The organism is Xanthomonas arboricola pv. juglandis, assembly GCF_905367715.1.
Lineage (GTDB): Bacteria > Pseudomonadota > Gammaproteobacteria > Xanthomonadales > Xanthomonadaceae > Xanthomonas > Xanthomonas arboricola.
This window is the reverse complement of the sequence record NZ_HG999362.1, coordinates 2115402-2173072: the sequence shown is the minus strand read 5'-3', so window position 1 is coordinate 2173072 and position 57671 is coordinate 2115402. Positions and strand designations below refer to the sequence as shown.

Below are 57671 nucleotides of genomic sequence, written 5' to 3'. Positions count from 1 at the left end.
GCGCGGCGGCGTTGCCGTACAGGCGCTTCAGCACCACCAGCGCCTGCTGGCGGCGGCCCTTGACCACCAGGTAGCGTGGGCTTTCCGGGATGACCAGCAACAGCAACAGGAACAGCAGCGAGGGAACCGCCTGCATCCAGAACATCCAGCGCCAGGCGGCCTGCCCGGCCCATAGCGGCTCGGTGGAGGCGCCGGCGGCGTTGGCCAGCAGGTAGTTGCTCAGGAACGCGCAGAACAGCCCGCTGATGATGGCGATCTGCTGCATCGTGGCGAGCCGGCCGCGATAGCGCGCGGAGGCGACCTCGGCGATGTAGGCCGGCGAGATGACGCTGGCGGCGCCCACCGCAAAGCCGCCCATCACGCGAGCGAAGATGAAGAAACCGGAACTGTGCGAGGCACCGGCGCCAATGGCCGAGAGCAGGAACAGCGCCGCAGAAATGATCAGGACCGCGCGGCGGCCCCAGCGGTCGGCCAGACGGCCGGCAAAGAAGGCGCCGATGGCGCAGCCCAGCAGCATCGAGGCGACTTCGAACCCGGTCTCGGCGGCGCTGGAATTGAAGGTCTGCTTCAGGCCGTCGACAGTGCCGTTGATCACACCGCTATCGAAACCGAACAAAAAACCGCCGATCGTGGCTACGCAACTGATCAGGACGATAAAACGGGTGTTCTCACCGGCATCGGGGGCGCCGTTTACGGAGACACTGGACATGGATTCACCTGGAAGCATGCAAGGGAGCGGCCACGGGGGCGGCCGACATCGGCCGGCGACGCGCAGTGCGCCGCCGGCCACGGGACATCAACGCGTCAGATACTGGTTGATCAGGTTCTCGTAGGCTTCCTGACGGCCACTGAGCTGCTTGGGTTCGTTGCCGGCGGCGTACTTGGCCAGATCCACCAGCGTGCTGCTGCCGTTGGCAAAGTCCGCGCCCGCGCCGCTGTCGAAGCTGGCGTAGCGCTCGGCCCGCCACTGCTCCAGCGGCGAGGAGGTCAGCAGTGCATTGGCCACTTCCAGCCCGCGTGCGAACGCATCCATGCCGCCGATATGCGCCAGGAACAGATCCTGCGGGTCGGACGACTCGCGGCGCACCTTGGCATCGAAGTTCAGCCCGCCCGGTGCCAGCCCGCCCTGGCGCAGCACCACCAGCATCGCGCCGACGGTGTCGTACAGGTCGGTCGGGAACTGGTCGGTATCCCAGCCGTTCTGCGGGTTGCCGCGGTTGGCGTCGATGCTGCCCAGCAGGCCGGCGTCGGATGCCACCTGCAGGTCGTGCTCGAAGCTGTGACCCGACAGTGTGGCGTGGTTGGCTTCGATGTTGAGCTTGAAGTCCTGGTCCAGGCCGTGCTGGCGCAGGAAGCCGATCACCGTGGCGCTGTCGAAGTCGTACTGGTGCTTCATCGGCTCCATCGGCTTGGGCTCGATCAGGAAGTTGCCGGTGAAGCCGATCGCGCGGCCGTAGTCGCGTGCCAGGGTCAAGAAGCGCGCCATGTTGTCCTGCTCGCGCTTCATCTGGGTGTTGTGCAGGCAGGCATAGCCTTCGCGGCCGCCCCAGAACACGTAGTTCTCGCCGCCCAGCTCGACGGTGGCATCGATCGCAGCCTTGACCTGCACCGCCGCACGCGCGACGACATTGAAGTCAGGATTGGTCGACGCACCATTCATGTAACGCGGGTGCGAGAACAGGTTGGCGGTGCCCCACAACAGCTTGATGCCGGTGTCGGCCTGGCGCTGCTTGGCGATGCCGACCATGTGCTTGAGGTTGCTCTGGTACTCGCCGATGTCGTCGGCATCGGGCGACAGGTCGATGTCGTGGAAGCAGTAGTACGGCACGCCGAGCTTGGTGAAGAACTCGAACGCGGCATCGGCCTTGGCTTCGGCACGATTCAACGCGGTGTTGCCGATATCCCACGGGTACGCGCGCGTGCCCGGGCCGAACGGATCGGCGCCGTTGCCGCAGAAGCTGTGCCAGTAGGCCACGGCAAAGCGCAGATGCTCGGCCATGGTCTTGTCGCCGACCTGCTTGTTGGCGTCGTAGACCTTGAACGCCAACGGGTTGTCCGAGTCGCGGCCTTCGAAGCCGATCTTGCCGATACCGGGGAAATATTCCTTGGCGCCGATGTAGACGGTGTTGCTCATGGGGTGGAATGTCCTTGCTGCTGGGGGAGTTGTAGAAAGCGTGTCGATCAGCCGGCGTAGAGCGGGCTGACCACATGCAGGTGCTTGAGGAAGTGCTGGTAGTGCTGCTGATACTGGGCCACGCGCTGCGGATCCGGGCGCGCCGACAGGCTGTCGTCGACCTGCAGATGCTCCAGCACCACATCCGACAACGCGTGCGTACCGCCGTCATCGCGATCGCAGGCCCACAAGGCCTGCAGCGCGGCACCGAAGGCAGCGCCTTCGGGCTGGGTCGGCACCACGACCTGCAGGTTGAAGATATCGGCCACCATCTGCCGCCATTGCGCGCTCTTGCTGCCGCCGCCGGTGAGCAGGATGGTGTCGAACTGCAGACCCGCCGCAACGAACGCATCGAAGCCGTTGCGCAGGCTATAGGTCGCCCCTTCCATCGCGGCGCGGTAGAAATGCGCCGGGGTGGTGTTGTGCAGGTCCATGCCGAACAGGCAGCCGCGGGCGGCCGGCAAATCCGGGGTGCGCTCGCCGTTGAAGAACGGCAGCAGCACCAGCCCATCGGCGCCCGGCGTGGTGCTGGCGATCAAGGCGTCGGTCTGCTCGCGGGTGATCGAGAACATGCGCATCACCGCCTCGGTGGCGACGGTGCAGTTCATGGTGCAGATCAGCGGCAGCCAGCCGCCGCTGGACGAGCAGAACGCGGCCCAGCGTGCCTCGTCGTCCACCACCGGGTGATCGGCGTAGGCGAACAAGGTGCCCGAGGTACCCAGGCTCATGGTCAGCCGCCCCGGCACCACGTTGCCGGTGCCGATGGCGGCCATCATGTTGTCACCGCCGCCGGTGGTGACACGCACACCGGCCGGCAGATTCAAGGCATCGGCGGCGGCGTCGGACAAGGCATAGACCGCGCCGGTCTCCACCAGCGGCGGCAGTGCCTCGCGCAGGTCGCGTTGTGCGTCCACCGCGCCGAGCATGCGCTCGGACCACTGCCGCGTGCGCACGTCCAGCCAGCCGGTGCCGGAGGCATCGCCGACTTCGGCAAAGCGCTCGCCGGTGAGCCAGAAGTTCACGTAGTCGTGCGGCAGCATCACCGTGGTCATCGCCGCATACGCCTCGGGGCGATGCTTGCGCGTCCACGGCAGCTTGGAGGCGGTGTAGCCGGCCATGATCGGGTTGCCGGCGGTGGCCACGCTGCCTGCGGCGCCGCCCACCGCATCCATGATTTCCTCGCATTCCAGTGCGGTGCTGGTATCGCACCACAGCTTCACCGGTGCGGTGACGCTGCCATCGGCGGCCACCGGCACGAAGCCGTGCTGCTGGCCGGAGACCGAGATGCCACGCACCTGCGCACGCTGCTCGCCATCGAGCTGCGCGAAGCAATGCACGATGCCGTCGATCCACCACTGCGCCTGTTGCTCGCGGGTGCCGTCGTCGCGGCTGATCAGGTCCATCGGCGCGGCGATCGTGGCGACCACGGCGCGCTCCTGCGGATCGTAGGCCACCAGCTTGACGCTCTGCGTGCCCACATCCAGTCCTACGTACAAGCTCATTGCGTCACCAATCGGTTGTTGTTGAGGCCCACCAGCCGGGTGCGGCCGGCACCCAGTTCCAGGTCCAGGGTCTGCCCTGCGTAAGACAGTTGATAGCGCCCGCCCCGCTCGCTGTGCACGTGTGCCTGCTGCAGGCGGCCGCCGTCCCAGTGCAGGTCCACGCTGGCACCGCCCCGCACGCGCAATCCACGCACACTGCCGCGCGGCCATGCCTTGGGCAAGGCAGGCAGCAGGAACACGCTGCCGCCCCAGCTTTGCAGCAGCATTTCGGTGATGCCGGCGGTGCCGCCGAAGTTGCCGTCGATCTGGAACGGCGGATGCGCGTCGAACAGATTCGGGTAGGTGCGCTCGGGCGAGATCAGCAATTGCAGGATGCGGTAGGCATGCTCGCCATCGGCCAGACGTGCCCATAGATTCAGCCGCCAGCCGATGCCCCAGCCGGTGGTGTTGTCGCCGCGCGTTTCCAGCGTGCGCTTGGCCGCAGCGGCAAGCTCGGGCGTATCGCGCAGATTGATCTGGCTCGAAGGATGCAAGGCATACAGATGCGAGACATGGCGGTGATGGATCTCCGGCGCCTGCATGTCCCAGTCCTGTTGCCACTCCTGCAATTGCCCCGCCTTGCCGATGCGGTTGGGCGGCAATTGCTCGCGCAGCGTGCTCAGTTGTTGCGCGAAGGCGTCGTCGACCTTGAGCAGCTTGCTCATCGCGATGCATTGGGCGAACAGATCGCGCAGCAGCTGCGCATCCATGGTGGGGCCGGCACACAGCGCGGCGTTGAACGGATGCTGGTTTTCCGGCGAAATCGACGGGTTGGTCACCATCGCGCCGGTCTGCGGATCGCGCACCAGCGTGGCGACGAAGAACTCCGCCGCGCCCTTGAACAAGGGGTAGATCCTGTCCAGATAGGCACGGTCGCGGCCGTAATCCCAGCGGTCCCACAGCTGCTGCAGCAGCCAGACGCCACCCATCGGCCACAGGCTCCACTTGGCGCCATCGATCGGCCCGGCCTGGCGCCACAAATCGGTGTTGTTGTGCACCACCCAGCCGGGTGCGTCGTACATCGCACGTGCGGTGTGCGCGCCGGTCTTGGCCAGATCGAACAACATGGATTCCAGCGGTTCGACGCATTCGTGCAGCGCGTTGGCCTCGCTGGGCCAGTAGTTCATCTCGGTGTTGATGTTGATGGTGTACTTGCTTTCCCACGGCGGCTGCATCAGATCATTCCAGATGCCCTGCAGATTGGCCGGCTGGGTGCCGGGCCGCGAGCTGCAGATCAGCAGGTAACGACCGAACTGGTGATACAGCGCGGCCAGCGCCGGGTCGTTGCCCTGCGCAAAACGCTGCACGCGCTCGTCGGTGGGCAGTGCCGCCGCCTCGCTGGTGCCGAGATCGATTGCCACGCGCCGGAACAGCCGCTGGTGATCGGCCAGATGCGCACGCAGCAATGCGGCGTAGTCCAGCTTGCCCGCCTTCTGCATGCTTGCTGCGGTCAATGCCAGCGGATCGCCATCGACTGCATCAAAGCGCTGATAGCTGGTGGCAGCGGTGAGCAGCAGCACCACTTCATCGGCGGCCTCGATGCGCAGGCGGTCGCGCAGCCCGCTGAGCGTGCCGCCCTTGACCTGCGGCAGCACGCGCAAGGCAAAACGCAGCTTGCCGTCGATGCCGGCGAAGCTGCCGTTGCGGCCGCTGAACAGCAGCCCGCCCTGCTCCGCCGTGACCGCGCCGGTCTGCGGGCTGTCGATGCCCACACGCAGGGAAATCGCGCGTGGCCGATCGCAGGACAGGCGCACCACGATGCATTGCGACTGCGCCGACACGAACACCTCGCGCCGATGCAGCGCGCCGCCGGAGCGGAACGTGGTGGTGGCCACGCCGGTATCCAGATCGAGCTGGCGGCGGTACTCGCTGATGCCGTCGGCACGATCGAAATCCAGCAGCAGATCGCCCAGCGGTTGATACGGCATCTGCTTGAGCGGACGCGAGAGCATCTTGGCGTCGGCCAGGGTTTCGGCTTCGGCATAGCGCCCGGCAAACACGAGCGCGCGCACCTGTGGCAGGGCCGCCAGCGCTTCGGGGCTGGTGGCATCGTACGGGCCGCCCGCGTACAGCGTGTCCTCGTTGAGTTGCAGGCGCTCGTGGGCAATGCCGCCCCACACCATCGCACCCAGCCGGCCGTTGCCGACCGGTAGCGCCTGCACCCACTCGTTGGCCGGTTCGCGGTACCACAGCTGCAAGGCATCGCCCGCAGCAACGGCAGGCAGCGATTGCTCGCCGGCAGCCTTGGCCGGCGCAGCAATGGCGGACGCAGCCGGCGCAGCAATGGCGGACGCAGCCGGCGCAGCGCCCAGCGCCGCGAGTGCGGCGCCGGTTGCCTTGCAGACTTCCCTGCGGGTCAGCACGTGCACCACCGTGCTGCATGACCGGACCTGCACGCCCGAGCCTTGCGGCGATCCGGCATCTGCGCACTCACTGACTGACAACGAGTTGCGATCATCGACGACGCGCTTTGCCGGACGCAATCTTGCGCTGCAACACGCTGACCGGATTACCGTCGTACTGGATGCTGGCATCGGTCCTGGGCTCCAGCGCACCGGCGTCCTCGCGCGGGCCGTCGACAAAGCGCACATTGACGGTGCGCTTGGCCTGCATGCCGGTCCAGCTGCCTTCGCGCTTGCCGATGCTCAGCTCGCCCTTGGTCTGGTTCCAGCTCAGCGGAATGCGGCTGAACTCGCCCTTCTCGTAGCCGTAGCCCTTGCCGTCGTCCTCATACAGCGAGAACTGGCCGTCGGCACCGGTGTAGACCACCACGGTGAGCGGCGCATCCGGCTTCTGATCCACGTATTCCTGCACCGGGCCGGTCGGCACGATGGAACCGGCGCGCACGAACAACGGCATGCGCTCGATCGGCGCGGCCGCCTCGATACTCTGGCCGCCTTCGTAGCGCTTGCCGGTGGCGAAATCCAGCCAGCTGCTGCCGGCCGGCAGATAGACCTGACGCGAGGTGGCGCCGAAGCGGGTCACCGGTGCGACCAGGAAGGCCGGGCCGAACAGGTACTGGTCGTTGATGTCGCGGACCTTGGGGTCGTTCGGGAAGTCCATCATCATGCCGCGCATGATCACGCCATCGCGCTGATAGGTGTCGCCGGCCAGGCTGTAGATGTACGGCAGCAGCGCGTAACGCAGGCGGTTGTAGTACGCCATGCTGTCGTAGAACGGCGTGCCTTCCGGGGCGATGTTCCAGATCTCGCGGTACGGGAACTGGCCGTGCGAGCGGAAGATCGGCACGAATGCGCCGAACTGGAACCAGCGCGTGTTGAGTTCGCGCCATTCCGGCAGGTGCGCCGGGTCCTGGTTCTCGTAGCGCTTCTCCACCGCAAAGCCGCCGATGTCGAAGGTCCAGTTGGGCAGGCCCGACAGCGCCATGTTGACGCCACCGGAGATCTGGTCGCGCATGTCGTCCCAGCGCGAGACGATGTCGCCGCTCCACACTGCCACCGCATTGCGCTGGGTGCCGGCGTAGCCCTTGCGCGAGAGGATGAACACGCGCTTGTCGTCGGCCGCACGGTCGCCCACGTACACGCCATGGGTGTGCGGCAACGGGTAGGAGTTGAAGTATTCGGTGGACGAGCCCAGCGCGTTAGGCGTGGTGCGCGCCTTGCGCTCGCCGATGTCCAGGTTGGAATGCACGTCCGGTTCGTCGGCATCCATCCACCACGCATCGAAGCCCTTGCTGTTGAGCTTTTCGTTGACCTGGCGCCAGTAGATCGCCTGCGCCTTTTCCGAATACGGATCGTAGAACGAGTTCTTGTAGCCCTTGCCGATCCAGTCCAGCTCACCCACTTCCACGTTGCGCTTGAACATGAAACCGGCTGCGTCCAGTTCCTTGTAGTTGGCGGTGGTGGGATAGAACTTGGGCCAGATCGAAATCATGATCTGCGCATGCATGTCGTGCACCGCCTTGACCATGCCGTCCGGATCGGGGAAGTGCTGCGGGTCGAAATCGTGCGAGCCCCAGGCATTCTCGGGCCAGTACGACCAATCCAGCACGATGTTGTCCAGCGACAACTTGCGCTTGCGGTATTCGGCCACCGCGCCGACCAACTCGTCCTGGCTCTTGTAACGCTCGCGGCTCTGCCAGAAGCCATAGGCCCACTTGGGCAGCATCACCGACTTGCCGGTGAGCTCGCGGTAGCCGGCCACGGCCTGATCGTAGGAATCGGCCGAGACGAAGTAGTAGTCGATCATCTGGCCGGCTTCGGACCACAGCGACAGGTCCTTCGCTTCGGCGGCCGGCAGCGGGTCGCGGTGCAGCAGCGCGATGTAGCTGGGGTCGATCAGGTCCCACTCGACCTTGACGGTGTGGCGCGTGCCCGGCTCCAGATCCAGCTTGAACTCGTGATTCCACGGGTTCCAGTTCTGGCGCCAGCGATCGACGACCAGCTTGCCGTCCACGTACAGCTTGGCGTACTCGCTCGAATACAGCGAGAAGGTGTGCTCGCCACCGGTGAGCGCTTCGATCTCGCCCTCCCAGGTGACCTGCATGCGGCTGTCCTTGTCCTTGGTGATCGCCTTCTTCGGATACTTGGTCAGGTCGCTGAGGTACTGGTAGTTCACCTCGCTCTCGCGGCGTTCCACGATCTGCTTGCCGTTGATCGCATAACGCGCGGTCAGCGCACCGGCCTTGCCCTTGGCGTCATACAACTTCAGCGTCTTGGGCAGCGGCTGCAGGCCGCGCGGGTCGCCCAGGCGGCTGATCGAGTTGTTGTCCCACAGCAGGCCGTAGTTACGACTGGACACCAGGTACGGCACCGCCATGTCGATATTGTTCTGCTGCAACTCGATGTTGCGGCCCTTCTGGTTCATCCAGCCCTGCTGGTGCTGGCCGAAGCCGTACAGGGCTTCGTCGTCGGGCGACTGGAAGCGCTGACGCACGCTCAGGTCCTGCTTGCCCTCCACTTTCAGCGGCGCAAAACTGCGCCCGCCGGCAACCTCCGACAACACCGGCTTGCCATTGGCATCTGCGAAGCTGACATGGCCATCGACGGTGGACACAGTGGCGGTGACCTTGCCGGTCTTCAGCTGCACGCTGTCGCCCTGCTCGGCCAGCTGGAAGTTGCCGTCGCCCTGCACCGGTACGCGCATCAGGCTGGGGCTGCGCGCGAAGTCGCCGTCCGGGTCGGCACTGACGCGGATGATGCCGGCATCAACCACCTGCAGACGCACCGGTGCGGCGTCCTTGGCGCTCGGCACCACGGTGACGCCATCGGCGGCCTTGCGCACTTCCTGCGCGTGCGCGGCATTGGCCAGCAAGGCCAGCGACAACGCCAGGCACTGCGCAAGCGGTGTACGTCGGGTGGCAGGCGCATGGCCGGCGGAACGGTTGATGGTTTGCATGTTCACTCCCTTGGAATTACGAAACGCTGCCGCGGGGGCGGCAACGCATGGGTTCATTGCGTTCGACCTGGAAGCCGGCGTGCTGCGCAGCGATCTGGCTGCGCAGCAAGTGGCCGTGCAGGTTTACTTGTAAGTGGCCAGCTTGATCTTCAGCAGCTGCGGCGCGCTGGAAAAATTGACGCCGTAATCGGTCTGGTCGCCGTTCCAGTTGCGCTCGAACTTCCAGTCGCTGCCGTCGTAGACGCCTTCCTCGACGCGGTCGTAGAGCATGTTGGCGGTCGCATCGCTGGCCGGATGCAGGGTCACGCGCACGTGGTAGCCGGTGACCAGGAATTCATCCGGGCCGAGCTCGGCAATCAAGGCCGCGCCGATCGGCTCGGAGTTGCCCGGCGGCTCGCCCTTGAACCAGAACTGCGGCACGCCGTAGGTGATGGTGGCGCCCCAACGCTCGTTGAGCTGCAGCTCCTGCACCGCCTGGCCGGGTTCTTCGGCAGTGCCGTGCAGCTTGCCTTCGGACGCGGCCTTGGCGAACGGACGCATGCCGCGCTTGACCAGCTCGAAACCCAGCGCGAACGGGGCCAAGGTTTCTGCGTTGACGTGCTTGGCGCCCAGCGGATAGTTGGAATAACGCGTGTAGTCCATGCCGAACGCCGACCACCCGATGCCGTCGTGGCCCAGCGCGGGGAACAGATAGCGCGCGTATTCCGGGCGGTTGCCTGTTTCGGCGACGAACAGCGCATTGTCCGGGCGGGCGTAGCGCTCCAGTACCGTGGTGTAGGTACGGTACTCGGGCATGTAGATGTCCGGCGCCAGCAGGTCGATATGCGGGCCGGCGGCCTTCCACACATCCAGCACGTTGTCGGTGGGGCCACCGCTGGCGTACTGGCCGGGCTGGCCGGGATTGAACGGGCCACGCAGGGCGGCGTTGACGTACATCGGCAGCGGGTATTCGGCCTTGCCGGCTTCGGCCACCTGGTCGATGTAGCGACCGATCGACCAGGCATGGAAGATCTCGTCCGCATCGGCACCGAACACCTGTGCCCAGCTGCCCGGCTGCTTGTTCAAGCGCTTGAGCAGTGCGTCCGGCACCGGGCCGTCGAACAGCTTCTGCGCCATCGGCGAGAAGTCGCGCACGCTGCCGTAGGTGCCCGGCTCGTTCTCGGGCTGGATCATGATCACGGTGTGCTGCGGATCGACCTGCTTGAGGTGCTGCATGAAGGCGACAAAGGCCTTGCGGTCGGCATCCAGGGTGGCCTGCGCATGCGGCGACAGCGACCCGATCGCCTTGCCCTCGCGCGTCACCACGCGCGGGAAGCGCTGGTTGTCGGTCTTGACCCAGTGCGGCGCATACGCAGGGCCGTTGTTCTTCCAGGTCGCAAACCACAGCAGCACCAGCCGCACCTTGTGCTCGCGCGCCTGCGTGAGCAGCGTATCGACGAAGGAGAAATCGAACTTGCCTTCTTCCGGCTCGACCTGCTCCCAGGCAATCGGCACCTGCACGGTATTGGGGCCCAGCACCTGCATCGCCGGCCACACCTTGTCCATCACGCCCGGATAGTTGCTGGAGTTGTTGACCTGCGCGCCCAGGATCAGGAACGGCGCACCATCGACCATCAATGCGTGCTTGCCGTCCTTGCTGACGAACTGCGGCATCGGCGTCTGCGCAGCCGGCGCCGCTGCCGTGGCAGGCGTGGTCGCTGCGCTACCGGCAGTCGGTGCGACTGCGGCCGATTTGGCTTTGTCGTCCTGCTCGCCGGATTGGCACGCTGCCAGGGCCAGCGTCAGCGCGGACAGCAGCAGCGGACGCAGGCAACGGCGTGCAGGGGAAGAAGCGATTAGACGTGCAACGGGGGAATGCATGGACATAGGACTCCGTGTCACCAGGTATCGGTGCGGAAGGGGGAAACGGGAAGCTGTTCGCGATTGACCAGGTTGGCGTCGTCCGGGTTTTCGCTCCAGCCGTAGCGCACCGCGACCGGTGCAGCCACCGCGTCGCTGCGCACGATCACGCGATCGCCCTCGATGCGTGCGGTGGCCGGATGGAAGTGTTTGTCGGCACCGGCGACGCGGAAGCCCTGCACTTCGCCACCATTACGCACCTGCAAGGCACTGCCCTGCAGGTCGAAACTCAGCATTGCCTGACCATCGGCAAAGCGCGCCTGCTTGAACACCGGCGCGCTGTACACCAGTGTTTCGCCATACGCCACATGACGTGCAGCAAGCGCAAGGCGATGGCCGACATCGCGCTTGTTGGTGGGATGGATATCGGTGGGGTTGCCGATATCGATGATCACCGCCTGCCCGGTCGCCGGCAGCGCCAGCGTCTTGGACTGCGACTCGCGCAACAGTGCCCACGGGCTCAGCTCGCCCTTGTCGCCGCCGGCCTTGAAGTTGGCCAGCTGCACCCACAGGAACGGCAGCGTTTTCGCGCCACGTTCGGCGCGCCATTGCTGGATCATCGCGGCGAACTGTTCACGGTACTTCAGCGCGCCGGTGTCGCTGGCATTGGTTTCGCCCTGGTACCAGATCACGCCCTTGACCGGGAACGGCTGCAGCGGATGGATCATCTGGTTGTACAACAGCGTGGGCAGCTGATTCTTGTTGTCGACCAGCGATACACGCACGGCGGCGGGGCGGAATTTCCAGCCGCCCAACGCGCGTTTGGCACCCGCGCTGGTCTGCACGAAGCGCTGCTCGTCCGGACCATGCATGCCGCCACCGCCACTGAGATCTTCCACCCGCACCGCGATGTGGTTGACCCCTGCATGCAAGGCCGAAGCCGGCACGCTGTAGACGCGCGGCAGGTTCCACTGCTTTTCGGTCGTGCCGACCTGCTGGCCATTGACGTAGGTGATGTCCGAGTCGTCGATCTGTCCCACGCCCAACGTGATGCCGGCCTTGGCTTCGGCAGCGCTCAGGGTGACCGTGGTGCGATACCAGGCGATCCCGTCCATGCCGTCATAACCGCTGGATTCCCACTGCTGGGTGGTCGGGATGCTGTCCCAGTCGCTGTCGTCGAATGTCGCTTCGCGCCACTGCGGCATCTCGCCATCCACCTTGGGCCAGCGCGCGATGCGCTTGCCGGTGGCGGCCTGCGCAGCGGCATCGCGCTGCTTGATCGCCTCGATCGCGCCCTGGTTCTGCCCGGCATCCAAACCCAGTGAGGCCGCATCCATCCAGGCCTCGATCGCGCTGCCGCCCCAGGTGCTGTTGACGATACCGATCGGCACGCCAGTGCTGGCGCGCAGCTCCTTGGCGAAGAAATAACCGACTGCGGTGAACTCGCCGGCGTTGTCCGGTGTGGCGGCCTTCCAGTCGCCGCCGGTCAGGCGCGCTTCCGGCTGCAGCGACCACGACTTGGGCACCTTGAAGTGCCGCAACTGCGGGTCGTTGGCGGCCGCCACCGCCTGCGGGCCATCGCTGGCCTGCGCCAGCGGCAACTCCATGTTCGATTGGCCGCTGGCCAGCCACACATCGCCGACCAGCACATCGCGCACCTGCAACTCGCCGCCGTCTCCCTGCACGCTCAGCACATAGGGGCCGCCGGCCTTGTGTGCGGGCAGGCTGACCTTCCACTGGCCCTTGGCATCGGCCTTGGCGGTGGCCCGCTTGCCGTCGAAGCTGACCGTGATCGCGGCATGGGGCGTGGCCCAGCCCCACACCGGCATCGCCTGGTCGCGCTGCAGCACCGCGCCATCGGCAAACAACAACGGCAGGCTCGGTTGCGCCAATGCGGCAGGGCTGGCCAGGACCAGGCCCAACAGGCAGCCACGACGGATGAGGGAAACGGTCATGCAGTGATCTCCAGGGTCGGCGCGGCCACTTGGCGCGCAGCGATGCGACGGCGCATGCCGCCGTACACGGTAAGACAGCGCGATGACGCGCACGGGGACGCAGCACTCATCGTGGATCGCCGTAGAAGATGCCACGCCCACCGGTGGCGAAGTACACGCGCCCGGGGAGGCGCGGGTCGCCGGTGACGCTGTAGGGCTTGCCGAACCGGTGCGCGTCGTCGTTGATGCGCAACCAGTGCGCGCCTTCATCGTCGGAGCGGAACACGCCGTCCACTCCATCCACGCGGCCGGCCAGATACAGCGCCGGCGGTGCGCCATCGCGCAGTGCCTTGCCGATGCCCAGCGAACGCGCCTCATCCGGCGTGGACAAGGTCTGCAAACGCCCGTCCTGCCAGCGCATCACGCCCAGCGCGGGGCTGGCCAGATACACCACCCCCGCCCGCCACGGATCCGGGCGCAGCTGCGGGCGCGCCCGTTCGTCACGCGCCGGGTTGCCGGCCTGTACACCAGTATCGCGAAAGCTCACTGCACCATCGCGGCTCTCGTACAAGCGCCCGCTGGCGGTATCCACTGCATACCAGCGCCGCGCATCGACGCGATCGGCCACCGCCACTGCGGTCTCGGGCAGACCCTGCACACGCTGCCAGTGCTTGCCGAAATCGGCGGTGCGCCAGTTGCCGCCTTTCTCGGGCGCCCACACCACATGGGATGCATCGGCGGCAATGGCGATGTTGCCGGCGCCCTGCCCGGCTGGCGGCTCGCTGGCGAACGCCGTCCACTGCGCGCCGCCATCGCGCGAGTACAGCGCACGGATCTCGTTGTTGCGGCGATCGCGCACGGTACCGCTGCGCACCACCCACTGCGCGGCCTGCCCGGCGGCATCGATGCTCTCGCCATTGGTCAGGCGCGGGCCGGCGTATTGCAGCTGCGCACGCTCCAGATCGTCATGCCGGAAGCCGTCGATATCGCCCAGCGCACTGAGCAGGTGCGCGCCCTGCATCGGGCTGAGCAGATCCAGCGGCACGGTCTCTTCCAGCCCGCGATCCTGGAACCACCACTGCAACGGCCGCTGCTGCCTGGCGAAATCCTGCAGGTTGCGCGAGGCCCAGATGCCGTAGCCGGTGACGAACAAGGCGTGGTTGCTGTCGAACGGATCGATCGCCAGCGCGCCCATCCAGTGCGGCGTGGCCTGTGCGGTCCACGGCGCTGCGCTGTGATCGAACTGCGCGCCCGCCAGCAACGGCGTCCAGCTGCGCCCGCCATCCACGCTGCGGAACAGCTCATCGCGCGGGCTACGACGGCGGAAGGTGCTGGCCAGCAGCACCTGCGGCTGTTGCGGATCCACCGCCACCGCGCCCCAGCCGAAACCATCGCCGCTGGCCGGCTGCGCGATCGGGCTGATCTCGCTCCAACGCCCCTGCGCCGGGGTGTATTTCCACAGCGCGCCGCCGGCCATCAGGTCAGGCCCGGGCTGGTCGCCGTAGCTCAGGTACCACTGCCCATCGCTACCGCCGGCCATATGACTGGGACGCAGGCCCTTGGGCTGCCCGGCCACTGCAGACCAGCTGCGACCTGCGTCGTCGGAGACATACAGACTGGTCTGCGCGGTGGACACGCCGACATAGATGCGCGGGGTCGGACGGCCGGGGCGGCCGCTGGCGGCATCGAAGACGACAAAGGCGATGCCCACCGCCTGCTCGCGTCCGACATGATTGCGCGCCGTCGCGCCCGCCATTGCCGCGGCGGGAAATGCGTCCACCCGCGCCCAGTGCGCGCCGCGATCGTCGCTGCGCCACAGCCCTGCATCGCGTGAGCCCAGCAACAGCACACGGCCATCGTGCGGGTCCACCGCCAGCCGTTCGCCATTGGCACGGCCCAATTGATTGCCGCCGAGTTTGAACGGCAACTCGGCACGCTCGAAACTGCGGCCGCGATCAAACGAGCGCAGCACCGCGGCATTGCCAGCGCGCTCGTGCATGTAAGTACCTGCGGCCAGATACAGCGCCTGCGGGTCGGCAGGATCGACCGCGAATGCGTCGATCCCCATCAGGTTCCAGTCGTCGGCGCCCAGCCAGTCGGTCAGCGCCACCCACTGCTGCGCGCGCGCATCCCAGCGGTAGGCACCACCGACATCGGTGCGTGCATACGCAAGATCGCGCTCGGCTGGATGAAACAGCACACCGGTGACGAATCCGCCACCGCCGATGGCGACGCTGCGCCATTGGTAAGGCCCCTGCACCGCCGGATCAGCGGCCTGCAGCGGCAAAATCGAAAGCGACAACAGCACCAGCAGTGCCAGCCATACACGGACCGGCCACATCGCTGCGGTAACGCGGCGCACAGTAGGCGGATCGATCACAGCGATCATTCCTCCGGCTCCTCTTGCGATCGACGGCCTGCCGTCGATAGGAAAAACACCGGCCCGACGGGCTGCCTGCACAGCTCGCCGGACCGGAGACGCACTTCCTACGGCGCGTTCTACAGGCTGGCCCGCAATGTCAGGCCATACCGACGATCGTTGATCACGAAGTCACGGTAGCGCGACTCGGTGCCCAGGTAGCTTTCGCGACGGGTATCGAGCAGATTCACGCCATCAAGCGAAATCGACCATACATCATTGATGTTGAAACGCAGCGAGGCATCCAGCTGGCCGAAGCCCTTGTTGTAGACCGGCAGGTTGCCGGTACCGTTGCCCGCGGTGGTCACCAGCCAGTCGCTGCGCCAGTTGTAGGCCACACGGCCCTGGAAGCGCGAGGTTTCGTAGCTGAGGATCGCGTTGTAGCTGTTCTTGGACAGGCCTTCCAGCGGCACGGTCAGCGCCTGGCCGTTGGTGTCGGTGGCAGTAGGGCTCGGTGCCTCGCTGTCGACATAGGTGTAGTTGGTCTGCAGGCCGAAGCCGCTCAACCAGCCCGGCAGGAAATCGAAGAACTGCGTATAGCCCAGTTCCGCACCGCGGATCTTGCCGGCATCGCCGTTGACCGGACGGGTGATCTGCCAGACCTGGCCGTCGTAGACCTCGTTGAAGACGGCATTGGCGATGAAGCCTTCGACCTTCTTGTAGAACAAGGTGCCGTACATCATCGAGCCCTGGCCGAAGTACCATTCCAGCGCAGTGTCGAACTGGTCGGCCTTGACCGCTTCCAGACTCGGGTTACCCGCAGTACCGGTGAAGGTCGAGGCACCATTGGAGGTGCCGGTGCTCAGGCTCAGGTTCGGGTTGAGCCGGTCGAAGGTGGGACGGGAGATGCCGCGCGAGGCCGCAAAACGCCACTGCAGCTGATCGCTCAGCATCCAGCGCAGGTTCAAGCTGGGCAGCACGTCGGTATAGGTCTGCTGCGCATCCACCGGGATCAGGCCACCGCCTTCGCTGTCGGTTCCGGTGCGCACGCCCTGCGAGCCCACCTCGGTGCGCACCACGCGCACGCCGATGTTGCCGTCGAACGGAATCGAGTCGCTGTCCACGCCGAAGCGCAGCACGCCATAGGCCGCGTAGGTCTTCTCGTTCTGCGTATTGATGTTGTTGGGCGCAAATTCCAGCGGGCTGGCACCGAAGGTGGCCAGGGTCTGCTCGTAGTTGGCGACTGCCGAGTCGGCAGCCGTCAGCGTGCGGCCGAAGGTGCTGCTCTCACCGCGGAAGAAGTCGGTGATCGGGTTGGTCACCAGGCCGATGGTCGGGTACTGCGAGAACGGCGTACCCGAGCAATCGTTGATGCACATGAAGCGGTAGATATTGCCCTTGGTCTCGGCATCGCGGTCGGTGTAACGCACACCGGCCTTGAAGCTGCGCACGAAGTCGCTGTCGAAGGCCAGGTCCATATCGGCGCGCCAGGCGAACTCAGTGCCCTTGTTGTCGTCCTTGTTGTCCAGGTGCCAGCGCCAGCCGTCGTAGTTGTTGGCATCGGCCAGATAGCCTTCCGCGCCGCTGGCATCGGTCACCGACAGGCGCGGCAGATCGCCACGGAAGTCGACGTTGAACTGCGGGCTGGTGTCCTGCCCGGTGGCGATGATGTAGCGCGTGCCCTTGGTGGTGGCATCGACGTACTGGAAGTCGGTGCTCAGGGTCAGCTTCTCGTTGACCGTCCACTTGGCCCCCAGCGAGTAATCGGTGGTCACCGAATGCCGCTCAGTCAGGCTGGTGTTGGATTCGGTCGGCACGTTCTGGAACGAGCCATTGACGAACTCGTTGCGGTCGTTGACCTGGATGCCCGGCAAGCCCTGCATCGGGTTGGCGCCGGTCAGGGCGAAGAACGAATAATCGTGCCAGCTGAAGTCGTAATCCGAACGCAGCACCTGCGTATAGACCTCGACCGAATCGTTCGGACGCCACTGCATCGCGAACGCACCGGTCTTGCGCTCGCGCTCGCCGATGGTGGTGTTGATACCGGCGCCGTGCGGCACCGACACGCCCTGGCCTTCATAGCCCGGCAGATCGGTCTGCGTGTACCACGGCTCAATCGAGATGGTGTCCTGGCGGAACGGGCTCTTCTGCTGCGAGTAGTTCACCAGCAGGCCGATCTCGCCGATGCCGGTCTGCCAGCGATCGCTGAACAGGCCCGAGAATGCCGGCTTGCCGTCGTCGGCCAGGTCGTAATAGTTGTATTGGACGCTGCCGGCGATCTTGCGGCCGTCGTAGTCGAACGGCAGGCGCGTGCGCAGGTCGACGGTGCCGCCCAGGCCACCTTCGATCATGTCGGCCGAGGGATTCTTGTACACGTTGACGCCGCCGAGCAATTCGGCCGACACGTCCTCGAAGCTCAGGCCACGGCCATCGTTGGCGGTGAAAGATGTCACGGCCATTGAGTTCGGTGCGCACCTGGGTCAGGCCGCGGATGGCGATCGAGCTGCCTTCGCCGTAGTTGCGCGAGATCTGGATGCCGGAGATACGCTGCAGCGCCTCGGCGACGTTGTTGTCGGGCAGCTTGCCGATGTCTTCGGCAACGATGGAATCGACGATCTGCTCGGCGTTCTGCTTGACCAGCTGCGCCTTGGTGACGCTGCTGCGCGTGCCGGTGACCTGCACGGTGTCGAGCTGCTGGGTGGTGGAGTCCTGGGCCGGGGCGGCAGTGGTGGTCGCGTCCTGCGCGTAGGCCTGCGCGCTCAACAGCGTGGCCACACTGAGGGCCATCACGGAGCGGCGGAAATCACGGATCGAACGCTGACCCACAGTCCGGCCTGCCGGAATGTGGCGATGTTGCACTGACATGGTGCTCCCTCCCAGGACGCATGTACTTCTAGTTTTTAGCGGGTCGGTGCGCGAACGCCCTGCCCGTCGTTGGTGCTGGCCCGCATCCGCCCACGACCGGTAGGCCGGGCGGGTGCGATGCGTGGTAATCCTGACGAGGCTTACCTAGCGGCTGCGGCCGGAGCATAGGGCGGCGCCGTCGTGCCACACCAATGAAATATTCCTGGAAAGGTATTCGTAAAACCTATAGCAACGCCGACAAACCCGCTGGGTCTGGCATTGCGGATCCGGATGGCCGGAGCGGCCAAAGCGGGCTCAAGTCTGCGAGCCCGCGCACGGCAGTTCCGTGATGGCCCTTGCTTACCAGTTCATGCGCAGCACCAGCGAATAGCGCCGGTCGTTGACGAACGAGGAGCGCGTATACAGACGCGGATCCACCTCGCCGCCTTCGTACGAGGTTGGCCCCATCAGCACCTTGGTCACCGTGTTGGTCAGGTTGTTGGCCTGCACGCCCAGTTGCAGATGCTCGTTGAAGCGGTAGAAGAACGAGCCGTCGAGCTGGCCATAGTCGTCGGCCCAGGTCGGCAGACGGGTGGACGCATCGCTGGTGGTCAGCAGGTAACGCGAGCGCCAGTTGTAGGCCAGACGCAACGACAACGGGCCCTTCTCGTAGATACCGGCCAGGTTGTAGCTGCGCCGCGACAGGCCTTCCAGCGGCAGCTCGACACCGGTGACGGTGGTATTGGTGTACGGGTCGGTGGCGGTGTTGGCGCCGCCCTGGCTGTCGACGAAGGTGAAGTTGGCATTGACGCCGAACCCGCTCAGCCAGCCCGGCAGCTGATCGAAGAACTGGGTATAGCCCAGCTCCGCGCCGCGGATGGTGCCCTCGTCCATGTTGTACGGGCGTGTCACCAGCCACGGGCGGTTGTCGTAGATCTCGCTGCGGGTCTGGGTGGAGAAGTAATCCTTGACCTTCTTGTAGAACAGCGTGGCGTAGAGCATGTCGCTGGTGTCGAAATACCACTCCAGCGCGGTGTCGAACTGGTTGGCCACCATCGGCTTGAGGTTCGGGTTGCCGGCCGTGCCGACAAAATCGGTGGCCTGGCCGGCGTCGTTGGTTTCCACGTTGAGCAACACATACGGCTGCAGCTGGGTGTAGTCCGGGCGCGCCATCGCCTTGGAGGCGGCAAAGCGCCACTGCAGGCTGTCGGTGAAGCGCAGCCGCAGGTTCAGGCTGGGCAGCACGTTGGTATAGCTGCCCTGGGAGTTGTTCTCGAAGTACTGCCCGGTATAGCGCGCCTGCAGTTCCGGTGAGACATTGAGGCCGGCCAGGTTCTGGAACTGGCCGAAGCCTTCGGCCTGGGTCTTGGTCTGCACCACGCGGATGCCGATGTTGCCGTCCACCGGCACGCCCCAGGCCTCGTCGTTGCCGAAGTACAGCGCCGCGTAGGCGGCCTGGGTGCGTTCGTGCTGGCGGTTGGTGTCCTGCGGCTGATAGGTGTCGGGCGCCCAGCCGTAGCCGCGCAGCGCCACGATCTGCTGGATCATCTGCGAGGCGGAGCGGTAGTTGTTGACAAGGCTGCTGTTGGGCACCACCAGCGTGGTCGGCACGTTCACCCCACCGCGGAAGAAGTCGGAGAAGGTGAACAACGACGACTGGTCGGTCATGAACTCGGACATATTCGCCAGGCCGTTGCTGGTGCCCGGAATGGCGGCCCAGTTGTCGGAGATCACGCCCCAGTTGTAGCCGGAATTCTTGTTGATCTGATTGCGGTCGGTGGCGCGCATGCCGAAGCGCGCAAAGCGCAACCAGCTGCTGTCATCGAAGGTGTATTCCAGATCCACGCGGGTGGACAGCTGCCGCCCGCGGTTCTTGCCCAGATGGTCCATTGCCGCCGCCCAGAAGTAGTTGGACGGGTCCTGGGTAAAGGCCGGATTGGCGATCTGCACGCTGGGATACTTGCCCGACACGTCGTACGACAGGCCCGGCAGATAGGTCGCACTGAACACGGTGAAATCCAGCTGCTCGTTCTCCGACTCCACCAGCTGCATATCGCCCTTGATCTGCAGGTTGTCGTTGAAGAAATGGCTGAAGCCCACCGACATGTCGGTGGTGGTGGTGCGCTGTTCGGAATAACGGTTGTCGGTATTGAAGCGCACGCCATCGCCGGTGAGCACCCCGCGCCACGAGCTGGACACCGGCGAGCCGCGCAGGAAGGCGCCGCGATCGTCGTAGTCGAAGGTGGTGCCCGGTGCCGGCGTGATGCTGTTGTTGCTGTCGTTGAAGAACGCGGCGCGCTCCTGCCAGTTCATCTCGTAGCGCGAGCGCAGGAACTGCGCATAGATCTCGGTGGCGTCGCTGGGCTTCCACTGGAACGCCGCCGCGATCCCGTCGCGCTTGCGCTCGAAATCCAGCTGACGCCAGTTCACCCCGCCCGGCACGAACACTTCGCTGCGCCCGCTGCCGGCCAGCACAGCCTCATCGGTCCGCCGCACGTACGGCTCCACCTGGATGCCGTCCGAGCGCGTGGCCAGCTCCGAATGCGCGACATCGATCATGAAGCCCATTTCGCCGATGCCGGTGTTCCAGCGGTCGCTGAACAGGAACGAGGCCGACGGCTTGTACTTCTTGCTCATGTCGCCGTAGTTGTAATCGACATTGCCGCCAACGATCCGGCCCGGATTGTCGAACGGCATGCGCGTGCGCAGATTGACCGTGCCGCCCAGCCCGCCCTCGATGATTTCCGCCGAGGGGTTCTTGTAGACGTCCACACCCGCCATCAACTCGGCCGGCACGTCTTCGAAGCTCAGGCCGCGGCCGCTGGCGGCGCTGAAGATGTCGCGCCCATTGAGTTCGCCACGCACCTGGGTCAGGCCGCGGATCATCACGCCGCTGCCTTCGGCGGAGAAATGGTCCGGGTCGCTGCGTGCGGCGAAGTGATCGATGGTCACGCCGCTGACGCGCTGCAGGGTTTCGGTGACGCTGCGGTCGGGCAAGGCGCCGATGTCTTCGGCACTGACCGAATCCACGATCTGGCTGGCATCGCGCTTGATCACCTGCGACTTGATCAGGCTGGCGCGCACGCCGCGCACTTCCACCGTATCCAGATCCACCGCGCTGCCGGCGGTCTTGCCGTCCGGGGCGGTCGGGGACGACGGCGTCTGTTGTGCGTACACCGGTGCGGCGAGCAACAGCCCGATGCTGACGGCCATGGCGGAATGACGCAAACGCGGGGTACGACGCGCGTGCACGCCCGTCCCTGCCGAGGCATGGCTTGAAAACTTGTACATCTGAATCCCTCCCAGGACGCAAGACGACTGAAGACTGGTTGTCGCGGCACCGTCAACGGGCCGCATGATCGTGCAGGACGCGGACGTCGCCGCCCGGCTCCACTTCTCACTGCATGGCGGCTTGGCCGCCGATCACCTGCCCGACTTCACGTGCGCTTCAGCGTGCGATCTGGCTCACAGATATAGGCGCGTGGTCTAGCGCCAGCCAATGAAAAATTCACAGCCTGGTATGCCGTGCCGGAATACAAATGGAAGAGCCCGCTTAACCAGTGGATTCCGGCCCGCGCAGACCGGGGTACAAACGCCGCGCGGTGGTGCGCAGCGCCTGCAGAATGCGCTCGGCCCCCGGCGGCAGGATGTAATCGCGCCGCCGGATGATGCCGAACGACTCCATGCGGACGCCCAGCTCGATCGGCAGCACGGTCAGCAGCTTGGCCTGGATCAGCGGCGCCACCGATTCCACCGGCAAGGCGGTCAGCATGTCGGTGCCACGCAACAGCGTGGAGGTCACCGGCAGCGACGAGGTCTCGATCGCATTGGTCGGCGTCTGCACGCCGTGCTCCATGAACATCGAATCCAGCCGCGCGCGCAGCACGCTGTCGGCCGGCGGCAGGATCCAGCCGTGCCGCACCAGATCCGCATGCTGCAGGCCGGCCCGGCTGGCCAGCGGGTGGCCGGCACGCGCGATCACCGAATGCGGCTCGTCGGCCAGCGGCTCGAACTCCAGCTCGCCCACGCCCTCCGGCCCCAGGATGCGGCCGATCACGATGTCCAGCTGGCCGTCCAGCAACTTGGCCACCAGCGGGCGGCTGTAGTCCATTTCCACCCGCACCAGGATGTCGGGGAACTCGCGCTTGACCTCGGCGATCGCCTGCGGCACCAGGTTGGTGCCCGGATTGACCACGGTGCCGATCGAGGCCTGGCCCATGCGCCCGGCGCGCAGCGCGGCGATTTCCTCCTGCGCCCGGCCGATCTCCGACATCGCCGCACGCGCACGCCGGATCAGCACATGGCCGTACCAGGTGGGCTCCACCCCGCGGGCATGCCGCTCGAACAGTTTCACCCCCAGCATGTCTTCCATTTCCGCCAGCAGCTTGGAGGCGGCCGGTTGGGTCATGCTGGCGGCCTCGGCCGCACGCAGCACCGAACGTTGTTCGTGCAGATGCAGCAGCAGCAGCAACTGGCGCGTCTTGAGGCGGGCAGCGTTGAACCAGGGAGTGCCGGAATTTGCCATGAGGTATCGCCACGCAGCTGTATTCGTAGGAGGAATAGAATATGCCGAAAATTTCATTTGCAGCACATATCTCCCCGCGCGAGGCTATCGAACGCCGCAGCAGGAGCCCCTACCTCCCGGGCGCGGCCAGAACAGACGTGACCCATCTTCCACGAGATGGCAACACGCACGCCATGATTGCGGAGGTGGACGACGATGAGGGCAACTTGCCGGCCAATTGCAGGCCGTTGGAGTGCGCACGCAAGTGCCGCAGCCACCTCGTCGCGACCGCCTGTCGCCCTCCGTGCGCTGCCGTGCAGCGCTGCAACCTCCCCCGACGCTGGCGCCCATCCGGACGCTGGCGGCCGCTTTCCGCTCTATCGCGAGTAACACGATGACCTCAGACACCACCGCCAGCCTGTTCGCCCTGCCGCTGATCGCCATCCTGCGTGGCATCACGCCGGAAGAAACGCTCGACCATGTCGGTGCACTGATCGACGCCGGCTTCGACGCGATCGAGATCCCGCTCAATTCGCCGCGCTGGGCCGAGAGCATCGCCCTGGCCCAGCAGACCTACGGCGAGCGCGCCTGGATCGGCGCCGGCACCGTGCTGCGCAACGACGATGTCGACACCCTGGCCGAGATCGGTGCGCGCTTCATCGTCACCCCGAATACGCGCCCGTCGCTGATCCGCCATGCGGTGTCGCGCGGGCTCACCGTGGTCGCCGGTTTCGCCACCGCCAGCGAGGCGTTCGACGCCATCGATGCCGGCGCCACGATCCTGAAGCTGTTCCCCGCAGCCACCTATGGCGCCGCGCATGTGCGCGCGCTGCGCTCGGTGCTGCCCAAGCATATTCCGGTCTACGTGGTCGGCGGCGTCAGCCCGCAGACCCTGGCCGGCTTCCTTGCCCAGGGCGCCGCCGGCGCCGGCATCGGTGGCGAACTGTACAAACCCGCGCAATCGCTCGAAACGACCCAGACGCATGCACGCGCCTTCGTGCAGGCCTACCAGGAACTGCAAGGATGAAGATCACCCGCCTCACCACCTACCATGCCGCACCGCGCTGGCTGTTCCTCAAGGTCGAAACCGACGAGGGCATCACCGGCTGGGGAGAGCCGGTCATCGAAGGCCGCGCGCGCTCGGTGGAAGCCGCCGTGCACGAACTGGCCGGCTACGTCGTCGGCAAGGATCCGGCGCGCATCAACGACCTGTGGCAGACCATGTACCGCGCCGGCTTCTACCGTGGCGGCGCCATCCTGATGAGCGCCATCGCCGGTATCGACCAGGCCTTGTGGGACATCAAGGGCAAGGCGCTGGGCGTGCCGGTGTACGAGCTGCTGGGCGGGCTGGTGCGCGACCGCATGAAGACCTATCGCTGGGTCGGCGGCGACCGCCCGGGCGCAATCATCCAGCAGATCACCGACTACCGTGCGCTGGGCTTTGACACCTTCAAGTTCAACGGCACCGAGGAAATGAAGCTGATCGACAGCGCCCGCGCGGTCGATGCGGCGGTGGTCAAGGTCGCCGAAATCCGCGAAGCCTTCGGCAACAGCATCGACTTCGGCATCGACTTCCACGGCCGCGTCGGCGCGCCGATGGCCAAGGCGCTGCTGCGCGAGCTGGAGCCGTTCAAGCCGCTGTTCGTCGAAGAACCGGTGCTGGCCGAGCAGGCCGAGTACTACCCGCGCCTGGCCGCGAGCACCTCGATTCCGCTGGCGGCCGGCGAGCGCATGTTCTCGCGCTTCGAATTCAAGAACGTGCTGTGCGCCGGCGGTATCGGCATGGTGCAGCCGGACCTGTCGCATGCCGGCGGCATCACCGAGTGCGTCAAGATCGCCGCGATGGCCGAAGCCTACGATGTCGGCTTCGCCCCGCACTGCCCGCTCGGGCCGATCGCGCTGGCCGCCTGCCTGCATGTGGACTTCGTTTCGCACAACGCGGTGCTGCAGGAACAGAGCATCGGCATCCACTACAACGAAGGCGCCGACCTGCTCGATTACGTCATCAATAAAGACGATTTTCAGTGTGTCGATGGCAGTATCGCCGCGCTGCCCAAGCCCGGGCTCGGTGTGGAGATCGACGAAGACATGCTCAAGCGCGCAAACGAAAATCCGCCGGACTGGCGCAACCCGGTCTGGCGTCACAGCGATGGCAGCATCGCCGAATGGTGAGCACGCCCGAACACACCGCCGTGCTGGCGGTCGACAGCCGCTGCACGCATGGCGAAGGCGTGCTGTGGTGCGAGCAACGTGAAGCGCTGTACTGGGTGGACATCAGCGAGAAGCGGCTGTGGCGGCATCATCCGCACAGCGCACACACGCAGTACTGGACGCTGCCGGACCGCCCCGGTTGCCTCGGCCTGATGGACGACGGCCGCGTGCTGATCGCGCTGGCCAAGTCGGTCTGCATCGCTGACCCCGACAACGCCGACGCCGACACGCTGCCGCTCGAGCACCTGGCCGATATCGAAGCCGACAACCCGCATACGCGCAGCAACGACGGCCGCGCCGACCGCAACGGCAACCTCGTGTTCGGCACCATGGACGAGCACGACCACAAGGCCGCACGCGGCGCGATGTACCAGTTCTCGCTGCGCCACGGCCTGCGCGCGCTGCCGCTGCCGGGCGTGTCGATCCCCAACTCGATCTGCTTCAGCCCCGACGGCCGCACGCTGTATTACTGCGACTCGCTGCGCCCGCAGATCCTGTGCTGCGATTACGACGCCGACACTGCGCAGACCAGCAACGTGCGCGTGTTCACCACGCTGGATCGCGACGATGCCGAGCCGGACGGCTCCATCATCGACAGCGAAGGCCATCTGTGGAACGCGCAATGGCGCGCCTGGCGCGTGGTGCGTTACCGCCCCGACGGCAGCATCGAGCGCATCGTGCAGCTGCCGGTCAAACACCCCACCTGCAGCGCCCTCGGCGGTGCCGCGCTGGACCGCCTGCACGTGATCAGCTCGCGCCTGGACCACAGCGCCGAAGAACTGGCGCGCACGCCGGAAGCCGGCGGTCTGTACGTCTGCGACGTGCCGATCAAGGGCCTGCCCGAGAGCCGGGTGGCCAGCGCATGATCGCCATCGACTGGGGCACCAGCAGCCTGCGCGGCTACCTGCTCGCTGCCGACGGCACGGTGCTGGAGCAACGCCGCGGCAGCGACGGCATCCTGGCCTGCCAGGGCTGCTTCGCCGAGGTGCTGAGCACGCTGATCGACGGCTGGGATGGCCCGCTGCTGCTGTCGGGCATGATCGGCAGCCGCAATGGCTGGGTCGAGCAGGCCTATCTGCCCTGCCCGGCCGATACCACCGCACTGGCGCAGGCGATGCGCAGCTACACCGACCTGCTGCCCGGACGCACGCTGTGGTTCGTACCCGGCGTAAGCACCGGCGAGCAGCACGGTGTGCCCGATGTCATGCGTGGCGAGGAAACCCAGCTGGTCGGCCTGATCGCCGCACTCGGCGACGGCGAGCACGTCGCCTGCCTGCCCGGCACCCACAGCAAATGGGCGCAGATCGCGCACGGCCAGCTGACCGGTTTCGCCACCGTCATGACCGGCGAGCTGTATGCGGTGCTGCGCCAGCACAGCATCCTGGGCAAGCTGATGCAGGACGATCCTGCGGACCTGGACACCGATGCCTTCGCGCAAGGCGTCGACCGCAGCGCCGCGCCCGGCGGCCTCAGCCACCACCTGTTCGGCGCCCGCACGCTGGGCCTGTTCGACCGCCTCACCGCCACCGCGCTGCCGTCCTACCTCTCGGGCCTGCTGATCGGCCACGAACTGCGCGAGCAGCGCGGTACTCACGCCACCGTGCACCTGGTCGGCAGCCCCGGACTGGCGCAGCGCTACGCGCTGGCGCTTGCCCATCTGGGCGTGCGGACGCAGCTGCATCGGGAAGATCTGGCTGCGACGGGATTGTTCGCGCTGGCCAGGCAGCGCGACTTGGCCTGACCGGAGACGGTCAGGACCGCGCCGAGCGGCCAGGGCTGGAGGCCGACAAATCCCGCCAACCCCACACCGGCCACCGGACTGCTTTAGAATTGACAGGCTAAACGCCGGATTCCGCCATGCCTTTTGTTGTCACCGAAAACTGCATCAAGTGCAAATACACCGACTGCGTCGAGGTCTGTCCGGTGGATTGCTTCCACGTCGGCCCGAATTTCCTGGTCATCGACCCGGATGAGTGCATCGACTGCACGCTGTGCGAGCCGGAATGCCCGGCCAATGCGATCTACCCGGAAGACGACGTCCCGGCAGGCCAGGAAGGCTTCGTCGCGCTCAACGCCGAGCTGGCCAAGGCCTGGCCGGTGCTGACCGTGCGCCAGGAGCCGCTGCCCGATGCCGCCGAGTGGGATGGCAAGCCGAACAAGTTGCCGCTGCTGCAACGCTGAAACGGCGCCCGACGGCATCCAGCCGGGCGACAACGCAGCAACCAAGCGACAGCACCGCATCAGAACGCAAAACGGGCGCCCGAAGCGCCCGTTCTGCTGTCTGCAGTTGCTGCAGCGGCCTCAGCCGCCCAGCTTGCCCTTCAACGCCGTGATGACCGCCACCGGCGCTGCCGCAGTGGCCGGCATGCCGCGCGGATCCACCGCTGACACATAGCTGCCGGCTTCGACCTTCACCACGCGCACCAGGAAACTGGAGCCTTCGTAGCTGACGTCGTAGGAACCGAGCATCTGCGCCTTGCTGGCGATGGTCAGGCCGGGAATGTCGGCCAGCGCCGCGCCGACCTTGGCGAACACCTCGTCGCGCTCGCCCGGCGTGGTGAAACCGCTGTTGGCGCTGGCGGACGGCGGCGCCGAAGTGTTCTGCTGCGCGCTTGATGCCAGCGTCGGCACCTTCATCGCACCGGAGGTGTCGGGCAGGTTCAGATCCGGCGGCACTTCCAGCGGACGGGCTTCCGGGGCCAGCGCGTAGTCACCGCGTGCGCCCTTGTGGAACCAGCTGCAACCGCTCGTGGCGGCGACGGTGGCGGTCGCCAGCAACGCGAGCGAGAGCACGCGGACGGGGGAAACGGAATGACGCATCGATAAATCTCCTGGGTCAGGCCGCGAGCATTTCGCGGCTGGAAAGCGCTTCCAACGCAACAGCGTCGGCGGCAAGGCGGTCGGCGGCAGGCTGGTGCGCCGCAGAAAGGGGCAATAACGGCAAACGCAGGCCGTGCCCGATCCCGGCGCGCTGCAGCAGCGCCTTGACCGGGATGGGATTGGATTCGATCCCGCAGAAACTGTGGTACTCGCTCAGGCGTGCGTCCCACGTGGTGGCCGCCTCGCGCTGACCATCGCGGGCCAGATCGCACAGCCGCCGGTACGCCGACGGCAACGCGTTGGACGCCACCGAAATCAGCCCGTCGGCACCGGACAGCATCGCCTGCGCGGCGCTGCCATCGTCACCGCTGAGCACCACGAAGGACTCGCTGCGCAGCGCCACCAGCGCGGCAACGCGCTCCGGCTCGCTGCGCGCTTCCTTGATACCGACGATATTTGGATGGCCGACCAGCGCAGCAACCGTCTCCGGCAACAGATCGCATCCGGTGCGGCCGGGCACGTTGTACAGCACCACCGGCAGCCCGCCGTTGTCGGCAACCGCCTGGAAATGCGCCTGCAGGCCGGCCTGGGTCGGACGCACGTACGGCGGCGTCACCACCAGCGCGTACTGCGCACCCAACGCCGCGGCGCGGCGCGTCTGCGCAATGGTCTTGGCGGTGCCTGACAGGCCGGTACCGGCCAGCACCGGCACGCGGCCGGCCACCTGCGCAACCGCGGCGCGCAACAAGGTGTCGTACTCCTCGTCGCTCAATGCCGCAGCCTCGCCGGTGGAACCGGCGACGACAATTCCCTGCACGCCGCCGTGCAGTTGCTGTTCCAGCAACCGCCGCCAGGCATCCAGGTCGAGTGCGCCGTCCGGACCGAAAGGGGTCGCCAGCGCGGTGATGATGCCGGAAAGGGACAAGATTCTGCTGCTCTTACGTGACAGGAAAGGCCCGCGCGCACGCGGGTTGTGGCCGCCTGCATGTTACTTGCGGCGCGAAACCACGGGCAAGTATGCTGGTCACCGCCAGGGCGCCTGCCCGGGCGGCCATTCAGCCTGATGCAATGCCGGAAGCCCCTTTGACCGACTCGACTCCCCGGCCTTCGCCGACCGAAAACCACCTCCTGATCAACGCCTACACGACGCATCCGGAGTCCCCCCTGTTGCCCGTCACCCGCCGCATCGCCGACAGCGGCTGCAATCTCGTGGACGCCCGCCTGGCCACGGTGGGGCGCGATGTCTCGGTCACCGCCCTGGCCACCGGCTCCTGGGATTCGGTCGCCAAGCTCGAAGCGATGCTGACCCGGCTCGAGCGCGAGGAAGGCCTGAAGCTGGTGTGGTACCGCACCGGCCCCAAGCAGACCCAGTCCAACCTGCTGCCCTACATCGTCGAAGTCATCGCCGCCGACAAGCCGGGCATCCTGTTCCAGCTGGCCGATTTCTTCGACCGCCAGGGCATCACCATCGAGAACCTGCAGAGCACGCGCTACCGCGCCATGCAGACCGGCGCGGAGATGTTCTCGGCGCAGGTGACGATCGGCGTGCCGGCCAACATGCACATCGCCGCGTTGCGCGATGATTTCCTGGAATTCTGTGATCACCTCAATCTCGACGCGATCATGGACCCGATGAAGTTCTGAGGCAGACGTTCCGATGGCCATTGCCCTTTCCGCACTGAAACAGATGTTCGAGCACATCCGCTCCGAGACCGACTGGAATCTCGACGGGCCGTTGCGCTGGGAATATTTCTTCGCCGACCCGGCGCAGCAACCGTTGCAACACCTCGCCGAGCAACTGACCCGGGACGGCTATCGGGTCATCGACATCTTCCTGGGCGAACGCGACGAAGACGATGGCGACGACGAAGAGTCCTACTTCCTGCACGTGGACAAGCTGGAACAGCACACCATCGAGTCGCTGAATCAGCGCAATGCGCAGTTCGATGCGCTTGCCAAACGTTTCCACGTAGCTGCTTATGATGGGATGGACGTCGGCCCGGCTTGACCGCGCCGCACGCCCCTCCACTTAGGGCTGAGCAACGATGACCGACGCTGTATTCGAACTACCTGCTGCAAGCTTCGACCTGCCACTGTCGCTGTCCGGCGGCACCAGTACCACGCTGCGCGGCTACGCCGGCAAATGGGTGGTGCTGTACTTCTACCCGAAGGACAGCACGCCCGGCTGCACCACCGAGGGCCTGGATTTCAACGCGCTGCTGCCGCAGTTCACCCAGGCCGGCGCGGTCGTGCTGGGCGTCTCGCGCGACTCGGTGAAGTCGCACGACAATTTCTGCGCCAAGCAGGGATTTACCTTCCCGCTGGTCAGCGATGGCGACGAGGCCCTGTGCCGCGCCTTCGATGTCATCAAGGAAAAGAACATGTACGGCAAGCAGGTGCTCGGCATCGAGCGCAGCACCTTCCTGCTTTCGCCCGAAGGGGTGGTGGTGCAGGCCTGGCGCAAGGTCAAGGTCGCCGGCCACGCCGACGCCGTGCTGGCCGCGTTGAAGGCGCACGCCAGACAGTGACGCCCCCTGGTTTCCCGTGTCCTCCATCACCCTGCCCTGCAGGCGTGATGGCTCGCCCCTGCTCCATCACTTGGAAGACCCAATGACCCGAGGCAAGCGCATCTACGTGCTGGACACCAACGTGCTGATGCACGATCCCACCGCGCTGTTCAAATTCGAGGAACACGATGTGTTCCTGCCGATGCAGGTGATCGAGGAACTCGACAACGCCAAGAAGGGCACGTCCGAAGTCAGCCGCAATGCGCGCCAGGTCAGCCGCTTCCTGGACGAACTGCTGGAAAACACCAACGCCGAGCAGATCCAGGCCGGCATCCTGCTCAGCCATCCGCAGGGTATCCAGCTCAAGGGCCAGGCCGCGATCGGCCGGCTGTATTTCCAGATCCATCCGATCGATCCGGGCCGCACCTTCGGCGCGATGATTCCGGACAACAAGATCCTGGCCTCGGTGCTGGCGCTGTGCGAGGAGCATCCGGATGTGCCGGTCATCCTGGTGTCCAAGGACATCAACCTGCGCATCAAGGCCTACATCAGCGGCCTGAATGCGGAGGACTACCAGAACGATCGCGCGCTGGATGATTTCAGCCTGCTGTTCACCGGCGCCATCGAGCTGCCGGAAAACTTCTGGGAAAAGCACAACCAGGACCTGCGCAGCTGGAACGAGCGTGGCCGCACCCATTACGAGATCGTGCTGGCCGAGGACGAAGACTGGTATCCGAACCAGTACCTGTACCTGCCGGGCGAGGACGAAGTGGAGCTGCGCGTGGCCAAGGTCGGCGGCGGCAAGGCCACGCTGTGCCTGGTCGACGATTTCCGCAGCGGCCAGCACGCGGTCTGGGGCATCGTGGCGCGCAACCGCGAGCAGAACTTCGCGCTCAATGCCTTGATGGACCCGGAAATCGACTTCGTCACCCTGCTCGGCACCGCCGGTACCGGCAAGACCCTGCTCGCCCTGGCCGCCGGCCTGGCGCAGACGATGGATCAGCAGCGTTACCGCGAAATCATCATGACCCGCGCCACCGTCAGCGTCGGCGAAGACATCGGCTTCCTGCCCGGCACCGAGGAAGAAAAGATGACGCCGTGGATGGGCGCGCTGACCGACAACCTGGAAGTGCTCACCCACAACCAGGACGGCGGTGCCTGGGGGCGTGCGGCCACCAACGACCTGCTCGCCAGCCGCATCAAGATCCGTTCGATGAACTTCATGCGTGGGCGCACCTTCCTGTCGCGCTACCTGATCCTGGACGAGGCGCAGAACCTCACTCCCAAGCAGATGAAGACGCTGATCACCCGCGCCGGCCCCGGCACCAAGATCGTGTGCCTGGGCAACGTCGAACAGATCGACACGCCCTACCTCACCGAAACCACCTCCGGCCTGACCTATGCGGTGGATCGCTTCAAGGCATGGCCGCACAGCGCGCATATCACGCTGCGGCGCGGCGAGCGTTCGCGTCTGGCCGACTTCGCCTCGGAGGTGCTGTGATGCACAGGCTGCGCGGCGCGGCGGCGCTCGCCGTGATGGCACTGGCCAGCTGCGCGACCGCGCCGCCGCCAGCGAGCGTGCCGACCAACCTCAAGAACGGGCAGTCCTGGGTCATCACCCGCCAGGGCATCGCCGAGCAGGTGCTGGACACCTGCTCGCGCGACAGCCCGGCGCGGCATCCGGGCCAGATCACCGGCTACTGGACACCGAGCCAGCAGCAGATCGAACAGCTCGAATCCCGGCAGGATGCCTTGACGCCGACCATCCCCGAGCCGCGCGATTTCGATCGCCAGTACGTGGGCGTGGTGATCCAGGGCCAGCAGCTGATCTACATCAACGCTTTCAAACTCCCGAACGATCCGCCGGTGAAACCGGCCAAGGAAGCGATCCGGGTGTGCGATGGCGGCAGTGCCTTCTGGGGTGCGCTGTACGACCCGCAAACCGGCGCGTTCTCGCAGATCGCCGTCAACGGTACGCCCTGACCGGCGATGGGAATCCTGCTGCCGCGCTGGGTCTGGATCGGCGCGGTGGCGTTATCGGGCGTGGCCGGCATGGTCAACGTGGTCGGCTACCTGGGCTCCGAGCATCAGGTGGTGAGCCACCTCACCGGCACCACCAGCCTGCTCGGCGTGGCCCTGGTGCAGAACAGCGCGCCGGAGATCGGCTTTCTCTGGGGCATCCTGATCGCCTTCTGCGCAGGCGCCATGCTCAGCGGCCTGATCATCCAGGACGATGTCTTGCGGCTGGGACAGCGCTACGGTGCAGCGCTGCTGCTCGAAGCGCTGCTGTTGCTGGCCGCGATCCCGCTGTTCAAGCTGCACCATGTCGGCGGCGCGTTGGTCGCCGCAGGCGCCTGCGGCCTGCAGAACGCCATGGCCACCACCCTCAGCGGCGCAGCGGTCCGCACCACCCATCTGAGCGGCATGTTTACCGACCTGGGCATCGGCCTGGGACATCTGCTGCGCGGGCGCCCGCTGCAGGTGCGCCGGCTCACGCTGAGCGGGCTGATCATCGGCGGCTTTCTCGGCGGCAGCATGCTCGGCACCTGGCTGTTCCAGCGCTGGCACTACGACGCGCTCTACCTGCCGGCCGGCCTCACCGGAGTGACCGGTGCCGGCTACGTTGCCTATCTGCAATGGCGTCGCTGGCGCACGCGCTGATCCGCACATCCGCCAGGCAGCAGTGCAGAATCCCCCCATGACCACGTCCAGCACGCTGTCCGCCCTGACCATCGCCGGCTCCGATTCCGGCGGTGGTGCCGGCATCCAGGCCGACCTCAAGACCTTCGCCGCGCACCGCGTGCATGGCCTGTCGGCGATCGCCGCATTGACCGCGCAGAACACCCGCGCCGTCACTGCGGTGCATATCCCCCCGGTCGCGTTTCTGCGGGCGCAGATCGATGCCTGCTTTGCGGACTTCGAAATTCAGGCAGTCAAACTCGGCATGCTCGCCAATGCCGAGGTCATCCATTGCGTGGCCGATCTGCTCGAAACCCATCGCCCACCGTTCGTGGTGCTCGACCCGGTGATGGTGTCAACCAGTGGCGCCCGCCTGCTCGAAGACGCCGCGCTGGAGGCCCTGCGCACGCGTCTACTGCCGCTGGCCACGCTGATCACACCCAATACGCCCGAAGCCGAACTGCTGACCGGCCGCCGCATCGACGATGCCGATGCCTCCGAGCACGCCACCGCTGCCCTGCTCGAACTCGGCGCCAATGCGGTGCTGCTCAAGGGCGGTCACCTGCACGAGGGCACGCGGGTGATCGACCGCTTCGATGACGGTGTCACCCAGGACGTGTTCATGCATCCGCGCCTGCAGGTCGATGCGCATGGCACCGGTTGCAGCCTGTCGGCGGCCATTGCCGCGCAGCTGTGCCAGGGCCTGTCCCTGCTCAACGCCTGCGAAGCGGCCATCGACTACGTTGCGCGTGCCATCCGCCTCGGCCACAGCCCAGGGCACGGCGAGGTACTGGTGCTGGACCATTTCGGTGCCGCGCCCAGCCCATGAGCGTGCAGGCCAGCACGATCGCCGTGACCGCTGCGGATGGACATGCCTGGCAGGTGCTGCGTCACGCACCGGCGCGGCCGATCGCCAGCCTGCTGTGGCTGCCGGCACTGGGCGTTGCCGCGCGGCATTACCAGCCGTTCGCGCACGCCCTGGCCGGCGCCGGTATTGCGGTGTATCTGCACGAGTGGCGCGGCAACGGCAGCAGCACCCTGCGCCCCTCGCGCGAGCACGACTGGGGCTATCGCACGCTGCTTGCCGACGATATCCCCGCCAGCCGCGCGCTGCTCGACCTGCATGACCCGCAACTGCCGTGCGTGCTGGGCGGTCATAGCCTGGGCGGCCAACTGGCTTGCTGCCATGCCGCGCTGCAGCCGGCACGGATTGCGCAGCTGTGGCTGGTCGCCAGCGGCTCGCCGTACTGGCGCAAGTTTCCGGTGCCGATGCGCTACGGCCTGCCGCTGATCTTCCGGCTGCTGCCATGGCTGGCACGCACGCAAGGCGTGCTGCACGGGCGAACGCTCGGTTTCGGCGGACCGAGGCGCGCAGCCTGATCGCCGATTGGGCGCAGGTCGGTCGCAGCAATCACTATCGTGCGGCAGGCACGTCGTGGGATCTCGAGCATGCGCTGGGCCAACTCGATCTGCCGATCAGCGCAGTGACCTTCGCACGCGACCGCTTCGGCCCGCCCGGCGCCTTGCAGGCCTTGCTGCAGAAAATGCCGCAGGCACGTGCCGAACGTGTTGCCTTGGACGATGCGCAACTGGGCGCGCGCAGTGATCACTTCGCATGGATGAAGACGCCTGCCGCCGTGGCCGCTGCACTGCGCAGGCGTCTTGGCGATGAGGGTAGCGACAATCGAATGTCACAAAGGGATTGACGAGGACTCCGGGCATCCGCATAATTCCGCTCCTGACGACGCGCCCGTAGCTCAGTTGGATAGAGTACCTGGCTACGAACCAGGCGGTCGGGAGTTCGAATCTCTCCGGGCGCACCATCTTCAGAACAATAAGAGACAGCCTTCAACCGCTGTCTTTTTAGTTACAAGGGTCTGATCGCATTGCGACGGATCTGCAAGTTGGGAATGCAAGTCAAAACAAGATAATGCGCCCGTAGCTCAGTTGGATAGAGTACCTGGCTACGAACCAGGCGGTCGGGAGTTCGAATCTCTCCGGGCGCACCAATCTTGAAGAAAACGACCAGCTTGCTGGTCTTTTTTTTGCCTGTCGTTCGAGTGCACGGCGTGGCTGCGCTGTTACCACGCAGCGAATGCAAAGCAGCAGGTGCCAAAGACCACCATGCGCGCCGCAGAACATCGCGTCACAGCCAGTCAGGCCATCGCACCCAGCACATTGGTCCTGGCAACCACCGCCACCGGCAGCAGCGAGGTCACCGGATGCCCGGCGTCGCGCCATGCATCCAGCCCACCCAGCAGCGGCCGCACATCGCGATAGCCGCGCTCGCGCATCCGACCAGCCAACCACGCCGCCGACACCTCGTCCGGACACGCACAGTAGATCACCACGCTGCGATCGCGCGGCACGCTGGCCAGGATCTGCGCGAGCTGACGCTCGTCGGCAAACACCGCGCCGGGAATCGTGTACGGCTGCAGATCGCGGTGGCCCGGCGCACGGATGTCCAGCACCGTCGGCCGTAGCGCTTCGTCGCCATCGAGCAGCGGCACCAGCTCGTCCACCGCGATACGCGCGTGCTCCAGCGAGCGCAGCAAGGCATGCCGCCGCCACCAACGCCAGCCGACGTAGCAGGCCAGCAACACGGCCAGCACGGCAACGGCACCGGAGCCCAGATCCGACAGCAACGCGAGCACGTCCTGCACCTGATGCGCGAACAGCGCGCCCAGGCTCAGCCCGACGAACGCCCACAGCGACGCACCCAGGGCGTCGTAGCGCAGGAATGCCGCCGGGCGCACCCGCATCGCACCGGCCATCGGCACCGAGACCATCGACAGACCGGGCACGAACTTGGCCACCGCCAATACCCGCACACCCCAGCGCGAGAAGAACCGCTCGGTCTTCTTCATGCAGGTATCGCGCGACAGCGACAGCCGGCACAGCGACTGCAGGGTGCGATTGCCGAAACGGCGGCCGGCCAGATACCAGGCCAGGTCACCGAGCAGACTCGCCAGCACCGACACTGCCAACGCCAGCAATCCGGCCAGCCAGGCGTCGCTCCCGCCCTGCAGCGCGTAGCCGGCACCGACCAGCACCAGGGTCGGCAGCGCCGGTACCGGCAGGCCCAGCGACAACGCCAGCACGTTGGCAAAGACCAGCGCCAATCCGTACTGTTCGATCAAGCCTTGCATGCGGCGACCCTGCGCGACGGCGAGGGCCCATTATCCGCCCTTCCTCACGCACGCGGCTGCCCGGCGGCGACGGAACGATACGTTTCGGCAAGCGACTGCAACCAGCCATCGAACAGTCCATCGCGGCGCAGTGCGCGCCGCCACCAGCCCAATGCCTCGCCCTCCTCGCCCGGCCGCCACGCCAGGTAGAAGGTTTCATCAGGTTTACGGGTTTCCACCTGCAGCTCGCGCAGCCGCCCGTCCTGCAGCGCGCCGCGCGCATACGGCTCGGGCAGAAAACCGTAGCCGGCACCGGCCAGCTGCAGCTGCAGCTTGGCCTGCATGTCCGGCACGGTGAGCACATCGCGCGCGGAGAGCAGGCCGACCGTGCGTGGCAGCAGACGCCGCGCCGAATCCGCCACCGCGATCGCACGATGTTCGGCCAGCTCGGCCGCGCCCAGCAGGCCGGCGCCCGCCAGCGGATGCGTGGAGGCCACCGCGAACACGAAGCCCAGCGTGCCGATCGCCTCGGCGACATAGCCGCCACCGCTCGGCCCCTCGCCCGCCGCCACGATCAGGTCCACGCGCCGATCCAGCAACGCCTCCCAGCTGCCGGACAAGGATTCGCTCACCACGCGCAGGCGGGTGCTGTCGGCCACCGTGTAGAAGTCCAGGATCTGCGTCTGCAGCAAGGCCACCGGCAGGATCGCATCCAGCCCGATCGCAAAGTCCGACTCCCAACCCGACGCCACCCGCCGCACCCGCACCTCCAGCTCCTGCGCGGCCCGCAGCAGCTGCCGCCCCTCGCGCAGCAGTTCGCGCCCGGCCTGGGTCGGTGTCGCCTTGGGGCCGACCCGCTCGAACAGCTGCACACCCAGATCGTCCTCCAGCTTGGAGACCGTGTAGGAAATCGTCGACGGCACCTTGAACAACACCCTGGACGCGGCCGTGAACGAGCCGCGGCGGTCGATCGCATCCAGGATCTGCAACGCTTCCAGGCTGATTTTCATTGTTCGATTTTTTCGATGGTAGCGACCAAATCTACTCGCTTTTTGGCGCCGGCGCGGAGGTAGAGACTAGCCATCAAGCCGCCGGGACACCGATTCATTCCCTGGCGACACCAACCCTTCAAGGAGAAGCAGCATGTTGAATGTCCGCAAGAGCGAAACCCGTGGCCGCGCCGAACATGGCTGGCTGTCCTCGCGCCATACCTTCTCCTTCGCCAGTTACCACGACCCGCGCCACATGGGCATCGGCCCGCTGCGGGTGATCAACGAAGACAAGGTGATCCCGGGCGAAGGCTTCGGCACCCACGCCCACCGCGACATGGAGATCATTTCCTACGTGCTGGGCGGCGCGCTGGAGCACAAGGACAGCATGGGCACCGGCTCGGTGCTGCACTACGGCGACGTGCAGCGCATGAGCGCCGGCAGCGGCGTCACCCACAGCGAGTTCAATCACTCCGCCAGCGAACCGGTGCACTTCCTGCAGATCTGGGTGATGCCCGAGCGCAGCGGCATCGAGCCCAGCTACGAGGAGAAGCATTTCGATGCCGACAGCAAGCGCAACCAGCTGCGCCTGATCGCCTCGCCCGGCGGCGAGCACGGCTCGCTGCGCCTGCACCAGGATGCGCGCCTGTATGCCTCGATCCTCGATGGCGAGGTGCGCCTGCAGCAGCCACTGGCCGACGGCCGCATCGGCTACGTGCAGGTGGCGCGCGGCAGCCTGAGCGTCAATGGCCAGGCGCTGTCGGCCGGTGATGCGCTGCAGATCACCGATGAGCCGGAGATCGTGCTGGCCGATGCGCGCGATGCGGAAGTGCTGGTGTTCGATCTGCCGAAGTAAGCGACACCAGCTCAGCACGCAGCGTGCCGCCGACACGCCGGCACGCTGCACACTCGAGAGTTGCCGATATCAAAAAGCCCGCTTCCGGCGGGCTTTTTTTGTGCTCAAGCAACGCTGATTGCAGGACACCTGCGATGACGCGGCCACGCTTGACGCGACGCATCGCCAACACCACGCAGTACTGCATCACTGCGCGAGATCACGCCGCCTGCGGCCTGGCAGGCCTGGCAAGCGACGTGCTCGGGGTCTCGCTGCGCACGACAGCCGCCGCTGCGGCGCTATCGCTATCGCCATCACCATCGCCATTGACCAGAGCAAACAGCGCGTCGGCATCGGCTTCCAGCACACGCGCCGAGCGCGCCAGATCGTCGACCATCTGCGCCTGGTCGCGCGCCTGCACACCGATCGATTGCAGCGCGGTGTTGGCGGTGGAAATGTCCCGCGCCTGCTCCTGACTGGCAGCGGCAATCTGCTCCACGGTGGCGGTAACCCGCAGCACCGAACCGACCATGTCCTGCATCACCGCCCCGGCCTGCTCGGCCAGGCGCGAACCATCGCCCACCTGGTCGGTCGCGTTGTCGATCAAGCCACGAATTTCCTTTGCCGAGACACTGCAGCGCTGCGCCAGGCTACGCACCTCGGTCGCCACCACGGCAAATCCACGCCCCTGCTCGCCAGCGCGTGCCGCTTCCACGGCTGCATTCAAGGCCAGGATATTGGTCTGGAACGCGATGCCGTCGATCACCTCGATGATCTGGCCGATACGGTCGGTGGCCGCGCGAATACCGGCGGTGGTCTTGACCATGTCGGCGATGACGGTGGCGCCGCGCCGTGCCACATCGGCCGATGCCTCGGCCATGCGCTGCGCCGAACCGGCGCTGTCGGAATTGCTGCGTACGGTCTCTGCCAGCTGATCGATGGTGGTCGAGGTCTGCGCCACGGCCGCCGACTGCGTGGACGAGCGGCTCACCAGTTCCTGGTTGCTGACCGAAATATGGTGCGCCTCGCGCTGCACGTTCTGCGCAATGCTCATGGTCTGCTGCATCAACTGATGCATGCGCTCGGCCGAGCGCACCTGATCGGTGACATCGGTGGCGTACTTGACCACCTTGTACGGGCGTCCGGACACATCCAGGATCGGGTTATAGGACGCCTGGATCCACACTGGACTGCCGTCCTTGCGCAGCCGACGGTAGCGGCCCGCATCGAACTGCCCACGCGCCAGCTTCGCCCAGAAATGCCGATAGTCCTCGGAGGCGCCATAGCTTGCGTCCACGAAGATGCGGTGATGCTGGCCGATCGCCTCCTCGGCGGAGTACCCCAAAATGGCCAGGAAATTGTCGTTGGCACTCAGCACGCGCCCTTGCAGATCGAATTCGATCACGCCCATCACCTTGTCGATGGCCTGGATGCGTCCATCGGCGTCGGCCGAATCGATCACCTGGCGGGTCACGTCGGTGGCGTACTTGACCACCTTGTACGGCCGCCCGTGCTCGTCGAGCACCGGGTTGTAGGACGCCTGGATCCACACCTCGCTGCCGTCCTTGTTGAGGCGCTTGTAGCGCCCCGCGTCGAACGCGCCGCGCCCGAGCTTGTCCCAGAACGCGCGATAGGCCGCCGACTGACGCGTTTGCGCGTCCACGAACATGCCATGGTGCTTGCCGCGGATCTCATCGAGCCGGTAGCCCATCACCGCAAGGAAATTCTCGTTGGCATCGAGCACCGTGCCATCCAGCGAAAACTCGATGACCGCCATGACCTTGTCGATCGCATCGATGCGGCCTTCGAAGTCGGCGGTCTGGCGCACCTGCGTGGTGATGTCGGTGGCGTACTTGATCACCCGGTAGGCCTTGCCCGCGCGATCCAGCAACGGGTTGTAGGAAGCGTTGATCCACACCTCGCGCCCGTTCTTGTCCAGCCGGCAGAACCGCCCGGCATTGAAGTCGCCGCGACGCAGCGCCTGCCAGAACTGTCGATAGCCTTCGCTGTCGCGGTCGCTGGGGGTCACGAACATGTGGTGATGCTGACCGACGACTTCGTCCAGCCGGTAGCCCATCAGCGACAGGAAATTCTGGTTCGCATGCAGGATGCGGCCATCCAGATCGAACTCGATCACCGCCATCACCCGGTCCACCGCATCGGCCTTGTGCTGCAGCCCACGGCTCAGTGAAGAAAACAGGCGTCCAAGCAGCGGCGGCAGGCGCATCGGGGTGAGATCCGAGAGAGGTGTCACAGCCTTAGCGACCCGTGCCCGGCTTACTTGAATCGCCGCCTGCAGCGCGTTCGTGGCAGTTCAGATGCTGCGGCCGGCACAGCCGCCGGCGTTACTCCAGCGATGCCACTGCAGACCGTCATTGACCTGCCGGCACAAATGAAAACGCCCGCAAATCAGGGATTTGCGGGCGTCTAGAACACTGGCGGAGCGAGAGGCCGATATTGCTTTCTCACTCTCCATCACGCTGTATCACGTTGCTTATGTCTCAAGGTCTGCGACGCTCTATTCGCATCATGCTGACTCACGCAATCGCACGTCGAAACATGGGACAAAGCATGGGGCAGCATGGCTAGGCCCACGAACCGATTAAGTGCCAGAGCGGCACAAACCATCGCCGGGAAAGGCTACCACGCTGACGGTGGAGGCCTCTATTTGCTCGTGGGTCCATCCGGGGCGAAGTCCTGGGTCTTCAGATTCCAACTGCGTGGCCGCCGGCGGGAGATGGGACTGGGGTCCACCGCTCTGGTTACTCTGCTGGAGGCGCGTCGCGCGGTCGTCGACCACAGGCGTACGCTCCTGGAAGGCCGTGACCCCATCACCGCCCGCGTGCAGGCCAGGTCGGTCGGACTGACGTTTGGCGAGTGCGCCGATGCGCTCATTGAAAGCCAGAAGGCCGGTTGGAAGAACGACGCCCAGGCGGAGCAATGGACGCAGTCGCTGCGAGATCACGGGCCGGCGCGGGACATGCCCGTGGCTGATATCGACACGGCGCACGTGATGGCTTGCCTGCGGCAGATCTGGACCACCAAGACAGAGACCGCGTCGCGCCTGCGAGCGCGCATCGAGCGCGTGCTCGACTGGGCGAAGGTGCATGGCCACCGCCAGGGCGACAACCCGGCGCGCTGGCGCGGACATCTGGACAATCTGCTGCCCAGACCGAGCAAGGTGCGCAAGCCCCAGCACCACGCGGCGATGCCCTACGGTGATGCGCCGGCCTTCATGGCCCGGCTGCGCGAGCGCGACGCCCGTAGCCGGCGCGCGCTTCAGTTCACCATCCTCACCGCGGCGCGGACTGAAGAGGTGACCGGATCGAGCTGGGATGAGTTCGACCTGGCCGCCGGCATGTGGTCTATCCCGGCCGAGCGCATGAAGGGCGGCCGTGACCACTTCGTGCCGCTGTCGACCGCCGCACTGACGATCCTGCGCGGCCTGGATCGCAAGCTGCCACCGTTCGCGATGTCCGAGAACACCATGCTGTACCTGGTGCAGAAGCCGGCGCCCAAGGGCTTCGGCCTGCCCTTCACCGTGCATGGTTTCCGGTCGTGCTTCCGCGATTGGGCAGCAGAGACGCAGGACACGCCTGGCGAGGTCGTAGAGATGGCGCTGGCGCATGCGATCCGAAACAAGGCCGAGGCCGCTTACCGGCGTGGCGCGCTCATCGACAAGAGGCGGGTGCTGATGCAGGCGTGGGCAGACTACCTCATTCCAGTGGGCGACCCCGCGCAGATCTGATGTCCACGAAGGTGTCCTTTGCCGCTATCCGGCGCCACAGTGCTTTGGCCAAGCAGCCTCGATCTGCGCAACCTCAGCTCTCAATCGGGTCTCGTGACGGCACACCCACTGCTCAGCGCCCGCCATGCCAGCCTCAAAGCTGCTGCAGTCGCGTCGTCGCGCTGGGCGATCTATGTTCTGCAGGTGATAGTCGAGATAGATGTACCACGCCCCATTGTCGACCCGTCGCTCCATTCGGGCGACACCGGTCAGGCTCAGCGCGAGCTTGCGGGGCACACCTTCCTGCCCGATGAATACCGTCGTCCAGTAGAACCCTTCGGGCAGCATGCCTATGCCGCCAGCCGGTGCTCGTAGAACGGGTGCCGCTTGTCGTCGAAGATTGCCTGTAGCGCGTCCAGGTTGCGCGGGTCTGGATTGAGCCAGGCGTCGACGTGCTCCGGCTTGATGTTGATGATCGTCCGGTCATGGCCAGCGGCGGCGACCTCGGGCTCCGGCTCATCGGTGATCGCGGCGAACGACAGCAGGTCGGGTTCGACGCCTTCGGGATCGCGCCAGTGCGACCAAAGGCACGCCACCAGCATCGGCTCGCCGGTGCGCGGCACGAACTCGATGCGCTGGTTTTGCCCGTCTGGGCCTTCGACGTTCTCGTAGAACCGGTCGGCCACCATCAACCCGTGGGTGTAGCCAAACTGCCGGCGCCAGAACCCTTCCAGGTTGTCCCGGCGGGCGTTGTATGTGCCGGGAAATTTTCGGTCGTACATTGCCGGCGTGCCTGCCGGGCGGCACTGGTAGCGCATCGGCTTGACGACACGCTGGCCGTTCTCGACCACCAGCACCGGGCAATAGACGCCCGGGAATATCCGGCTGTCGTCCTGGCCGCGCGTGCCATTAAGCGTGTCGAGGCGCCGCTGGGCCTGCTGGATCTTGTTCGTGCCGATGCGCACGTCGTCGCGTGCCTTCTTCGTCTCCCTGACCTGCAGCGCCCGCTCGGCATCGCCGACACGGCGCTTCTGGTCGAAGATCTCACGGGTGAGCGTGTCAGCCTCTGCCGCATCCGCCGCACGCAGGTTCTCCTGCAGCTCGGGCGGGCCGATCTCCAGCAACTCACGCACCATCGCACGTGGCGCCTTGATGCGCCGCGCCTGGGCGCCCTCGCCCCACCAGAAGGTTTTTACGTAGGTGTCGATGTCCATAACGGCGCCGAACGCCCGCTGGAACTCTTTGAACTCGGCTCGGATTAGCGCGGAGTAACACATGGCCGCCTCTCAACAGTCGCGGTCGGGATCTTCGAGCCCATGCCAGGCCAAGATCTCATCGAGCCGCCGGGAGACGAATTGGGCATCGTCGCCCGTGACGGCACCGTCGCCGACGACGTCCGCCATCCCCGCAAAGGCCTGCCAGAAGTGGCAACGGTCGGGGCTGTTTGCAAGCAGCGCAGGCACGGCCGCGTCCAGGTTGTCGAGGTGGGTTCGGAGTTGGGCTCTGTCCATGCCCGGAGTATCGGCACGGCCGTCTCAGGGCGTGAGACAGGTGGCCGTAGACTGCGCGCATGGACACCACCACCCCCAGCCTCTTCGAACAGCTGCAGCAGCGGCTGGCGTGCGCTTCCGAGCCGCTGGAAGTGCTCAACCAGTTCGAAGCGGAGCTGCTGTATGCGTTCCCCGCCGAGGCAACGGCGATTGTCGAGCTGGTCGCGTCCTGGGGGCATCGTCTGGGCGTGCTCACACACGACGACCTTCAAGGCTACGTCTAGAGTGCCGGCTTGGCGCTGCTCAGGCGCTCCCGGGTTGAGCGACCAGCGGTCCCGGGTCCGGCAACTGAAGATTGGCAGCGATATGGGATTCACCATATCGGCATGGTCCCCACAGCCGCGTCGGATTTCTCCGACCGCGCGCGGCGTGCAGGCATAGCTCAAATGAACGTTTTTTTGCGTGTGTTGGCCATGCATCTTGGCCTTGCGCCGAGATGGCCTCGGGCCGCCGGTACTGACCGGCGCAGCACATTCGGAGAAAGTAATGCACGCACTGTTGATCACCGCCGCCGCGGCGCTTATGGGCGTCGCCATCCCTGCCGCCGCTGGCGAAACCAGCCACTTCGACCGCACCGTCCAGCTATATGAGGAAACGTCCACCGTCGGCGAGACGCTGGATGCATTCGTCACCCGCATCGCGCCGCGCGCCCGCGCAGCCTCGGTGACTTCCCGAACGATCGTGTGCGGACAGATCCAGGGCGCCGGCCCCTACACCCTGGCGCTCAAAACCGACGGGCGAAAGGAGTGGTGCGAGGTACCGAAGACCGCCGCGCCCTATGTGCTGGTCAACGGCATCGCGAAGGACGCGCGCGAGAACCACATCCCGGCCATCTATTACCGCCGGCCCGGCTACCTGATAACCCCCTGGAGCATCAAGTTTCAGGACCGCACCGGCGTGCGGCGCGTAGAAGCATCTCCGATGCTTAGGTAGCGGCCTGACTATGTCGCCTGCGCTGCCTAACTCACATCCCAGAAGGCAAGCAGCTGCCTTATTGCTTCCGGCTTGGTGCCCGCAGCCGCTAGAGCGATCCGTGTCCTATCCCAGCGCTGAGCGCTAATTTGAACGATTGAGCCAATCTCCACTTTGCGACAGGCCATTTGCCAACCAGGGAAATGGCGCTCCGTGATCGGGCCGTTGTACACCTCTGCAATCAGGTCGTGCCGACTCGATAGCTTGATGCGGTCGTAAATTTCCCGCACATTTGCCGGTGCTCCTTCGATGTACTGGAAGAAGCGCAGGCCATCATGCAACAGCACGCCAGTGACCCCCAGTCGCCCATTGCGTGCGCTGGCCGAGACCAATAGGCGATCGATCTCAGCGACGGACATCGGTCGGCGGACCTCGCTCACATAGGCAACGGCATACAAGGGCAAATTTTTCAAAGAGTTCTACCTCGCGCTGGCCAGAATCTATCCGATGGGTGCGGACGAGATCGCACCGGGATGTCCATGGGCCGGGTGGGACGCAAGTATCGCGCCGGCAGTGAGGATCAACAAGATTCGTTGCTGAACTCGTACGGCTTTCGCCGACGCGCTCGTTACGCTGCGGTCCGTTCGACTGTCACGAGACTGGCTGCTACCGCACTGTCCGTTGCAGCCTTGATCAGCGCCTGGAGTTTCCAACCGGCCAGCTCCTGCGTCGCCTCCGCGCCGGGATATCGGATGGCGTAGGTCGGCGCGATCAGGTCAGCGATGGGCGCCGCCAGCACGCCGAGGGCGGCGCCGCGATCCTCGACCTGGAACGTCACGGTGCCGGTGTCGTTGATCGGGTTCCAGATGATCGTGATCTGCTGCGCGAGCGGGTCCGCATCCGGGTCCGGTGTCACCACGTTCGCATCATAGGCGGCGCGGGTTGCTGCCTTGATGCCCAGCAGCAGATGCACACCGGGTTCGGTGACAGTCTCGCCCGCCACCTCCACGACCGCGCCGGTCGCTGAGTCAGTATCGGTCGTCGAGGGCGCAGTGATCTCGTAGCTGCGGCCGATCAGGTCGCTGATCTGCACCGTGAGCACGCGCAGGAAGAAGCGCTCCAGCGTCTGCGTCCAGCCATCGGGGTGAGGCTTGGTGGTCATCTGCTCGAGGTGGAACTCGACCGGTCCGTCATTGGTGGCCGGGTTCCATCGAATCTCGATGCGTGGCGACACGATCTTTGTCTGCGTGCCGAAGGTTGGGTTTTCGCTGATAAGCATGGTCAGTATCCAGTGACGTCGAGTATGGGAGCGCGCACCCAGGCCTGGCCGTAGTTGCCAGGGGGTGGCTGAGGGTTGTTGTCGGTGCCGGTGCGCAGATCCTGAGCTGTGTCGATGGTGGAAATGGATGCGACGTTGCCTTTGATGTTGACCACTCCCTTGCGCCAGAGCTGCTGCACCTGCCATTGCGGGCCGCCGCCAATCGGGCCGCCGATCGCCAGCATGATGTTGCCGGTGGAGCCGGCCAGCGCGGCATAGGTCCGCCCTGCCGGCAAGGTGATCGACCCGCCCTGATTGGCATTGCCCTGCAGCAGCGCCCGCACCTTCATGTACTTCAGCGTGGCGTCGAACACGACCTGATTGGTGGATGGGTTTCGCACCACGAAGTAGTTGCGCTGCCCGAACGTCGGCTCATCGAAGACGTAGGCGGTGAAACTCCCGCCTGTCGTCCAGCCTGTAAAGGTGAAGTTGCCACCGCTTTGGGTCCGCTGGGCGAGCACAGCATTGCTTTCGCCGAGAAATGCCAACGCGGGGTTCGTGCCGGCGACAGTCAGACTCCAGGCCTTCAGCACGCCGCTACCGCTAGGGGCGATGGTCTGCTTAGATGCGAGCGCCAGGTTCTTCCAGTCTTCCGAGATCACCACGCGGTTAGGGCCGGCGTTGATGCGAGCAAGAGCCACCTCAGAACCTCCCGTAAAACAGTGTGCCGCCTGCACGAGCGGTCAAGCTTGCAGACGGCGATGCCCAGCTGATCGTGTTTCCGTCGTCAGTGATCGACGGGAGCAAGCTATTGCCTGCTCCGCTATCTGCCACAAACCAGTAGTAGAGCTGGTTGGCACTGCCTGTGATCGGCACGGCCACCGAGCCGCTGCTACCGCTGGCGATAGCAATCGCGCCCATGTGCTGAGTAAGCAGGTCCGAGTCGGCTTGGTCGGTGACCTGCAACAGCACGACGTTGGTGGCCGCATCGGTGATTCGCAGAAACGTCGTCACACGCCCGCCCCGATGGCCACCACCTGCACACCGTTGGGCGCATAGCAGTAGATCTTGCCGTTGACGATCTCACTACGGCCCTGCCCGGCATCCACACCGATGAACCGCACTTTGTCGAAGGCAAAATCCAAGGTTGCTGTCTGGCCATTGTTGACCGAGCGTGCACCCGCAACACGACCATTTACGTCCAATGCCAGCGTCCAGGATGCCTGATAGCTCGCGACGCCGTTCTCGTTGACCGTCATCCTTGCCTCGAGCGACTGCGTGGCGGACACCATGCTGGGCACCGAGTTTTCGTCGGTGTACAAGGTCGAGACGGAACCGGTCTCCAGCTTCACGCGGCGAAAGCTGACATTGGCGTTGGTCTGCTCGCAGATAAGGCGCACCCGAATCGTGGCAGTGCCCGCAGCTGGAGGCGCCGACGCAACGATTCGCTGCCAGGCGCCGACGATGGACGAATCGCTGGCGACAGTGGCACCGCCCACCGGCTGCCCCGATGAGTTGAGGTAGCTCAGTTCAATGCGCGCAGTCCCAACAGAACTATTGCGGTACACGTCCGTTGCCACCGTGTAGGTGCCTGCGGGCGCGGCACGATCCTGCACCGCTGCGAGTCCGTTCGCAGTGGCCTGGTTGAAGCCAAACGCCAGGTAGTAACCGAACCGCGCCTCGTTGGCGATCGACATGCCCGTAGGCAACGTCCAGCCCAGAGCGCCCTGCGAGAACGTGGGATTGACCAGCATGTTGCCATTGACATTGGTCTTTGCCACAACGCCGGTGAGCGCTGTGCTGGTGGCCGTCGTCTCGTTGCCGATCTGGGTGACCCGGGAATTCAGCGCATTGACTGTGCTGGTGTCGGCCTTCCCGGCCACGGTCGCGTTCGTGCTATCAATTCGCTGGCCGAGCGCGGTGTCCCGATCTGCGCTTGCGGTCTCGACCGACGTCACGCTCGCCGATGTTGCCAGCGAGCCTGTGCCAGTCGGCATGCGCGCCTCAACGACGCCGATTCTCTGACCCAGCGCGCTATCTGCGTTGGTGCGTGCGGTTGCCTCCGACGTCACGCTTGCCGCCGTGGCGAGGCCGCCATTCCCGGCCGGCATCCGCGCCTCGACGACGCTGGTGCGCTGTCCCAATGCACCATCCGCACTTGCTCGCGCGGTCGCCTCGTCACTCACGGATGAGGACGTCGCAAGCTGTCCGTCCCCGGCGGGCAACCGCGCGACCACTGCTGCCAGGCGGGTGGATTCCGCCTCGAGCTCGTTCGCCGTCTGGTTGGCGATATCGAGGGCAGCGGCGACCGCTTCACCCGCGCTGGAGTAGTTGCCCACGTTCTGCCAGGTCGCCGGGTTGTCGGCCGGCATCACTCCGGAATTGGCCGCCCGCGCCCGATACAGGCGCCCGTCGTAGCGAACGAAGTCGCCCTCCGGGTAAGACGCGGTCGAGGTCCACTCGTCCGCATTGACCAGATCGCCCAAAGCAGCGTTCAGCGCGTCGGCGTGTGCGATCGCGTCATCGCGCGCCTTGTTTGCCGCAGCCAGCGCCTCCTCTGCGATCTGCCTGTCGCGCTCCGCCGCTTCCAGGAAGCCCTGGCGGATCTCCTCGGTGGTCTTGTCTATCGCCTGCTGCATCTCCTCTTGCAGCTCGCCCAGGTTCTTGCCCAGCGTCTTCGTGACGTACTTGGCCGCCACCGACAGCGTGCCGTTGGTGTTCCGGGCGCGGATGGCGAACGTCCACTTGCCCGAGGACGGGATGGGCGAGTCGAATGCACCGGTGTGGTAACCGCTGTCCCCTACCGGCGTCATGGCGTCCCACGCCGGCATCGGCGCACCCTGCGCTGGGGCCTGGGCGTAGCGGATCTCCGCGCCGGCCAGGTTGGCCGACTGGATGGTGTCGTTCCAGAAGCCCCAGGTGTAGCGCCGGATGCCGCCGGAGATCTCCTCCACGTCGAACAGGTCGTAGTTCACCGGCGGCGCGTCTGCGCCGATGGTCGTGAAGATCAGCGAGGCGCCCACGCCCATCTGCCCTTCCGGGCCGAACGGACGCACGTTGATGGTGTAGGTGCCGGCGCGCGGGATGCGCCACCGTGCCGTGCGCGTGCGTGTCTGCGCCACCTCCACCAGCTCGCCATTGCCGTCCGACGCCGAGGCGTACACCACGGCGTGATCGAACGGGCCGGTGATGTCGAAGGTGGCCACCAGATCGGTGGCAGTGACATCGCCGGTGGTGATCTGGTCCTCGCTGATTGCAAGGTTGCTGAGGATCGGCCTGGTTGCAAGCGATGAGCCATTTTCCGGCCGGATGTACTGACCGGTCTTGACGTAAATCCAGAACTCGGGGCCCTCCGGCACCACGTTGATGCTTGCGCCTTTGAGATCACTCTCCGGCTCGATCACCACCACGCGCGCGCGCAGGCCGGGTGTGGCCTTGAAGTCGTAGATCCACACCGTGTCATGGGCCGGGTTGTCCTGCCAGCCCCCCTGCACCATTGAGTCCGCATAACCCTCACCCGGCAGCGGCGCATCGTCCGGCCATTCTTCGACCAGTTGGATGGTGTCCGTCGCCTCGGTGAAGTTGCGCACGCGGAAGGTGCGATACACCGCCTCGCCCGGGATGCGCAGGCCGATAAAGGCGCTGCGCGCATCTGGCGGCGGGACTGGCTCGTCCAGCGTCAGCGTGACGGTGCCCAGCAGCGCGCTCCGCTCTGCCGCCACGATGCGCCCGCCGAATCCCCACTGCGTGAGGTCGTGGGAGATCGACAGCATCGACATGCGGCGATAGGACAGGTACTGCAAGTCCTGCGCAAAGCCGATGTCCTTGTACTGGAACAGGCTCTGCGCGAGGTGGTAGCGCGCCATCTCAGCCGCATGCGCCTCTCGGCCAATGCCCTCACCGGTCAGCCGCGCCGGGCTGATCATGTCTTCGACCTTGATGCCCGGTGCCGGCACGCGCAGCATTTCGACCTTCTTAGTCGTGCTGTCGAAGTAGCTGTACTCAATGCCGTCGGCAGCGCTGGCCAGCGTGTAGTCCACGCTGAAGCTGCCCTTCTTCATCTCAGCCATGTTGACCACGCCCGAGAGCGGCTGCTCGTCGGCGGCCCACACCACCGAAAGGCGACCGCCGGCCCAGGTAACCTGCCCCATGCCCGCCAGCGCGATCGCCTGCAGCACCTCGTCGTGGTTGCGCTCTTCGGTCAGCCAATAGTCGTAGGTGTAGCCGTTTGCCTCGCAGTGGGCCATGAAGCCCTGCAGCGACTCAATGTCGATCTCCTCGTCACTCTTGCCCATTCCGGCGATGAGCCTGCCGTTCTTGTCGTAATAGCCGCGGGCGTACTTAAGGATGTGGGCGCCGTTGTTGCTGGTCTCTTCGTTGACCCAGGAGCCGTTGCGCCACACCGGGATCGGCGCAGCGATGTGCTCGGCCACCAACTCATCGGGTTGGCCATTGAGCTGGCCGGTGCCCCTCATCAGGATGCCGCTGCGCGAAAGGCCGACGTACGTCGCGGTATCGGCCTGCACGCTGCCCATCGTCGACCACTGAAAGTCGTTTCGCTGGGTGTTATCGCCCTCGTAGTTGCCCTGCCCCAGGATGCGCACGCGCACGTCGTACTGGCCCTTGGCCACGTCCGCAGACAGCGTGGCGCGCTTGCTGACGTCCAGCTTGTCACCGGTGAACGTCTGCGTGGCAAGCGTGGTCCAGATCCCGGTGCCCGCAGGCGCGTACTGCACCTGCACAGTTTCGGAGACGTTGAAGGCCTTGCCCGAGGTGCCCACGCCGCCCAGCACGTATTCCAGGTTGATCTGGATGCGCACGGTGTCTGCGCTGGTGGTGCGCGTAACGAAATCGGCCGTATCCGGCAGCTCACCGCCATCGGTGGTGTCCACGTTGCTGTAAAGCGGGATGGTTTCGTCCGGCATCTGGCTATAGCCGGAGTGGTAGACGCTCACGCCCTCGTAGCTGGACAGCGGTGTGCCGGCATTGGTGAACACGCCCACGCGGCCCACGCCGATACCCGGCGTAAGCACCATGCCGATGTACTGGTTGTCGCCCTCGTAGAACGTGTAGGGCTTGCTGGCGAAGTCGGGGGCGATCGGCATGCGACCAAACAGCAGGCCCACCGGCTCATACGGGCGCAGACGGTTCCGCGGCGCTGCCAGGCTGTAAACCGTGCCGGCGGTACTCGGGCCAGTCGGACTTTCGACCTTCGGCCCCAGCGTTTTATTGATCAGGAGCGAGCCGGCAACAAAGGCTGCCGTGTATGCAACCGCTGCACCGGTAGTACCCAGCCCCGCAGCCCACGTCGCACCAGCGCCGCCAGTGAAGTAGATCAACGCGGCCATGGCCACGATGTACAGCGCATTCCTGCCGACAGCGCCGCGCACCTCAATGACCTGGCCATCCTTCGGATAGACGTAGGCCCACAGATGCCGCGGCACGACGCGCCCACCGATCGACACCGACCAGTCGCCCTGGTCCAGATCGATCACGTGCCGATGCAGGAAATCGCACAGGCGCTCGCCCGGCTGCAGGTCCATCGCGATGTGGCGCTGCCCTTCCAGCGTCACCGGATGCGGCGTCAGCACCAGCTGGCCGTTGCTCGCAGGCGTGGTCATCAGACCCATGTGTAATACCCCTCGATCCGTGCGCCGTAGTCCGGCAGCTCGCGCACCCGATGCAGCCAGCTGCTGCCGAGCGCGCTGGTTGTGTGAAGCACCCAACCCTCGTGGGCCAGGTAGAAGAAGACGCCGACGTGCCCGGGCCGGCTTTGGCCCTTGTCGAACATCAGCACCAGGTCGCCGTCGGCCGGCCTGTTGGTTGGCGCCGCATATGCACGGGACAACTCGCCTAGCGCCACCTGCCCTGCAGCACCACGCGGGCGCCGCGCCGGCACCTGCACGTCGCGGCCGAACAGCTCGCGCTGCACCTGCATCACCAGGTCGGCGCAGTCGTAGCTGTCAGCGTCGTACGGGATGTTGAGGAACCGCTCCACCTCGCTGGCCCGCATCAGAAGATCCCCGGCAGCGTGTGCGGATTCGCGCGCAGCTTTACCGCCTGCTGGCGCATGAAGAAGTCCACGCCAATCTGCGCGGTGATCAGCGGGCCGGCAGCGCGCACCTGTGTCAGCGGCAGGTAGAACCGCCGGGCGATGACGTCGGGCTGCACACGGTCCGTGATCAGGACACGGCACATCACCAGCTCGTTAGGCTGGACGCGCTCCAGATCCTCGGTAATGCCGCGACCCACGTTGTCCACTTCGAGCTGCGCGCGTGGTGTCTGCCCGGCCTGGTCAGCTGGCGGCGTAAACCGGAACCGGCAGCGGATGTAGAGGTTGCCATTGCTGACCCAGTCCTGCGTGTCGTTGACGATGCGCAGGACTGCACCAAACGATGGCGCGGTCATCTCCAATAGTTCGAGCGGTCCGTCGGTGTCGGTGACGCGCTGGCGGCGCTCCTGGAACGTGCTCATCGCAGGTACTCGATCTGCACGTCACATTGGTACGGGCGATCGACGCCTTCCACGGCGCGCAGCTCGCCAATGTCTCCGCCGATGAACTGCGCGGTGATTTGCTGTCCACTTCGCGGGTGCGCCATCGTGAACGTGCCGACAACCTTGATCACATCGAAGTACCAATCCAGGAATGCCGTGGCGTCATCCTCCGTGGAGAAATCGAAGGACAGCAGCAGATTCACCACCATCCGCGAGTTGATCCGCTCCTGTTTGGGCAGGCCGCGATCCATTTCCGTTCGATTGACTGAAGGCACGGGCCGCTCGCGGATGGCGTCGTAAAGCACGCCGACATAGCTCGGTAGGCTTGCCATCAGCGTCGCGGCCTTGTGTCGAAGCGGCTTTCGATGGCACCGGCCATCCGCCCGCCACTTGCAATGTCGGCAGCACCGATGTCGATGATCATCTTGCGCAGCTCACTGCCATCCGCACCGCGGCTGCGCTCTTCGCGCTGCTGCGTTGGTTGACCCGAATAGTTATTGATCTCCACAGCCATCTGGCCCCCACCGCGTCCGGCAGCGGGCATCACGGTTCTGCCAACCAATCCGCCCGCCGCATAACCTCGGCCGCTGCGTATCGTGCTGAGCAGGGAAAGAAATGCACCTGGTCCACCAATCGATGCGATATCGCGCTGGCTCAGCACGCCCTCGCCCTTGTGCACGACACCCGCCGGCTCGAACTTGCCGCCCGGCCCGGTGAAGCCGCCGGTGTCCCAGCCCTGCAGCGGGATCGTCTCGCGCTGTACGGCTCCCACCTGGCTGCCACCGAACACCCCACCCAGCAGGCTGGTGATCCCCTTGCGCACAGTGATCCGCGCAAAGTCAGCGATGATCGAGTTAGCCATGTCGGTGAAGCTGAGCTTGCCGGTCGTGGTGGCCTTGACCACCATGTCCTCAAACGAGGTCAGCGCCGACGTGGTGGCACTTTCCACCGCACCGGCCGCGTTGCTCGCCTCATCGCGGTAGTTTGCCCAGGCAGCCGCCGCTCCCCTGCCCCAATCGGCCTGCGCTGCCGACATGCGCACGTACCCATCGCGGATCACCTGCACACGGCGCTCGGTAGCTTCACGCACCGCCGCCTCTTCGGCCGCGGCAGTCGCTTCATCGATTCGCCCAGTGTTCTTCTGCAGAGCGAGCTCGGTGAGCCGCTGCGCTTGCTCCCGGTAGACGCCGTTGAGGCGCTGCTGGATCTCGAACTCGCGATCGCCTGCGCCAACCCGGGCGATCATGGCGTCCATGTCCTCCTGCAGCGCATCGGTGCTGGCGTTGAGGGCTGCCTTGTAGGAAGTCAGTGCGTCCTCGCGCTGCTTCTTCAGCTTGCTCTCTTCGGTGGACAACACCTGCAGGGCCGCGGCGCCCTCGGTGCGCACCTTGGCCAGCTGCGCCTCCAGCTCGCCAACCTGCTTATTGACGTCGATCGACTGCTTGCCGCTGACGTTGCGGCTGTTGAGGTAGTCGATCTGCTTCTGCAGCGACTGCGCCTCTGCGGCAGTGCCCCGCTCGGCCAGCTCACGCATGCGCTGGTAATAGGTCTCGGCCGTCACCTCACGCGCCTGGTACTGCGCCTGCAGCACCTTGGTGCTGGTGGCGATCTGCGCCTGCTCGGCGGTGAACGCATCCTTGATGCTTTGCAGGCCTGCAGAGCGGCTGACAGTTGCGAGACTTGTGGCGCCCCGCGCGCCCTTCGCGGCATCCGCTTTGCGCAACGCCTGCTCGCGTTCGGCAAGCAGCTTGGCGTCCGTCACGCCCTCCTTCGCCGCATCCTCCCGCATCTGCTTGATGCGGCCCTCCAGGTCGAGCGTCTTGCCCAGCTGACGGTTTGTCTCCTCTTGGAACTTCAGGCGTGCCCGCGCTTGCTCAGAGTCGACGGTGGGCGCTTGATCGACCGTTTTGACCACGTTGGAAAAGTCCGGCCCGGCCGCGCTTTCCAGCGCGCCCTTGGATGCCTTGATGAGGCTGCCCAGCGCACCCAGCGAATTGAGCATGCCGCCGCCGATCGTCTGGCCAGCGGTGCTCTTATTGGCCTGATCCTCCTTCTGGGCGATCTCGTCCAACAGCCCCGAGTAACGAGCAAGCCCACCGACGACGCCACCTGAGTTGGCTAATGCGGCGCTCAGCCTTTTCCAGACGACACTGTTGCCGAGCGCGTCCTGCTTGGAGATCACGCGGTCCAGCAGATCGGCGTATTTCTCGACCTCGCCCCAGGCGCCAGAAGCCTCGTCCTTGATGCTGGTCCACGCCTTGGACATCGCCGGCATGTCCGTCTGAGCGCGCCGCGCCACGCTCTCCAGGTGCGAGTCGTAGAGCTGGACTGCCTCAGCAACAGCCTGCTGCTTGTTGCCTTCTTCGACCAGGGTATTGATGCGGTCCAACTGTGTCTGGGTAAGGAAGTGCTCGGTCTCGTTGAGCTTAAGCAGCGCCTCGACCGGATCCTTGCGGATGTCCTCGAACTTGGCGATCGTTTCGTCGATCGCCTGCCCGGTCGCGGCCTGCATCAGTGCAGCGCTGGCCGCGACCCGGTCGAACTGCTCTCCGGTGAATTTTCCGGACTCGGCAACCTTGAGCACCGCCTCGCGAGCACTGCCCAGGGAAACACCGTCCAGCTGATCCAGCTTCGAAACCAAGCCCTCCAGCTGGCCAGTGGACGCAGCGGCGTAGTTTCCGGTGGCAAGCAGCGCCTTGCTAAAAGCGAAGGATCTATCCTCGCCCTGCTTCCAGGCCAAAGCTACTGCTGCCACGGCGGCGGCGGTGATCGTCAGCGGATTAACCAGCCCGAGCAGCGCGGAGGAAACGCCCGAGAGCGCAGGCCCGACGCCGCCAAAGCTGTCCTTGATCTGGCCACCCTGCTGCACAAGCACCGTGAAGAAGGGCATGCCACCCTGCAAGCTGGTGAAAATGTCGGTGAACTGTGCGGGCAGCTGTCGCATAGCCGCTGCCGTCTGACCAGCAGAGATGCCCAGTTGCGAAACCGGGTTGTTTGCCGGCAGCGGCTGACTGGCCTGTTTCTGCACAGCCGCAAGCTGGCCGCGCAGCAACGCGAGGCCCTGCTTGATGTCGTTCACGTCCGCACTGATGCGAACACGCAGGTTTGCGGATTGGTCTGCCATTTAGCGTGTCAGGTCCTTCAGGTACTTCGTAAAGGCGGCGGGCTCAGCACCCATCGCCATCCGCACGGCCTGCGCCGTGGATGCTTCGCGCATCAGCAGCTGCTCGCGGTCATCGCGCACAGCTGCTGCAGCAAATGCCCTGGCTTGAGCCTGGGTGTAGGTCAGGACGTCTCGCCGCTGATGTCCGCGGGCGACGAGGAAGTGGACGAGATCGGCCCATCCGGTTGCGCCTGCTTCATTCCCACCGCTTCGATCGCCTTGCCGGCGGCTCGCATCAGGCTCGGCAGGCGCTGGCCGAAAAAATCTTCATTGAGCTCCACTACCGCCTCGACGAGCGCAGCGGCATCTGCCAGAGAGGCGCCGGCAACCCATGCTTCCGGCTTGCCTGCCACGATGGCGCCGCCCTTTGCGAATGCAGCAGCATCCTGCTCGAGCACATCCATCAGCAGAGCGGCCACCTCGATGGTGGCGCCTGCACTGACCAGGCTCGCAGCGAGGATGACCCGGCCGAGGATCGGCCGGGTTGCTTTCATGAAGGGGCCGATCTGCGCCAGTGTCAGCGGCGTCACTTCCAGCTGCTCACCACGAAAGATGATCAGGCGGCTGGGCGGCGTGATCACGTCGATGTCGTCAGCGCTCATTCCTGGATGTCCACGGTGAAGTACTGCGACAGGCCTGCACCCTTGCTGGTGTCGGCCAGCAGAGCGCCAGTCACTTCGCCGGAGCCGTACTCTTCGCCGATCAGGCCCAGCTGCGCCATCACGCCGCCGCTGACCTTGTGCGCATGCACGCGCACTTCTTTGCCGCTGCGCGCCTCGTTGAGGCCCAGGAACAGCACCTCGTACTGCTTCTGGCTGGTGGTCAGTGCTTCCACCCGCTTTGCTGCACCGTGCGAGTACGCGATGGTCAGGTTGGCAGCTCCGTTAACGGGCGCAGGGATGTCGCTATCCGCCGGAATGAACAGGCCGCCATCGCGGAGTTCGTAATCGGCGCCTGCGTCGTAGGTGGTCGTACCGGCAGGGTTCTTCACCGAGGTGATCGCAGTAGCACGGCGTGCCAGGGGAATAAAGCCGCCCGGATATGCCACCACCGCCTCGGCAACCACGTTACCAGCTGCAACCGTCGTCACCGTTCCGCGCAGTGCCCGGGCGAAGTTGGCCGGTGCAAAGTCGTGGAAGGTGTAGGCCATCTGCACCTCGGTCACACGGTCGACGCGGTTGCGCGTACCGCCGCCGGGCTTCGTGTGGTCCGCCAGCGTGATGGTGTTCGTCTGCGGGCTGAAGTTCAGCGCGCTGACGTTGCCGACCTCTTCGAAGGGAGCGGCCGCGGCGAACTCGCGGATGAGGACCTTGCCGCTGCCCAGGTAGCTGTAATCGTCCATCGTGTATTGCCTCTGTGGTGATGCCGCTTGGGCGGCGGGTTACTTGGGGATGTGGGATTGGTAGGACACGACGGCCCCCACCCAGCCGGCACCGGCATCGGGCTTCACGGGTTCCATCGATAGGTACTGCGGGAATTCGATGCCGACCGGGTATTTCCCCTGCTGATCCGACATCGCCTCTTCTACGTCCGAGATGGCGGCATCCAGCGCGGCCTGTGCTTCATCCAGCGCGGCGGGCACCTTGACGACCACCACCACCGTCGTCAGCCGATGCGTCCGCACCAGCGCGGCCTGGCTTGCTCGCTGCTGTTTGGTCACAAGCACCGTCAAAACGGCAGCCTCGTCAGCATCGACTTGGCCCGGCTCAAGGGTGAAGGCAAGCCCGACATCGGTCGAAAAGCCATTCGCCTTGGTGATCCGCTGCACGCATGCGCCGATGGCGGCGCGCAGCTGCTGCCGCGGGCTAGCCATTGGCGACCACCCACTGGCTGATCGACTCGTCCTGCCGGATCCGCTGGTCAAGCACGAACACCTCACCGTCCAGTGCCAGGCGTGCAAAACGAACCGGCTCCACCTCCGCCCGCTGGAAAGTGACGAGCGTTTGGGGCGCGCTCACCGGAGCTTCGTCGTCGCCGAAGTTGGCGACATCGCGGTCGATGGTGACCGTGCACGGCAGTTGGGCGCCGCCAGGGGCTGTGTAGACAGCCCTGTCCGCGAGGCCGGCGCCGTTGAATACGGCAAACGCTGTGGCATCGAAGCGGCACAGAAAATCGCGCTGGCTCATCGTTGCACCTTGGTGATTGCGGTCTGGATGGCCTTCTCCAGCTCACGGTTGAAATAGAACGGCATCAGCTTGTGCCAGGTGCGCTGGGCCAGCCCGAAGATGTCGTAGCGCGGCTTGTAGGTCGCCTGCTTGGTGAAAATGAAGATGCTTCGGACGGCGCTGCCGAACCCGGTATTGATGCGCTCGTAGATGCCAGGTTTGAGGCGGCCTCGTTGCTTCGTAATGGCGAAGTACTGCCCCCCACGCTTTTTCCGCGATTGCCGGCGCCGCACACTGACGCTGCTCTCCCGGTTTTCGTTCTGGTAGCGGTCGCGTTGCGCCTGCAGCTGCGACAAGATCGCCGTCACCTGGCTGCCGCGCACGTTGCCGTACTGGTCTGGGGTGGCGCCGCGGCCGATCACTGCGAACTGTCCTGCCGGCATGAGCCCTTTGGCCTGCAGTAGTACTTCGATACCCTTCTTTCGACGGCTACCGCCTTCCACCTCGGCAAGCAGGTACTTGGCTGGCGGCGTGCCCTTGAAGGCCTCGTCGCGCAGGAAAATCTCGGCGAAAAGACGCTGCTTCGTCGCCTTGCGGTACATCGCCGCATTGATGGTCAGCGGCGCGGGGCTATCGAAGACACGGGGCGCGGTGCGTTTCCACGTCTCCCGAATTTCGAATGCGGTGGCATTACATGCCTGGACGATTGCGAAGGGCAATTGATCACGCTCGAGCGCGGT

General features: G+C 65.6%; 48 protein-coding genes, 2 tRNA genes and 2 pseudogenes (2 of these 52 cut by a window edge). 19 read left to right on the top strand and 33 right to left on the bottom strand.

Features of this window, described 5'->3' with window-relative positions; all coding sequences use genetic code 11:
* The 11 genes and pseudogenes from KHN93_RS09620 to KHN93_RS09570 all read right to left on the bottom strand — a co-directional run.
* Positions 1–709: the 5' portion of a sugar porter family MFS transporter gene (locus KHN93_RS09620; RefSeq protein ID WP_212579488.1), read on the bottom strand. It extends 719 nt beyond the left edge of the window; 709 of the gene's 1428 nt are visible here — the first part of the coding sequence; it begins with the start codon at positions 707–709; its stop codon lies beyond the left edge, outside the window.
* A gap of 87 nt (positions 710–796) precedes the next feature.
* Positions 797–2134 carry a xylose isomerase gene (xylA, locus tag KHN93_RS09615; protein WP_046342382.1) on the bottom strand — a complete coding sequence of 446 codons (1338 nt, stop codon included), beginning with the start codon at positions 2132–2134 and terminating at the stop codon, positions 797–799.
* 47 nt (positions 2135–2181) lie between these two features.
* Entirely contained in the window at positions 2182–3675 is a 1494-nt protein-coding gene (gene xylB, locus KHN93_RS09610) for a xylulokinase (RefSeq protein WP_212579487.1), read from the bottom strand.
* Positions 3672–6077, bottom strand: a complete 2406-nt coding sequence (locus KHN93_RS09605) for a glycoside hydrolase family 95 protein (RefSeq protein WP_212579486.1) — start codon at positions 6075–6077, stop codon at positions 3672–3674. Before KHN93_RS09605 ends, xylB begins: the two co-directional genes overlap by 4 nt.
* A gap of 91 nt (positions 6078–6168) precedes the next feature.
* Positions 6169–9072, bottom strand: coding sequence for a TIM-barrel domain-containing protein (locus tag KHN93_RS09600; protein WP_212579485.1), 2904 nt, complete (start codon positions 9070–9072; stop codon positions 6169–6171).
* Positions 9073–9195: 123 nt separating this feature from the next.
* Positions 9196–10866 carry a GH35 family beta-galactosidase GalD gene (gene galD, locus KHN93_RS09595; protein WP_280518768.1) on the bottom strand — a complete coding sequence of 557 codons (1671 nt, stop codon included), beginning with the start codon at positions 10864–10866 and terminating at the stop codon, positions 9196–9198.
* 83 nt (positions 10867–10949) lie between these two features.
* On the bottom strand, positions 10950–12866 hold the full coding sequence (locus KHN93_RS09590) for a sialate O-acetylesterase (RefSeq protein ID WP_039520829.1): 1917 nt from the start codon (positions 12864–12866) through the stop codon (positions 10950–10952).
* 106 nt (positions 12867–12972) lie between these two features.
* Positions 12973–15234: a beta propeller repeat protein gene (locus KHN93_RS09585; RefSeq protein ID WP_212579483.1), complete on the bottom strand. Its 2262-nt coding sequence runs from the start codon at positions 15232–15234 to the stop codon at positions 12973–12975.
* A gap of 110 nt (positions 15235–15344) precedes the next feature.
* Positions 15345–18069 (bottom strand): annotated as a pseudogene (locus KHN93_RS09580) (TonB-dependent receptor).
* A 339-nt stretch (positions 18070–18408) separates the two neighbouring features.
* Complete coding sequence (locus tag KHN93_RS09575) at positions 18409–21339, bottom strand: TonB-dependent receptor (protein ID WP_166768362.1); 2931 nt, start codon at positions 21337–21339, stop codon at positions 18409–18411.
* A 262-nt stretch (positions 21340–21601) separates the two neighbouring features.
* Positions 21602–22573, bottom strand: a complete 972-nt coding sequence (locus KHN93_RS09570) for a LysR family transcriptional regulator (protein WP_016903232.1) — start codon at positions 22571–22573, stop codon at positions 21602–21604.
* Between the two features lie 373 nt (positions 22574–22946).
* On the opposite strand from KHN93_RS09570, the gene KHN93_RS09565 reads away from it, so the two are divergent.
* From KHN93_RS09565 to fdxA, 5 genes are all read left to right on the top strand, one after another.
* A complete protein-coding gene (locus KHN93_RS09565; RefSeq protein ID WP_039520823.1) occupies positions 22947–23579 on the top strand; it encodes a 2-dehydro-3-deoxy-6-phosphogalactonate aldolase in 633 nt (210 codons plus the stop codon).
* Positions 23576–24724 (top strand): galactonate dehydratase, encoded by a 1149-nt coding sequence (dgoD, locus tag KHN93_RS09560; protein WP_024939784.1) that lies wholly within the window; start codon positions 23576–23578, stop codon positions 24722–24724. Before KHN93_RS09565 ends, dgoD begins: the two co-directional genes overlap by 4 nt.
* Positions 24718–25629 (top strand): SMP-30/gluconolactonase/LRE family protein, encoded by a 912-nt coding sequence (locus tag KHN93_RS09555; protein ID WP_212579482.1) that lies wholly within the window; start codon positions 24718–24720, stop codon positions 25627–25629. Before dgoD ends, KHN93_RS09555 begins: the two co-directional genes overlap by 7 nt.
* A complete protein-coding gene (locus KHN93_RS09550; RefSeq protein WP_166772228.1) occupies positions 25626–26504 on the top strand; it encodes a 2-dehydro-3-deoxygalactonokinase in 879 nt (292 codons plus the stop codon). The genes KHN93_RS09555 and KHN93_RS09550 overlap by 4 nt, the downstream gene beginning before the upstream one ends.
* Before the next feature lie 116 nt (positions 26505–26620).
* Positions 26621–26944 carry a ferredoxin FdxA gene (fdxA, locus tag KHN93_RS09545; protein WP_006453280.1) on the top strand — a complete coding sequence of 108 codons (324 nt, stop codon included), beginning with the start codon at positions 26621–26623 and terminating at the stop codon, positions 26942–26944.
* Positions 26945–27064: 120 nt separating this feature from the next.
* Here the strand turns inward: fdxA and KHN93_RS09540 are convergent, their stop codons facing one another.
* Both KHN93_RS09540 and dapA read right to left on the bottom strand, forming a co-directional pair.
* Positions 27065–27583 (bottom strand): hypothetical protein, encoded by a 519-nt coding sequence (locus KHN93_RS09540; RefSeq protein WP_026064956.1) that lies wholly within the window; start codon positions 27581–27583, stop codon positions 27065–27067.
* 16 nt (positions 27584–27599) lie between these two features.
* Positions 27600–28508, bottom strand: a complete 909-nt coding sequence (gene dapA, locus KHN93_RS09535) for a 4-hydroxy-tetrahydrodipicolinate synthase (protein ID WP_016905099.1) — start codon at positions 28506–28508, stop codon at positions 27600–27602.
* Between the two features lie 92 nt (positions 28509–28600).
* Here dapA and KHN93_RS09530 point away from each other — a divergent pair, with 92 nt between their 5' ends.
* The 10 genes and pseudogenes from KHN93_RS09530 to KHN93_RS09485 all read left to right on the top strand — a co-directional run bounded on the left by KHN93_RS09530 (position 28601) and on the right by KHN93_RS09485 (position 34778).
* Positions 28601–29227 carry a glycine cleavage system transcriptional repressor gene (locus tag KHN93_RS09530; RefSeq protein ID WP_002813792.1) on the top strand — a complete coding sequence of 209 codons (627 nt, stop codon included), beginning with the start codon at positions 28601–28603 and terminating at the stop codon, positions 29225–29227.
* Between the two features lie 13 nt (positions 29228–29240).
* Entirely contained in the window at positions 29241–29591 is a 351-nt protein-coding gene (locus KHN93_RS09525; protein WP_039515997.1) for a ribonuclease E inhibitor RraB, read from the top strand.
* Positions 29592–29628: 37 nt separating this feature from the next.
* A complete protein-coding gene (locus KHN93_RS09520) occupies positions 29629–30111 on the top strand; it encodes a peroxiredoxin (RefSeq protein WP_047128581.1) in 483 nt (160 codons plus the stop codon).
* Between the two features lie 82 nt (positions 30112–30193).
* Positions 30194–31591 (top strand): PhoH family protein, encoded by a 1398-nt coding sequence (locus tag KHN93_RS09515; RefSeq protein ID WP_024939790.1) that lies wholly within the window; start codon positions 30194–30196, stop codon positions 31589–31591.
* Entirely contained in the window at positions 31591–32073 is a 483-nt protein-coding gene (locus KHN93_RS09510) for a hypothetical protein (protein WP_104594685.1), read from the top strand. Before KHN93_RS09515 ends, KHN93_RS09510 begins: the two co-directional genes overlap by 1 nt.
* A gap of 6 nt (positions 32074–32079) precedes the next feature.
* Positions 32080–32751, top strand: a complete 672-nt coding sequence (locus tag KHN93_RS09505) for a YoaK family protein (RefSeq protein ID WP_039520811.1) — start codon at positions 32080–32082, stop codon at positions 32749–32751.
* A 37-nt stretch (positions 32752–32788) separates the two neighbouring features.
* Positions 32789–33598 carry a bifunctional hydroxymethylpyrimidine kinase/phosphomethylpyrimidine kinase gene (gene thiD / locus KHN93_RS09500; RefSeq protein WP_161961428.1) on the top strand — a complete coding sequence of 270 codons (810 nt, stop codon included), beginning with the start codon at positions 32789–32791 and terminating at the stop codon, positions 33596–33598.
* Positions 33595–34475: pseudogene (locus tag KHN93_RS09495) on the top strand (alpha/beta hydrolase family protein). The gene thiD and the pseudogene KHN93_RS09495 overlap by 4 nt, the downstream one beginning before the upstream one ends.
* Positions 34476–34515: 40 nt before the next feature.
* Positions 34516–34592 (top strand) — tRNA-Arg (locus KHN93_RS09490).
* A 109-nt stretch (positions 34593–34701) separates the two neighbouring features.
* Positions 34702–34778: transfer RNA gene (locus tag KHN93_RS09485), tRNA-Arg, on the top strand.
* Positions 34779–34925: 147 nt separating this feature from the next.
* Here the strand turns inward: KHN93_RS09485 and KHN93_RS09480 are convergent.
* Both KHN93_RS09480 and KHN93_RS09475 read right to left on the bottom strand, forming a co-directional pair.
* Complete coding sequence (locus KHN93_RS09480; protein WP_212579481.1) at positions 34926–35918, bottom strand: DedA family protein/thiosulfate sulfurtransferase GlpE; 993 nt, start codon at positions 35916–35918, stop codon at positions 34926–34928.
* 44 nt (positions 35919–35962) lie between these two features.
* Positions 35963–36907 carry a LysR family transcriptional regulator gene (locus KHN93_RS09475; RefSeq protein WP_212579480.1) on the bottom strand — a complete coding sequence of 315 codons (945 nt, stop codon included), beginning with the start codon at positions 36905–36907 and terminating at the stop codon, positions 35963–35965.
* A gap of 133 nt (positions 36908–37040) precedes the next feature.
* On the opposite strand from KHN93_RS09475, the gene KHN93_RS09470 reads away from it, so the two are divergent.
* A complete protein-coding gene (locus KHN93_RS09470; RefSeq protein WP_212579479.1) occupies positions 37041–37742 on the top strand; it encodes a pirin family protein in 702 nt (233 codons plus the stop codon).
* 199 nt (positions 37743–37941) lie between these two features.
* Here KHN93_RS09470 and KHN93_RS09465 read toward each other — a convergent pair whose 3' ends face one another.
* Positions 37942–39921, bottom strand: a complete 1980-nt coding sequence (locus tag KHN93_RS09465; RefSeq protein ID WP_244812247.1) for a methyl-accepting chemotaxis protein — start codon at positions 39919–39921, stop codon at positions 37942–37944.
* A 381-nt stretch (positions 39922–40302) separates the two neighbouring features.
* On the opposite strand from KHN93_RS09465, the gene KHN93_RS09460 reads away from it, so the two are divergent.
* Positions 40303–41469 carry a tyrosine-type recombinase/integrase gene (locus tag KHN93_RS09460; RefSeq protein ID WP_212579478.1) on the top strand — a complete coding sequence of 389 codons (1167 nt, stop codon included), beginning with the start codon at positions 40303–40305 and terminating at the stop codon, positions 41467–41469.
* A gap of 24 nt (positions 41470–41493) precedes the next feature.
* Here the strand turns inward: KHN93_RS09460 and KHN93_RS09455 are convergent, their stop codons facing one another.
* The 3 genes from KHN93_RS09455 to KHN93_RS09445 are packed head-to-tail and all read right to left on the bottom strand — an operon-like array spanning position 41494 to position 42959.
* Positions 41494–41796 carry a hypothetical protein gene (locus KHN93_RS09455; protein ID WP_212579477.1) on the bottom strand — a complete coding sequence of 101 codons (303 nt, stop codon included), beginning with the start codon at positions 41794–41796 and terminating at the stop codon, positions 41494–41496.
* Positions 41797–41798: 2 nt separating this feature from the next.
* Complete coding sequence (locus tag KHN93_RS09450) at positions 41799–42725, bottom strand: SOS response-associated peptidase family protein (RefSeq protein WP_212579476.1); 927 nt, start codon at positions 42723–42725, stop codon at positions 41799–41801.
* A gap of 9 nt (positions 42726–42734) precedes the next feature.
* Positions 42735–42959: a hypothetical protein gene (locus tag KHN93_RS09445; protein ID WP_212579475.1), complete on the bottom strand. Its 225-nt coding sequence runs from the start codon at positions 42957–42959 to the stop codon at positions 42735–42737.
* A 59-nt stretch (positions 42960–43018) separates the two neighbouring features.
* Between KHN93_RS09445 and KHN93_RS09440 the strand changes: the two genes are divergently transcribed.
* Complete coding sequence (locus KHN93_RS09440) at positions 43019–43222, top strand: hypothetical protein (protein ID WP_212579474.1); 204 nt, start codon at positions 43019–43021, stop codon at positions 43220–43222.
* Positions 43223–43484: 262 nt separating this feature from the next.
* Positions 43485–43931 (top strand): hypothetical protein, encoded by a 447-nt coding sequence (locus KHN93_RS09435; protein ID WP_212579473.1) that lies wholly within the window; start codon positions 43485–43487, stop codon positions 43929–43931.
* A 26-nt stretch (positions 43932–43957) separates the two neighbouring features.
* On the opposite strand, the gene KHN93_RS09430 is transcribed toward KHN93_RS09435, so the two are convergent.
* From KHN93_RS09430 to KHN93_RS09365, 14 genes are all read right to left on the bottom strand, one after another.
* Entirely contained in the window at positions 43958–44329 is a 372-nt protein-coding gene (locus KHN93_RS09430; protein WP_244812246.1) for a BLUF domain-containing protein, read from the bottom strand.
* A gap of 209 nt (positions 44330–44538) precedes the next feature.
* The gene (locus KHN93_RS09425; protein ID WP_212579471.1) at positions 44539–45189 is read right to left on the bottom strand and encodes a hypothetical protein; all 651 of its coding nucleotides are present in this window, start codon (positions 45187–45189) and stop codon (positions 44539–44541) included.
* Positions 45190–45191: 2 nt separating this feature from the next.
* Positions 45192–45869 (bottom strand): hypothetical protein, encoded by a 678-nt coding sequence (locus KHN93_RS09420; protein ID WP_212579470.1) that lies wholly within the window; start codon positions 45867–45869, stop codon positions 45192–45194.
* 1 nt (position 45870) lies between these two features.
* A complete protein-coding gene (locus KHN93_RS09415) occupies positions 45871–46182 on the bottom strand; it encodes a hypothetical protein (RefSeq protein WP_212579469.1) in 312 nt (103 codons plus the stop codon).
* Entirely contained in the window at positions 46179–50798 is a 4620-nt protein-coding gene (locus KHN93_RS09410) for a host specificity factor TipJ family phage tail protein (RefSeq protein WP_244812230.1), read from the bottom strand. Before KHN93_RS09410 ends, KHN93_RS09415 begins: the two co-directional genes overlap by 4 nt.
* Positions 50789–51181, bottom strand: coding sequence for an NlpC/P60 family protein (locus KHN93_RS09405; RefSeq protein ID WP_104533695.1), 393 nt, complete (start codon positions 51179–51181; stop codon positions 50789–50791). The genes KHN93_RS09410 and KHN93_RS09405 overlap by 10 nt, the downstream gene beginning before the upstream one ends.
* Complete coding sequence (locus KHN93_RS09400; RefSeq protein ID WP_102256212.1) at positions 51181–51642, bottom strand: DUF1833 family protein; 462 nt, start codon at positions 51640–51642, stop codon at positions 51181–51183. Before KHN93_RS09400 ends, KHN93_RS09405 begins: the two co-directional genes overlap by 1 nt.
* On the bottom strand, positions 51639–51995 hold the full coding sequence (locus tag KHN93_RS09395) for a hypothetical protein (protein ID WP_212579468.1): 357 nt from the start codon (positions 51993–51995) through the stop codon (positions 51639–51641). The genes KHN93_RS09400 and KHN93_RS09395 overlap by 4 nt, the downstream gene beginning before the upstream one ends.
* Positions 51995–54742: a phage tail length tape measure family protein gene (locus KHN93_RS09390; protein ID WP_244812229.1), complete on the bottom strand. Its 2748-nt coding sequence runs from the start codon at positions 54740–54742 to the stop codon at positions 51995–51997. Before KHN93_RS09390 ends, KHN93_RS09395 begins: the two co-directional genes overlap by 1 nt.
* Before the next feature lie 206 nt (positions 54743–54948).
* A complete protein-coding gene (locus tag KHN93_RS09385) occupies positions 54949–55428 on the bottom strand; it encodes a hypothetical protein (RefSeq protein WP_212579466.1) in 480 nt (159 codons plus the stop codon).
* On the bottom strand, positions 55425–56168 hold the full coding sequence (locus KHN93_RS09380; protein WP_212579465.1) for a phage tail tube protein: 744 nt from the start codon (positions 56166–56168) through the stop codon (positions 55425–55427). Before KHN93_RS09380 ends, KHN93_RS09385 begins: the two co-directional genes overlap by 4 nt.
* 39 nt (positions 56169–56207) lie before the next feature.
* On the bottom strand, positions 56208–56639 hold the full coding sequence (locus tag KHN93_RS09375) for a hypothetical protein (RefSeq protein ID WP_212579464.1): 432 nt from the start codon (positions 56637–56639) through the stop codon (positions 56208–56210).
* Positions 56632–56952, bottom strand: a complete 321-nt coding sequence (locus KHN93_RS09370) for a head-tail joining protein (RefSeq protein ID WP_212579463.1) — start codon at positions 56950–56952, stop codon at positions 56632–56634. Before KHN93_RS09370 ends, KHN93_RS09375 begins: the two co-directional genes overlap by 8 nt.
* Positions 56949–57671: the 3' portion of a hypothetical protein gene (locus KHN93_RS09365; RefSeq protein WP_212579462.1), read on the bottom strand. Its footprint extends 54 nt past the window's final position; only the last 723 of its 777 coding nucleotides appear in the window; its start codon lies off the right edge, out of view; it ends in the stop codon at positions 56949–56951. Before KHN93_RS09365 ends, KHN93_RS09370 begins: the two co-directional genes overlap by 4 nt.

Excerpts from the sequence above, each read along its gene's own strand:
- xylA (WP_046342382.1), bottom strand. The coding sequence starts at position 2,134 with ATGAGCAACACCGTCTACATCGGCGCCAAGGAATATTTCCCCGGTATC.
- xylB (WP_212579487.1), bottom strand. The coding sequence starts at position 3,675 with ATGAGCTTGTACGTAGGACTGGATGTGGGCACGCAGAGCGTCAAGCTG.
- KHN93_RS09600 (WP_212579485.1), bottom strand. The coding sequence starts at position 9,072 with ATGCAAACCATCAACCGTTCCGCCGGCCATGCGCCTGCCACCCGACGT.
- KHN93_RS09590 (WP_039520829.1), bottom strand. The coding sequence starts at position 12,866 with ATGACCGTTTCCCTCATCCGTCGTGGCTGCCTGTTGGGCCTGGTCCTG.
- KHN93_RS09585 (WP_212579483.1), bottom strand. The coding sequence starts at position 15,234 with ATGATCGCTGTGATCGATCCGCCTACTGTGCGCCGCGTTACCGCAGCG.
- KHN93_RS09575 (WP_166768362.1), bottom strand. The coding sequence starts at position 21,339 with ATGTACAAGTTTTCAAGCCATGCCTCGGCAGGGACGGGCGTGCACGCG.
- KHN93_RS09570 (WP_016903232.1), bottom strand. The coding sequence starts at position 22,573 with ATGGCAAATTCCGGCACTCCCTGGTTCAACGCTGCCCGCCTCAAGACG.
- KHN93_RS09565 (WP_039520823.1), top strand. The coding sequence starts at position 22,947 with ATGACCTCAGACACCACCGCCAGCCTGTTCGCCCTGCCGCTGATCGCC.
- dgoD (WP_024939784.1), top strand. The coding sequence starts at position 23,576 with ATGAAGATCACCCGCCTCACCACCTACCATGCCGCACCGCGCTGGCTG.
- KHN93_RS09555 (WP_212579482.1), top strand. The coding sequence starts at position 24,718 with ATGGTGAGCACGCCCGAACACACCGCCGTGCTGGCGGTCGACAGCCGC.
- KHN93_RS09550 (WP_166772228.1), top strand. The coding sequence starts at position 25,626 with ATGATCGCCATCGACTGGGGCACCAGCAGCCTGCGCGGCTACCTGCTC.
- fdxA (WP_006453280.1), top strand. The coding sequence starts at position 26,621 with ATGCCTTTTGTTGTCACCGAAAACTGCATCAAGTGCAAATACACCGAC.
- KHN93_RS09540 (WP_026064956.1), bottom strand. The coding sequence starts at position 27,583 with ATGCGTCATTCCGTTTCCCCCGTCCGCGTGCTCTCGCTCGCGTTGCTG.
- KHN93_RS09530 (WP_002813792.1), top strand. The coding sequence starts at position 28,601 with ATGCTGGTCACCGCCAGGGCGCCTGCCCGGGCGGCCATTCAGCCTGAT.
- KHN93_RS09525 (WP_039515997.1), top strand. The coding sequence starts at position 29,241 with ATGGCCATTGCCCTTTCCGCACTGAAACAGATGTTCGAGCACATCCGC.
- KHN93_RS09520 (WP_047128581.1), top strand. The coding sequence starts at position 29,629 with ATGACCGACGCTGTATTCGAACTACCTGCTGCAAGCTTCGACCTGCCA.
- KHN93_RS09515 (WP_024939790.1), top strand. The coding sequence starts at position 30,194 with ATGACCCGAGGCAAGCGCATCTACGTGCTGGACACCAACGTGCTGATG.
- KHN93_RS09510 (WP_104594685.1), top strand. The coding sequence starts at position 31,591 with ATGCACAGGCTGCGCGGCGCGGCGGCGCTCGCCGTGATGGCACTGGCC.
- KHN93_RS09505 (WP_039520811.1), top strand. The coding sequence starts at position 32,080 with ATGGGAATCCTGCTGCCGCGCTGGGTCTGGATCGGCGCGGTGGCGTTA.
- thiD (WP_161961428.1), top strand. The coding sequence starts at position 32,789 with ATGACCACGTCCAGCACGCTGTCCGCCCTGACCATCGCCGGCTCCGAT.
- KHN93_RS09480 (WP_212579481.1), bottom strand. The coding sequence starts at position 35,918 with ATGCAAGGCTTGATCGAACAGTACGGATTGGCGCTGGTCTTTGCCAAC.
- KHN93_RS09475 (WP_212579480.1), bottom strand. The coding sequence starts at position 36,907 with ATGAAAATCAGCCTGGAAGCGTTGCAGATCCTGGATGCGATCGACCGC.
- KHN93_RS09470 (WP_212579479.1), top strand. The coding sequence starts at position 37,041 with ATGTTGAATGTCCGCAAGAGCGAAACCCGTGGCCGCGCCGAACATGGC.
- KHN93_RS09460 (WP_212579478.1), top strand. The coding sequence starts at position 40,303 with ATGGCTAGGCCCACGAACCGATTAAGTGCCAGAGCGGCACAAACCATC.
- KHN93_RS09455 (WP_212579477.1), bottom strand. The coding sequence starts at position 41,796 with ATGCTGCCCGAAGGGTTCTACTGGACGACGGTATTCATCGGGCAGGAA.
- KHN93_RS09450 (WP_212579476.1), bottom strand. The coding sequence starts at position 42,725 with ATGTGTTACTCCGCGCTAATCCGAGCCGAGTTCAAAGAGTTCCAGCGG.
- KHN93_RS09445 (WP_212579475.1), bottom strand. The coding sequence starts at position 42,959 with ATGGACAGAGCCCAACTCCGAACCCACCTCGACAACCTGGACGCGGCC.
- KHN93_RS09440 (WP_212579474.1), top strand. The coding sequence starts at position 43,019 with ATGGACACCACCACCCCCAGCCTCTTCGAACAGCTGCAGCAGCGGCTG.
- KHN93_RS09435 (WP_212579473.1), top strand. The coding sequence starts at position 43,485 with ATGCACGCACTGTTGATCACCGCCGCCGCGGCGCTTATGGGCGTCGCC.
- KHN93_RS09430 (WP_244812246.1), bottom strand. The coding sequence starts at position 44,329 with ATGTCCGTCGCTGAGATCGATCGCCTATTGGTCTCGGCCAGCGCACGC.
- KHN93_RS09425 (WP_212579471.1), bottom strand. The coding sequence starts at position 45,189 with ATGCTTATCAGCGAAAACCCAACCTTCGGCACGCAGACAAAGATCGTG.
- KHN93_RS09410 (WP_244812230.1), bottom strand. The coding sequence starts at position 50,798 with ATGGGTCTGATGACCACGCCTGCGAGCAACGGCCAGCTGGTGCTGACG.
- KHN93_RS09405 (WP_104533695.1), bottom strand. The coding sequence starts at position 51,181 with ATGCGGGCCAGCGAGGTGGAGCGGTTCCTCAACATCCCGTACGACGCT.
- KHN93_RS09400 (WP_102256212.1), bottom strand. The coding sequence starts at position 51,642 with ATGAGCACGTTCCAGGAGCGCCGCCAGCGCGTCACCGACACCGACGGA.
- KHN93_RS09395 (WP_212579468.1), bottom strand. The coding sequence starts at position 51,995 with ATGGCAAGCCTACCGAGCTATGTCGGCGTGCTTTACGACGCCATCCGC.
- KHN93_RS09385 (WP_212579466.1), bottom strand. The coding sequence starts at position 55,428 with ATGAGCGCTGACGACATCGACGTGATCACGCCGCCCAGCCGCCTGATC.
- KHN93_RS09380 (WP_212579465.1), bottom strand. The coding sequence starts at position 56,168 with ATGGACGATTACAGCTACCTGGGCAGCGGCAAGGTCCTCATCCGCGAG.
- KHN93_RS09375 (WP_212579464.1), bottom strand. The coding sequence starts at position 56,639 with ATGGCTAGCCCGCGGCAGCAGCTGCGCGCCGCCATCGGCGCATGCGTG.
- KHN93_RS09370 (WP_212579463.1), bottom strand. The coding sequence starts at position 56,952 with ATGAGCCAGCGCGATTTTCTGTGCCGCTTCGATGCCACAGCGTTTGCC.